This is a genomic window from Flavimarina sp. Hel_I_48, assembly GCF_000733945.1.
In the GTDB taxonomy this organism is placed as follows: domain Bacteria; phylum Bacteroidota; class Bacteroidia; order Flavobacteriales; family Flavobacteriaceae; genus Leeuwenhoekiella.
On record NZ_JPOL01000002.1, the window covers coordinates 874873 to 932543 of the forward strand.

The following is a 57671-nucleotide window of genomic DNA, read 5'->3' on the forward strand; positions in this document are numbered from 1 at the left end:
AAATGGGCTTGTAACCATTAATGATCAAATGAAAGAATTAAAAAGATATACCATTGATGATGGTTTGCCCAGCAACACTATCTGTTCTATTGAAGAAGACAAAAACAATAATTTATGGATAAGCACAAATCACGGCATATCAGAATTTAATCTTGATAGACAAAACTTCCTAAACTATTACTTTAACGATGGCCTGCAGGGAAATGAGTTCAGCAAAAATGCATCGTATTTGTATAAAGAAGAACAATTGTTTTTTGGCGGAATGAATGGTATAACGTATTTCGATCCCTCTGAAATTGTAGATAAGGTAAGAATTCCTGAAATATTAATAACCGATATCTATTTGCAGAACAAACCTATTCTTAAAGGCTCAAAATCTGGAAGTTTCAATATAGCTGATAAGGCCATAGTTGATGCAGATACTATTCAATTATCGTATAAGGATAATTCATTTAGTGTGGAACTTTCTTCTTTAGAGTATGGCAATCCAAAGCGCGTCTCCTATTCTTATTCCTTAAATAACAGCTCCTGGATAAATCTGCCACAAGGTGTCAATACTCTAGCTTTTGAAAACCTGAAGGCAAATACCTATAACTTTAAATTAAGGGCTAAAGACTATGAAAAATACTCCGAAATAAAACAATTCACCGTAATAATCCATCCACTATGGTACTTAACTACAACCGCATTAATTGCCTATTTTCTTATATTCTTACTTTTTACTTTCCTATTGGTTTATGAGTTGAGGCAAAGACAAAAAAGAAGAAATGAACTTAGGGAACTGTCAAAATCCAAACAGATCAATGAAGCCAAACTCCAATTTTTAACCAATATATCCCATGATATTAGAACTCCCTTAACCCTTATATTCAATCCATTAAAAAAACTTATAAAAGAAGATCATAGCGCGGCCCATCAAAAATCTTACAAAACAATTTTCAGGAATACAGACCGTATTTTACAACTTACCAATCAGCTACTCGATATTCGTAAAATAGACGATGGCCATCTGGACCTCAAATTTGAAAAAATCGAGTTGATCGCATATATTCAAAATATCTGCTTGCTTTTTGAAGATCAAATAGATGCCAAGAAAATTCAGTTTGACTTTAAGCATAAGATGCCTATTTTATTTGTTTGGATTGATCCCAACTACTTTGATAAAATTATTCAAAACCTGCTCGCCAATGCAATGAAATTTGTGGAAAAAGGAGGTAAAGTAGAACTTATTCTCACCCTTACCAATGCTGAAAAATCAGAGTCTGACGAGTCTTATTTTCAAATAGAGGTTGTCGACGATGGTATTGGCTTAGAAAAAGGAATGGAAGACCTGGTTTTTGACCGATTTTATCAGAATAAATCCTCTGCGCACCACCTACAAGGAACAGGTATAGGTTTGCACCTCACCCGCTCTATTGCAGAATTGCATAAGGGCACAATATATGCTGAAAATAACAAAAATAATGAAGGAAGCAGGTTTGTCATCTGCATTCCTTTAAATTCAGCGCATTTAAATCTTGACAAAATACAGACAAATGCTGATGAGCCTTACGTAAATGATGAAATTGACAAACCAAAGAAGGAAGAGCAAGTTGAACTTCATAGCGAAAGGGAATCCAATTACGCCAGCCAGAAGGTCTTAATTGTAGATGATGATAGTGAACTAAGAAATTTTTTAGAAAAGGATCTATCAACCATATTTAATGTCATCGTTGCAAAAGATGGTAAAGAAGCGCTTGATCTCGCTTTAAAACAGCAACCAGATCTTATTATAAGTGACATTATGATGCCTGTCATGGATGGCATGCAATTGTGCCGTAAAATTAAGAAGAACATCAATATCAATCATACCCCAATAATTTTGCTTACTGCGAAAACTAGTAAGGATAATTATCTTGAAAGTTTGAATCTTGGTGCAGACGCCTACATTCCCAAACCATTTGATATTAAAATCCTCAAGAGGACAGCCATCAATTTAATAGATAACAGAAAACTATTAAAAAACAATTATGATGGCAGTCAATTGCAAGAAGATAAAGTCAAACACGTAACGCTCAAATCTTCTGATGAAATCCTACTGGAAAAAATAATGGCATGCATTAATGAAAACTTCAATAATCCCGATTTAAATGTAGAAACCATTGCATCAACGGTGGGCATAAGCCGAGTGCATTTATATAGAAAACTTAAAGAATTGACGAACCAGTCAGCGAGTGATTTAATTAGAAATATTAGGCTTAAGCAAGCAGCCAAATTATTATCATCAAAACAAATAAGTATTGCTGAGGTGGCCTATGCCGTGGGGTATTCTAACATGTCCACTTTCTCAACAAACTTCAAGAATCTTTATGGCATATCCCCAAAAAAATATCATATCGATAATTTACCTGAACATGATTCCAAGCGAGATACATAATCAGCACTTCCTTTATAATACGATTTTAAAGCGTTATCAATATCTGAAAATATCCTCAATTATATTTCCCTATTTTCTATAATTTATGTTGAGTATAATTGTTCAACCACAAAATATTTAATATCCATTTTGAAAAAAAATGAAATTTAAAATACTTGTTAAAGCCTCAGTTATCAGATATAAAAGTTTAATTATATCCAATGTAATCAATCTAGTAATCTGAATTATAAAAAAATAATAATGTTAGGTCATTATGTTGAAAGTATTCAAGAAGATATAATTTATTGAACTATTACGCGTTTGGGGCATCACTCTTTAATTAAGAGTGTAAAAAATATGGATGGTAAGATGAAATTTTATAAAATATTAATTTCACCTTGCAATTTGAATTATTGAGTCAATTACCGCTTTTGGGTTATTGTTACGGTCAAAAATCAATGGATAATCTGTACGGCCTCTGATAGGCCAATTGTTCTTCCAGGAATTACCATCGTTTACCCCCCACATTGTTACTTTGTCAATTTTATCCTGGTGCTTTAAAAAAAGTTTAAAATAGTCTAGGCATCGCTCATTGAATTTTGCAGCTACAGTATCTGGCAAACCTTTGGCATAAGGATTCATTTTGTCCTGATACTTAAAATTCGTACTTACTTCGGCACCTTGGTTTTCCCAGGGAGAAGGTAATACAGTAATATCGAATTCCGTTATAGCGACTTTTAGACCCAGATCTGAAAATGCAATAATGCTTTTTTCAAATTCTTCAATTTTAGGATTTTTTAAATCTATATGCCCCTGCATTCCCATTCCATCTACAGGTGTCCCGCTATCTTTTAAATCTTGAAGCATTCGCACGATACCAGCTCTTTTTTTAGAGTTGGATGTAGAGTAGTCATTATAATAAAGTTCTGCTTCGGGGTCGGCCTTATGGGCAAATTCAAAGGCTAATTTGATAAAGTCTTCACCAATGATTTTATAAAATTCACTTTGTCTTAAGGAACCATCATCAAGGACAGCTTCATTTACCACATCCCACGTTTTAATTCTCCCTTTATATCTCTTGACTACGGTATTGATATGGTTTTCCATCCTACTGATGAGCTCCTCTCGTGTAACTTCCTGTCCCAGACTGTCTTTGAAAAACCATTTTGGCGTCTGGGAATGCCATATTAAGGTATGCCCATGAACAACCATATTGTTTTCCTCCCCAAACGCTACAAATTTATCTGCAACTGTAAAATCATAATTGCCCTGAGTAGGCACAAGATTGCCACTTTTCATACAATTTTCTGCCACAATAGCATTAAAATTGGCTTTTACGACATTAATATCACCGGGTATTTTACCTTCAATCTGATTCTTATTTAGTGCCGCTCCCACTAAAAATTTCCCACTCAAGGCATCAGAAAGGCCTTCAGCATTCTGATTTTGCTCCTTGATTAAATTTTTGAAAGTATGTTGACTAACATCTAGCAGACCAACAGTAATTACGATTATATATAATAAAGATTTCATTAATTTTCTATTTATATAGTTGGTTGGGTCCCTTCTTGAAGCTTAATTCAAACTGATTACTGAAAAACAAATTCGGATAAAGTTCCACTTTACTATTCCTTAACTTACCCCGGACATTACATAGTGGACTGATTAGGTCTGCTAATAAAAATTCTTTGTTTCTTTTCAATCTGTGTGGTTACAAAATGTGAATATTTCTAGTTTGTATTTGCTGTCTCCAGTCCATTCACTACACCTTGGTAAGCCCGTTTACGCGTAAAACCTTGTGTCCACAATCCTATAGGTTCACCAGCGCGCCATGAAGAATTATCAGGACTATCTAAAGGGCTCCAAATCGTTATCCCATATTGTCGATCTTTAGGTATGATCTCAAAATACTGGTCAAAGACAAATTTGTACATTTCAGCTTGTGCATTGTAAAGTTCCTCATTAGCATCAGATGTTTGTACCCCCACGCCTATATCCAGTTCAGAAATCTTAATAATTTTACCCGTAGCAGCCAGAAGATTTAGCATTTTTGTAATATTGGATTTATCTGAATTAACGTCAATGTGCATTTGTGTCCCGATACCGTCTACACGTGCTCCGTTTTCTTCAATGTATTTTACATACTCGATAAGACCCCTACATTTATCTAAATTATATTCTAGATTATAATCGTTAATAAATAAAAGATCGTCGCTATTACCATACATTGCAGCCATTTTAAAGGCGTCAACACCATAATCTTTCCCAAGGTAATCTTGCCAATAAAATTCATCAGAGGCAATATCATCTTTATTTATTCCAGTTTTAAGACCGTATGGATTCCCGTCATCCATGGGTTCATTTACTACGTCCCATGCGTGTACATTTGCTTTTGAAATATCCATAATCCCTGAAATCCATTTGTCCAATTGATATGTCAATGTATCCCTTTTTTCTTCGGGAGTTTTTTCTACTGTGATTTCCCCTCCGGACTCATTAAACCAACTTACGATGATATTATCGAAATAATAGTTAGTTGCCGTACTTCCTAAATTGAAGGCTATGGTATTGCAGCCTGATGTATTATCATCTATTGTAATTTCAACAGCGACGCTTTTCCATTCTGGGGTAGCGCTTAACGTTCCGAAAAAATTATAGTGTTTATAGCCACCGGGAGCAGTCTGCGCCTGGGTATTAATAGCAGCTTCGCTATCCGCGCGAATATCCATTTCCAGTTTATATTCTTGACCTACTTCGGTAACTTTATCAAAGGTTACAAAAATTTGAGATTCCCACTCATTCAGGCGTACTTCACTATTGGTAACAATTAATGCCTTGCCTTCCCCATTAGCACCTTCACCATCTGCAGTAAAAGATAGTACTGCATTGGGACCGTTACTTTGATAACCAGTGCCACCTTCAGTTTCAAAATCTATCATGGTAATGGGGTCCCAGGCAGACCCGGTTTCAGATGGAATCACTACTGGTGCTATGGTACTGTTTAAGAACTCAGCGTTTTGATTTGCGTGCCATACAAGTGTATGACCATAAACCGTCAATCCTTCCGCTTGTGTATTTTCCATAAAGGTCTCAACAGCTTCAAGGTTCAAACTACCATCAGCCTGTACAACAGCGCCGTGTTTCATTCCATATCCCGCAGTTAGCTCTTGAAAATTTGAATTAGCGAGCCCAAACATGGAACCTTTAGAATTATAGGAATCCATACTTGTCCCAGCCCCTAGTTTAAAGCTAGCATCTTTTACATAGTTTTTTAAGGTTTCAAGACTGTTGAGTTCTTCTTGAAATGCTATACTAAATGGTTTCTCCACTTGAAATTCCATTGGGTCTGATTCTGCGCAACCCATAAGGAGAAATACAAAAAGAAAAGTGCTCATTATTTTAAAATAAAAATTTTTCATAACGTGGTCTTTACTTAAAGGATTGATAGTTCATTTTACTCTAGAACAGGGGAAAATGTTTCTAGGGAAACACCTCGATTTCGAATTACGAGTGTGTCTTGCGTGGTGACATTTACATCATCCAGGTCTATTTCATAAGATAAGTACAAGGCATCCCGATCTTGAGACCCCCAGCTGTTCTCCTCGCCATCCTTAATAAATTCTCCTGTTCCGGTTACAGAATATGCATCCGGTTGTGAAGAAGTTATCGTTACATTGCCGCTATCATCAAAATTGAGCAATAGCACTATTCCCAGATCGACTCCCTCAGCATCTTGAAGGGACAACGGAAAACTAATTTGAGACCTGGATTCTGAATCTAACATGACTACTTCATCGTCAACAACGTATTGCTCCCTTCTTTCTATAGTTCTATTGAGATTCGTGGCCCCATTTTTTCCAACGATCACATCCTCTCCCCTACGAAGGTAAAATCCTTCCCAAGGGTTTATATATTTTACGGCGTAAAAGATAAAATCCTTGGGCTGTGTGGCCCAGTCTGAAGTTACCCCCCTTCGCGGATTTTCAACTTGGCTTTCACCTGATAGAATAGAATCTACCGTTGTAGTATTCAACATCCTTAAAGGAATGACGTAATTATTTTCCAAAGATCTGGGGTCATTGAAAAAAGCATCGGTTAATTGAACCTCTACCCCGCCAGACAATTCTCCTGACGGAATTGTAATCTCCCCAGATGCCAGGGTGTAATATGATGGTGGCAGGGGCATGACCTGACCTTCACCTTCACCAAAAAGAAAACCGTTGACCAGTGTGTTATCTACCTGAAAATTGACCGTTATATCACGACCATTCTCATAAACGCCACCCAGAGTAGCCATGATCATACACTTACCTTCATTATCAAGTGTGGTGTCAAATATATCTTCCCCCAGCGTTATCGTTCTTACAGGATATTGGTAAGCAAAATACACCGCTTGATATTTATAATCGGGAAATTCCCAGTCCCCATTTTCACAGGATGTAAAAATGGCAGCTATAAAAAATAATAGTAAAAAAAAGTTTTTTCTCATCTGTGTCCTATTAAAGTATATTGTTCTTAAAAGGGGTCTTGTTTACCAACCCTGATTTTGCTGTAGGGCATCAAACTTCAAAAGCTCACTGTAAGGAACTGGCCCATATTGCATATATTCCTGATAATTACGCGGTTCAACATCAATCATCTCCGGAATACCATTCTCAATGAATACCCCTTCTGCAGTTTCGTTTAGATTGAGGCCCCAACGACGTAAATCCCAAAATCGAAAACCTTCAAAACATAATTCAAGCCTTCTTTCATTCCTTATCAATTCCCGCATTGCATTCTTGTCCCCTCGTAAAGATTCTAAGTATGCATCCGGCTGAGCAATTCCCGCCCGTGACCTGATGGCTTCAATTACATCAAAAGCTGAAAAAGCAAAAGATCCGGTACCAGATGGTCCCCAGGCCTCATTGGCAGCTTCGGCATAAATAAGATAAAGCTCAGTATACCGTATTCTTGGCTTGTAATGCAGCTGTGTCGTTGTTGTAGTATTGCTTAAATTTACATCTTGTCTTAGTAATTTTCTAAGGTAATATCCCGTTCTGGTTGAAGTGGCCTCCCTGTTGATCGCATCTATTGTATTGCCATCTGCCGCAGTGATAATGGTTGTATTATTTACCCCGGCTGTTGATTGATTTATCAAGATATAAGTCCCAAGACGTGGATCTCTATCACTGTAAGGCGTATTCTCATCATAACCACTCTCAGCGTTTTCAATAGGGTAACCATTGGCCGCGGGAAATGCGTCCACTAGATTTTGGGTAGGGTTTAGTCTTCCAGCTCCATTTAGGGATGGAGGAAAATGGTTTTGTTCCAGATCATTATTGTTAGCTACATCCCCCCTCCATAAAATCTCGGGAGGATTTGATCCTCCACCCAGACCCGCAATTTGATCAGTGTTGGAATACCATGTATGCCCACTAGGTGCCAAACCACCAATTCCTCCATTTAAGGATAGCACCTCTCCCGCACTGTCAGCTACATCTTGCCATGATACATCACTTGCACTACTATAAGCCGGACTTGCGGCAAGTAGTGTTGCCTGCGCCCTTATAGCTTTCACAATTCTGCCACTTACACGTTGCCGGCCTCTTTCACCAAAAACACGATTAAAATCGTTTACATCAGTAAAACCGGTGGGAAGTAAACTGGGATCTGATATATCCTCAAAGTCCAAAGCCAAAATTTGTTCTGCTTGGTCAAGATCACTCAAAAGCTGGTTCATACAGGTACTAAAAGTGGCCCTGGAAATGTTAAATTCAGAAGTAGGATCTTCGGGGTCAAGAATTAATGGAACACCTAACAATTCTCCATCTATGGGACCTGCATGCGCCTGTAGCAAATAATACATATGAAGCGCACGCAAACCGTAAGCCTCGCCCTTGAGACGCCGGTTATAAAGCTGCCTAATGTCTTCATCAGTCGCCCATTCAACATTGTCTGCCTCTGATAAAAAAATATTTAAATACTGTATTGCAGCACGTGAATTTTGCCACTGAGAAAATGGATTATAATTAGATGCCCACCGCCCGGTCGCTGCTTGCCTGTAATTATTCTCAATATCATTTGTTACCGCATCGTCTGTAGCTACATCATTAAAAGACCAACCTAAAGTAGGGATCCTAATGTATCCATTAATTAGTAACCCTTCAGCGTAAGTCGCCTCCTCGTAGGCATCATCCAACCCGCGTATGTTTTCAATAGCAGGTTCAAACACGTCCTGACAGCTTGTAAATGCCAATAACATCATCAATAAATAGGCTATTCTATTGTTCATACCTTTCATATGTACTTTGTGAATAAATTAAAATAGAGCTTTAACTCCAATATTGTAAAATCGCGTTCTGGGAGGACCCTCAATATCCAGTTCCATAAGCTCGGCTTCTGAGGAAATTGTTAATAGGTTTGCCCCGCTCATATAGATATTTAAATTCTTGAAGAAAGAACCTTGAAGGACAGCTTTTGGCAAGTCATAGCTTATCTGAACCTTTGCGAGATCAATACGATCTGTGCTATACATCCAGAAATCTGATGACCTAAAGTTATTAGAACCGCTCTGAGAGGTCAACCTGGGATATGTAGCTGAGTCTGCAGTTTCTGGCGTCCAGCGATCTCTCACTACGGCTGAATATTTATCCTCTCCATCTATCCAAAAATAGGAATTATCCTTCATCGCATAGGCCCCAGCCTGTCCGGTCGCAAGTGCAAAAAATGTTAAATCTTTCCATTTAGCAGAAAGGTGCAAACCTCCTGATAAAGGAGACCCATACCAGCCTGCTTTCCCAAGATAGACCTCATCTTGATTATTAATGATACCGTCCCCGTTTTGATCAATATAACGTATATCTCCTGGTGCTACATCGCCCAGGGCATCTTGATTTGATCCATTTTCAATAGCTTCGGCATTTTCGAAAAAACCATCACTTCGCAATCCCCAAATCCCATCCAGGGGAGAACCCTGCCTAAACTGGTACTCATTTTCAAACTGCTCTTCAGCTCTTTTAGCTGCTTTTGTATCATAATAAATACCCGCAAGACCAATAGACCATTGAACATTACCTATTTCTTTATTGTAAGTGATATCAAAATCAACACCTATACGATCATCATTGTCATAATTTATAAAAGGTATAAAAGAACTGTTAGGAAACCCCGTTGAGAAATAATCAGGATATAAAACGGAAGCCTGGATGATGTTCCCTTTCATTCTATTGGCAAAAAAAGCGGTCTTGAAATCGATGGAGTTGTTAAATAGAGATCCGTTTAGCGCTACATTTATTTCTTTTCTTTTGGCATAGGTCAAATCAAAGTTTGCTCCCTGTCGAGATTCCGTGGTTCTTATTAATGCGCCGTCTCTCCAGCTATAATACGAGCCATCTGTCTGAGTGTACACATTTTGATATAAAAAATAATTATTTTCATTATCCTCCCCTATGTCATCAATACCTAAGTCTGTGCTAAGAACACCAGCAGAAACAGAGAGTTCTAAATTGTTTACGATTGACGAATTGTCAAAGAATTCCTCTTTCCCTATCTTCCAGGCTACCGTAGCTGTAGGCGAATAACCTGTACGCTCCCCTTTGGCAAACCGGGCAGAATGAACTACGGCCTCATTGAATAAAAAATAATATTTTTCTTTATAATCATAAGACAATTGAAGACCTAAATTCACGTTACTTAACCGGTGATATACGCCAGACTGCAACTGTTGCCAGCCTCCTCCCATTAACATTGCAGATAAGTGATTATCTTTATCAAAAGACGTTTTATAGTTAAATTGCCCAGAAAAGTAAATGGTCTGATTGTAATTGCTGCCGTCAATATTCTGTACACCATCAGAAGCATCCTGTCCATACCTCGTTAAACTACCAATAACATCATCCCCATCCATATTGTTCCAATTGGCTTGATAGACAGCGTATTCATTATCAAAGGATTGAACATAAGAAGTGGCGTAATCCACCCCAAACATAGTATTGAACGTCAAACCTTTTAAAACGCGGTCCAGATCAGCATCTACACCCGCATTGAACTGAAACTGTCTACTGGTGAAGGTGCTATAACCACCCGCATATATAGCTGCAAAGGAATTGGTTTGATCTACCTGAGTTCCTCCCAATAGGTATCTTCCATCTACAATGTTAGAACTGTTGTTGATTAATACCTGGGCTGCTTGATTATCTTCTGCAATAAAATCTATGGGCACTAAGGGAGAAAATCTATTAGGTCGTATAGTAGCCGCACTGTTCCAGTAATCTGTATTTACACCACGTCCATTATAATATATTGCGTTCGCACCGAGTGAGGCAGAGATCCAGTCATTTAGTTTTAAATCTACATTTCCTCTTACATTAAAACGTTCAGTCTTATTATTTTCAGCCTGACCAAAATCGATAAGATCCCCAGTCCTATAAAAGCCAACATCTGTATAATACCGTGCCTGCTCATTCCCTCCTGATATTTGCAATGTTGCATCATAACGTTGATAAACTTTATTTAAATATTCGTCGCTATAATAGTTTACATCAGGATATCTAAACCTATTATTCCCAGAAGCACTGTTAAAGATATTCTCATCTGTATAAAGCGGGGACAAACCATCATTTTGCCGGGCTTCGTTATAAAAGGTCATATATTCAGCAGAGCCCAAATACTTTGGAAATCTTTTTGGGACAAACATACCTGCATTGACACGCACATCAATTTTCTGCTTGCCTATCTCACCACGCTTAGTGGTAATATAAATTACTCCCTGAGCGGCTCTGCTTCCATACAGGGAAACTGCCGTTACTCCCTTCAAAAACGTAATTTGATCAATTTCTACAGGTAAAACGGTATCCGGGTCCCTCGGAATTCCATCTACCAAAACCAGATAATCACCCATTCCCCATATATTATTTCCATCTAAACCGCCTACAAACGCATTTAAACCATCCAGACTATAGGTTGTATAATTTTTTTCCAATATTTCTGGAAGATTAACATAAGAAGTCCCCCCTGCGATAACCTCATCCTTATCTACTTTGTCAAATGCAATTTGCACCTCTTCATCAGAGCCGCTTTCCAATACTATATCACCCTGTTCTTCTACCGTTTTTACGGAGAGGGATTTATAGCCGCTAGCAGATATATCAACAAAAGAACCCTGATTCACTACCATCGAGAAATAACCTGATTCATCACTTGTTGTACTGGTATCCTCCTCTTGAGATCGAATAATAGCCCCCTCGATAGGATTTCCCTTTTTATCAAGTATATGACTCTCAAAGGTAATCTGATCGTTAGCCTGTGCGCAGACCTCGAGTGAGAATAGAGCAATCAATGCAAACAGAACAAATTTTGTTTGTAAGTATTTCATTTAAAATTACGTTTGGATTATATAAATTTTCATTCCGTAAATCAATATAGGGTTGATCCTTATTACCAGCCTGGGTTTTGTGGAAACTCCAGATACATATTAACGTCAGCTACTTTTAAGGGCAGCCAATAATGTCTGGCAGAGTAATTTCTTTGCAGGATGAGCTCTTCCCTAATATTTAGGACTCTGTTCTGGGTAGGATCCTCCGTATTAAATTCTCCTGCCCTATCAAATTCCAAAGAAGTTTTTAAAGTGTAGGGCTCTTTTATCAATAACATCCACCTTCTTAAATCATTAAAGCGATGACCCTCAAAGGATAATTCTACAGCGCGCTCTCGCCTTAGTTCACTTCTAAAATATTCTAAAGAACTTCCATTACTGCCTTCGGAACTGCCAAATAATCCCACTCCAGCACGTTCCCTGACTACATTTAATGCCTCAACAGCAGTTTTTGAAAAGTTGGGTGATTTTCCATTCAGCGTACCAAATCCTTCAGATGCGGCTTCGGCATACATTAAGTACACGTCAGATAAGCGCATCCAGGGCAAATGTAAATTAAGGTTCGCTCCATAATTGAAGCCATCATCGTATCTATTTGCCGTAATTGGAATGAATTTGTAATTTAAAAAACCAGAACGGCTCCCGGTATTTACGTCTCTATAACTACCGCCAGTAAATAAATTAGCATATCTATTGTTCTCAACATCATCTGGCATGGCTCCCTGTATCACCTGTACACCATCATAAATTATATCATGGTAGAATCTGGGGTCCCTCCCTCTCCAGGGATATTCAGGATCATAACCAGATTTTGCATCGGGTTTGGTAATGTCAGGTATAGGTAGTCCATTGGCCATTCCGTAATAATTGACATAGTTTGCCGTGGGCATGAAATTACTACCATCCTGAATAATAGCTGGTTGGTACTGTTTTGTGGTTCCATAATTGGATCCATTTGCACCAAAATAGGGCCCTCTAAAAATGGCCTCACTTCCACCAGGTATACGCCAGCCCTGACCGGTTGTATAAAAGTTGACACTATAATCCTCAAAATTCACCAATTCATAGGACGACTCACCACTTTCACAAAGCGCCAGTAACTCACCAAAGGCAGACGCAGCTAATTTTGCATACTCTAATTCATATCCATTGGCCCCGTTGGATTCCGAGTTCATTAATGGACTTGCCGCCCATAAATAATTCTTACCCAAATAACCCAGCGCCATAATTTTATTGATCCTTAAATCATTTTTCCCCCTGGTTGCTGCACCGGGTTGTGTATCATCCCAATCAATAGGGAGAAGATCAGCAGCTTCCCGTAAATCTGCAGCAGCAAGATCCGCGCATTCCTGATAGCTCAATCTAGGTAAGGTTAATGCTTCATCACTAGGTAAAACATAATCTATGTATGGCATTCCTCCAAAATATTGCATAAGCTGAAAATGAAACCATCCTCTAAAGAATAAGAGCTGTCCCTTTATAAAATCCCTCTCCTCTGGAGTGGCATCTGTCATTAGGTCCATATTCTCAAGACCCAGATTTGTCTTGCGTATGCCGTACCACCCGTTTTTCCATAGATCTTTTTGAAATCTATCATCATTACGGGAAGCGTCTGCCTGGTTGAGCCAGGAAGCACCCCAGCCATCAAATTCGCTTTGCCATCCCCAGAAATTTCCATCGTCAAAAGCGTGGACCACATGGAAATTCATATCTGCAGAAGTGATCTCATCTTCACCCCAGTTCCAGGAATTTGTCCAATACGCGTTAGAAAAATCTGGAATACAGTGATACAGCTCTTCTGTAAAACCTTGAAAGTTTGTGAAGTTTTTAAACGCCTCTTCAGAAGAAATGATAGATTCAGGTTCTCTATCAAGATAATCTTCACACGATGGGAATAATGCGAACAGCATAATTATCAAGAAGCACCTTGCACCAATACTAAAATTTTTTTTCATGATATTTTTCTTTAAAAGGTGATGTTCAATCCTAAATTAAATCGCTTAACAGTAGGATATGCACCTTGGGATGCCCATCCCGTTCCTGCAAAATTTGATTCTCTGTCATCTGGCATTTTTGTCCAGATATACAGATTATTACCGTTCAAAAACAAGCGCAGGCTTTGTAAACCTAAACTTTCAAGCAACCTGGAATCTTCATTGATTGTGTATGCGATCTCGGCATTTTTTAAACGTACATAGGATCCATCGTAGAAAAAACGAGAGCCACTCGATGCTCCGTTAGGTAAGGAAAGCCATCTAGGCACCGGGGCATCTGCGTTTGTATTGTCTTTGCTCCAGTAAGATCCTTCATCATAAACGATATTGTTTTGATTGCCAAGACTGTTGAAAACCACCTGCCGTGTTACATTGTTGACCCCAAATAACTGAACAAAACCGCTGAGACCCTTCCAGTTAAATCCTACGGTTGCGTTATACGTATTTTGTGGAGCTCCTGCAAAACCATAGGGCACCACATCAAAATTGTCTATAATACCATCAGCGTTAAAATCGTTTATCTGGTAATCCCCAGGAAGTTTGTAGTCATCACCACTATTAAATTGAGTCGTACCATATACCTCGTCCCAGGTATTATAAAATCCTGCATCTATGAAGGTACGCGCCTGATTGATTAACTTATTGGATCTTTTTTGGTAATCCTCAAGCAACCCCGGGTCATCACGGTCTATTACCTTATTCTTGGCATGGGTCATATTGAGTTCTGCAAACATGCTAAAGTTCTGACTGAAAGCATGATTCAGGTTTAAAACCAATTCATAACCCTCATTTTCCACAGTACCTAAATTTGCTACCGGTGCAGTGGTACCGTAATAGGAAGGTATAGCCCTATCATTACCTGTAATTAATATATCAACACGTTCATCACGAAAATAGTCAACACTTCCTCCTATAGCTCCATTAAGAAAACCAAAGTCCAAACCTATGTTTGCTTTTTTTACTTTCTCCCAGCTAATGTCTGGATTACCCACGGCCGTCTCAATATATCCCACATATGGGCTTTGTTCTGCCTGCTCTCCCGTAGTTCCCAGTCGCGCCTGACCTTCGTAGGCCCATTGTGTCTGATATAGAAAGCGAGCTTCTACATTATCATCCCCAATCTCTCCATAGGAAGCCCTGAGCTTAAGATTATTTATAAACTTGAATTTTTGCATAAAACGTTCATTCGATATGTTCCACCCCAATCCTCCTGATGAAAAAAACGCGAAACGGTTTTCTGGACCAAAACGTTCAGACCCATTGTAGGCTCCATTATATTCAATCAAATATCTGTTGTCATATCCATAAGTAGTACGAAAAACCCAGTCTTCGCGATAGAAGGGCAAAACGCTACCACTAGCAAATTCATTCCTATTAAAAAGTCCCATTGCAGTAAAGTCATGGTAATCCTCAATAGTTGTAGAATAATTTAGTTGAGCCTGATAAAACAACCTTCTAAAGGAAGAATCATCGTCTACCTCACCTGGGGCGGCATTCCATCGTATACCTTGTTGATAATTAAATCCCGTATTTGCATCAAAGGTTTGTCTGTAGGTAGTAATCCCTGTATTTGGGTCAATATACTTTTCCTGTGGGTTGTTAAAAAGATCATTTACACCTCTATTTCTTTCTACAAATGTATTGTCAAGACCAATAGTACCATTAAATTCTAGTCCCTTGATTAACATATCAAGTTCTTGCTCCAGGCTAAAATTGGTTTGCAGCTGCGTATTTGTTAAATATTGAACCCCACTTATGGCAAGATTTCGTATTGCATTCCCTTCCCCACCGCCTGACGGAGCGTCATAACCCCAGGCTCCATCTGAATATTGGGGTAAATAGATATCAGGCGGTGTTGAGTATGCTGCGATCCAGTACACATATTGATTTCCATTAAAATCCCACGGTGTTTTACGTACCCCGTAGGAGCCTGAAAGTCCTACCTTGAACACAGTACTGGGCGTTAATTGAAAATCCAAATTAGTCCGAACGTTTAATCTGTTAAAATCGAATCCCGGCTGGTAGCCCCTTGAATTATCGTATTCTTTTAATAAGTCACCTTCATATTGAAAATCAACACCTGCAAAATACTTGACAAATTCAGACCCACCACTAATATTCAGGTTCGCATTGTAAGCCGGCGCAAAATCCCTAAATAGAGCCTCATCCCAGTCTACATTGGGATAGCGTTCACTTTCGGCCAAATCAGCAGGGAAACGATATTTGTCTATAATATCCTGGGGCATATACGCTCCCCATGCGGCAGGTGTCCTGGAAAGCTCATTTTCAATGGCCTGATTACGTACCAAAAAGGTATCATAGGAATCCTTCTTACCCGGTAATTTTGATGCTGTTTTGACTGTAGTATTGAGCCGTGCCCTTAATACAGCCTTGCCAATTTTACCTCTTTTTGTAGTTATTAAAATAACGCCGTTTGCTCCACGCACACCGTAAACCGCAGTTGCCGAAGCATCCTTTAAAACGGATATCGATTCAACCGAACTTACAGCGACTGTGTTGATAGGACGCTCAATACCGTCTACAAGAATAAGAGGTCCTCCTCCGTTCCAGCTGCTCTGACCTCTTATAAATATTTGTGGGTTCTCTGCGCCTGGCAAACCTGTACTCGCTGTTGTAATGACTCCGGGCACATTACCTGCCAATGCTGAGCCTAAATTGGGGACATTACCTGACCGCTCCAGAACTTCTCCTGAAGTTTGCGATATCGCGGCAACTACGCTTTCCTTCTTTTGTTGTCCATAACCTATGATGACCACTTCTTCCAGAGCCGTCTCATCGGCCTCCATGGTCATATCGATAATTTTATTTTCACCTACTTCCCGCTCCACGGTTTTAAAACCTACATAACTAAAAATCAATATTGTATCTGCTGAACCTACTTCGATGGTATAGGTCCCATTAAAGTCTGTTACCGTTCCCATCCCCGCAGCATCTTTTATAAGTACATTGACTCCAGGTATCGGCATACCGTCACTGGCGGAAACTACAGTCCCCGTTACGGTTTCCTGTTGTACTGGATTTACTTCATATTTTAAAGAGTACTCACTTTCTTTAGATGATAAGTCCCACACAAAAACGAGTTGAATTAGAATCCCCAGAATCCAAGCCTTTGATAAGTACGTTTTTTGTAATAATCTTATTTTCATATTTTCTTATTGACAAGTGAAAAAATGGTACGAAATCGATATAGTAACAATTAAAAAAAATCTGATAATCCCTTCTTCAGCGAATGGTTAAATTGCCCGAATTAAAAAATTTTCGCTCTATAAAGGGTGAGAAAAGCATAAATTAAACTGATTTATTTTTATGAGTATCCATATATGAAGACATTTAAAAAAAAATCAAAATGCGATTGAAATGATAAATTCACACCTTTTAACATATTGTGTTATCATATTCTCATCTTTACACCTGCAAATGTATCTTCTTATTAAAAAAACACACCTGCATTATGTTACATATTCTTTTGCATAGGTAACATCACACGCTATATCTGTTAAAATTTTAAATAATAAGTGGACCTTTTTCGATTATAATAATAGATGTAATGAGGAAGATAAATTTCTAACAGAGAAAAGCAAAAGTTGCATCATATGATGTATTCTACCCACCTTAGCTTAGTATTAAGTCTTTTGACAGTAACGAAATCTCAAAATAGGGTCAACTGGGAATTGATAACAAAAAACCAATTCTCAGTTTTGAAAATTATCAAGCTAAAAGATTTTAACGAAAAAAATGCTGTAAGTATAGTGCTCTAACGCTTATGATATGAGTTTAAACTTTGTGAAGTTTTAGTAGAATATTGTATTGAAAGTATTAGAAATTGGGATAAAGTATTTCGACAATTCCATAATGCCTACATCATCAATTTAACTGCTCTTATTCTATGATTTTTTTGAAAATCGCTTAATATAAAGCCGCAATTATCTTTTAATACTACATTCTTTTAAAGGATAAACTAAGCAACATTTTGGGATAAGACTTGTAAACCAATTTTTTTAGCAACGCAATTATTTATGTACTTAGACTAATTGTTAATTTTGTACAAACTAGTTTTGTCGTCGTTACGCGTTACGAGCAACCTCCGTTTACCTGATTTGAAGCGCATCACATTCAAATCGCGTATGTCTCCACCCAACCAGACTTTCTTAGCCGAATCTTCGGTTATAAACTTATCGTTCTTAAATGTCAATAATGCTCCAAAAGAAGCATCAATTTTACCAATATTTACGCGGAAAGGGTACAAATTGCCTGCAGCTAAAACTTCCTTGCTCCCGTCTCCATTAAAGTCTTCATAGATAAAATCCTGTACCGCAGATACCTGAACTTCCCTGGGTAAATGTTGTATTTTAAAAGTGCCATTACCATTATTTATAAGATAAGAGGACTGTAGCTTATTAATATTTAGGGTAAAAACTGGCGTTATGCTCGCTGTTGCCATAAGTTCCTCTGTTGTGGTCCTGGCGTAGCTATCATAGGTCTTAAAATACTTTTTTAAACTGGGTACTTGACCCAGAAGTTCGTCCCTACCAGGTAATGGATAGCTTACTCCCTGATTATAATAGGTAAGCAGTGGATCTATTCTTCCGTTTTTATCAATATCCTGTATATAATATCGCATGGGTTCTGACTCTGACGCCTTAAACTCCGTATTCAATCCTAAGTTTCCCAACAGAAAATCAGTATCCCCATCCTCATCGATGTCTGCTGCAACGACACTTAACCACCATCCATTGGTATGGGAAAGACCGTAGTCCTGAGTTGCATTTTTCAGGATACCTTTTTCATTTTTTATTATGGTGATAGGCATCCACTCCCCCACAATTATGAGATCTGGCCAGGAGTCATGGTCAATGTCTTCCCATATTGCAGCAGTAGTCATTCCTATATGATCAAGATCTGGATAAGATTGCGCCGTAAATTTTAAAACACCTCCTTTACTTTCGTTTTTTAAAATGGTACTGCGCGGCGTCATGGGATAATTATTTCCACTCACCCTTCCGCCTACAAATAAATCAAGATCCCCATCTTTATCATAATCTGCTGCTGCGACTGTTCCCCCACTAAATTTCATATCGGGCAGTACCTTTTCGGTTTTGCTGAACTTACCCGTTCCATCATTTATATACAAACGGTCCTGATAATAGACTTTTCCATCATAATATTCATTACCGCCGCTCACTACGTAGAGGTCCAAATCACCGTCTCCATCAGCGTCAAAGAAAAGTGATGCGGCATCTTCCTTTTCCACATCCATAGCTGCTATCCAGGGTTGGTCCTCGTTGTTTAAAACAAGCCTGCCCTCATCTGTACCCAGGAATAACTGAGACATTTGATCTTTAGCGCCCTCAAAATATACATCATCATTCCCGTCTGCATTGACATCTGCCACACTAGCGTTCCCTCCCATTTTTGATAATTGATAGGGAATGAGGCTCTCGTTGTAAAAATCTACATAATTATTTTCCTTGTGCTTAAAATCCAAACCTGAAATTTCAGTTACCGCTGTCAGTAGATTTTGCTGTAATTCTGTTGAATTTTGATAAGGTTCTTGCGCATCTTTTTCAGAAAGTACTAAAACCTTGTCTGCATTTACGTTTTTTAACGTTGTTTTCTTCATTGATGGCCAGATTACTTCCAATTCTTGAATTACCGCTGTCTTACCTAGTCCTATGGTCATAAGAGGCTCCACAGACGATTGATACCCCCTACCGTAATAAGCCTCCTGATAAATTTTTTCCCCATTTGCCAAGGTGATCGTTATTTTAGAACCCAGCGCAAATGTATTTTTCTGAGATCCTGTTAAACTGATTTTTATGTAATGTAGGTGCTTATCACTACTTGCCGTGTTCTCGTAAAGGGAAACTGGCTCGTTGAGATTGTTGATAAGGAGGTCCAGATCGCCATCGTTATCAAAATCTGCATACGCCGCCGCGTTGGAGACCTGCTTTTTATCTAATCCCCAGGCCTTTGTTGCTTTTTCAAAATGAGTATTTCCTTCGTTCTTATAGGCATAATTCGCTATTTTGGTACTTGGTATCTTGCCAATTAAAAGTCCCAGATCAAGCTCTTTATTACTCTTTCTGGCTTCTTCAACCGCTTCATATACCGTATAATTATTAAAATCAAGATTGCTGTAATCTCTCAAATAACCATTGGTAATAAAAATATCCTTGCGCCCATCGTTATCATAATCCGCAATTAGTGGTGCCCAACTCCAGTCTGTATTTGAGATCCCTGAAATCTGGGCTATTTCTGAAAATGCCAAGGTAGTATCAGGCTTTAGCCCCATATTCAATTGAAGGGTATTTCGCATATACTGGTGATGGTAACCACTATCTATAAGCATACGCTCGCGATTGAATTTATCTGCTCCCTTTAAAGACTTCTGCCTGTAGTTATCTTCTGGCAGCATATCCACTACAAAAATATCTGGTTTTAGGTCGTTGTTTACATCTGCAATATCTGAGCCCATTGAAAGTTTTGATAAATGTCCAAAGGCAGAATGCGATACTTCTTTAAAAGTACCGTCCTGCTGATTTAAATAGCAAAAATCCTGTTCAGAATAATCGTTTGTGACAAAAATATCAGCGTATCCATCTTTGTTAAGATCACTTACAGAGGCACTTAAACCAAAATTAATACCACTGCCCATAATGCCAGATACATCAGATACCTCAGTAAATTTATTATTCGTGTTTTTGAAGAGTTTATTGCCAAAATAAGGATGTCTTTTGCTTCTTAATTGTTTTACGTTAAAAAGATTGTTTTGAAACTTATTGGCATGGTTGAGCAGAAACATATCCAGGTCGCCGTCCAGGTCATAATCAAAAAAATAGGCTTGTGTACTAAAGGTGCCCACAGCATCAAGACCATATTCTCTGGACATTTCCTTGAAAACCGGAATGTTATATGCATTATTTCCCTGATTTATAAATAATTGGTTGGAGCGGCCTTCATAGGCTTCGATTACCGGTGTTGTAACACCTTCAGAAGGAGCGTTGCCAGAATAACTTAAATAAATATCCAACAGCCCATCCCCGTTGACATCTGCCATTACCGTCCCTGTTTTCCAGCCTTTTTTTTCCTTAATTTCTGCTGCACGGGTAACATCCTCAAATTTCAGGTTGCCCTTGTTTATAAAAAGTTTGTTGGACACCTGATTTCCAGAAATATAAACGTCTGGCAAGCCGTCACTATTGAGATCGCCTACCGCTACACCACCACCGTTATAGGCGTATTCATACGTTACCACATTAAAATCTGAAGTTTCAACCAGTGTATTCTCAAAATTCAAACCCGAACTTTCCGTGCTTTTTTCTTTGAAAAGGGATGCATCCTCACAACTCATAAAGAGTAGTGAGCCTATCAAGGGAATACTTATTTGTAAATACTTTGAAAACATCATGTACAACTCAGAATAGGTTAACTTTTAAATAATCTATAAAACTAAAAATGTTCCGTAGAATGAAAAGGGTTACTAAAATATATTGAAGACTTGTTATCAATTCTTAACGCATCACTATAAAGCAATTCTAACGTCTAGGTATACGCTACGTTATTCAGGCAAAAAATGAAAATAGTATCTATTGAAGTTCCAACTCCCATATAAAGGCGCGATGTATTCTTATTTTAGGATTTAGATATAAAACATTTATATGGCGGTACCTGTTTTGTGGAGAATAAAACTCAGCCCGCTCCGTCCCTTTATTGATAAAAACGAAAGGTTTGGGAAATTCTTTTATGAGCAATGCCGATGATTTAATATATGAGAGCCCAGTAAATATATACAAATTCCTATTTTATTTCTAAATTTTTTTAGAATTTGATAAATAGAAATTCAGCATACTAACGAGAAATAGGGCGTAAAGATCCAACGGCTTTAATACATAGAGGAGTACTGTTTGCAAACCACACAAATGGCTTTGACGAAAAATAAAATTCGCAATTGGCCAATTATTTTGATTTTTAGATAATAAAGCAGAAGGCATTCGGGAGAAAATATCCAATGCCTTCAATAGTTCTTATATTTCTATGAGCCCTGAAGAATGATTACGCTTTCGACCCTTTCTGCAATACTCTCTTTAGCGGGAATCTTTGACCATAAACAACTCCCCATTTTTGAGTCGTTTTAAATAGTCTTTCATATCATCACGCACTTCTCCAGACATAATGTAAAGCCCTATAATATTGGGAAAAGACATGGCAAGGATCATCATATCAGAAAAATCCAGTACAGAACCCAGACTCACCGAAGCACCAAGAACGATAAATAAAAGAAAAATACTTTTATAAATCATTTCTGATTTTTTACTCTGGCCAAAAAGATAGGTCCAGGAGCGCATTCCATAATACGACCAGGAAACCATTGTTGAAAAAGCAAAAAGGAACACGGCAAAAGCCAGTACATTGGGAAACCAGGAAATCACGCTGGCAAAAGCATCTGAGGTAAGCTCTACCCCGCCCATGCCATCTACTTCGTGCATTCCTGTAAAAATGAGCACCAGCGCGGTCATCGTGCAAACTACCATGGTGTCAATAAAAGGTTCTACCAGTGCGGTAAAACCATCTGCAATAGGATTATTGGTTTTAGAGGCACTATGGGCAATGGCTGCAGATCCCACACCGGCCTCACTGGAGAATGCGGCCCGTTGCAGACCTATGATCAGTACGCCCAGAAAACCACCTTTCATGGCTTGGGGGGAAAGCGCCCCGTTGAATATCGCTGAAAAAGCGTTGCCTATATTCTCAATATTAAAGCCAATCACGATAAGGCAGCCCACAATATAAACCAGCGCCATAAAAGGAACCACTTTACTGGTCACATTGGCAATACTATCTATACCGCCTATGATAACGATCCCCACGAGCACGGCAAATCCAATACCAAAATAAAAACCGTGACCCTGTAGCAAAGGTATTTGACTGGCAACGATCTCAAAAGCCTGATTGGATTGTAGCATATTTCCACCTCCAAAAGAAGCACCTACTCCCAGCACGGCAAACAGCACGGCCAGAAACTTGCCCAATCCTTTCATGTTCCGCTTTTCTAAGCCATAGCGTAAATAGTTCATGGGCCCACCAAAAATACGGCCGTCTTCCTTGATCGTTCGGTATTTGACACCCAGTGTACATTCTACAAACTTGAGCGACATGGCAAAAAACCCTGCAATAAACATCCAGAACGTAGCGCCTGCTCCACCTAGCGAAATGGCTACCGCTACCCCGGCAATATTACCCAGTCCCACCGTGGCCGAAACTGCTGTGGTCATGGCCTGAAAATGCCGTATTTTACCAGGTGCATCCGGATCATCAAATTTTCCCTTGGCCAGCGCTATGGAATGCCTAAAACCGCTAATGTTGACAAAGCCCAACTTAATCGTAAAGAATATACTCCCTATGATAAGCCAGATCACAATAAAGGGAATAGCATTTTTACGTTGCGTCCCGTTGGGATGCAGCAACGCAATGGGTTCATCAAAAGTCAATTCAGCAACATGATGCGCCCCCTGCTCTATAACATGTTCTTTATTTTCTGGGTTAAAAATCACGTTGCCTTCTTCTACAAGATAATGCAGCGTTCCCGTATTAGGGGAATAAATAGCAATATCCTCCGCGTTTTCTTTGCTTACAAGGGCTATTTTTTCTCCCTCTTGTACACGTTCACCTTTTCCTTTGAGCCATTTTTTAAGATAAAATTTCTTTTCGGTAGTTGCGTCCCAGTTGGGTATCGGTATCTCTTTTGAGTCAATGTAAACCTGTGGATCATAAATACCAACAGCTTCAAAGGGATCCCAAAATAATATGGCGGCCATTTGTTTAACAGCGGGTTTCATCCAGCCATTGAAGTTTTCGGTAATGGATTCTGCGGGTATTTCAAAATTCTTCTTTACGCTTTGTCCCTCGGCATCGGTCACCGTTAAGCTATAGGAAATTCCTTCTGTAAGTCCTTTCGCCTTTGAGGCCGTAAGCGGGGTCGCGTTATTGGACCACTGGTATTTGTAAGGTTTTTTACCGCCCTGAACCTCTGCTTCTACTTCGCCGTCATTTATGGTGGTCGTAGGGTTTGACTGAACCAGTTTTACTGCCAGGTCTGTATTTTCCTGACCAATGGCATTTATATGGAATAATGTAAAAATGCATAAAGTAAAAATCCTATTCATAAATAGTAATGTCTTTGAGTAATTATGGTTTAACCGAAAACAAGTCAAAATTTGTCAAATTTGGTCTAAAAATGGTCAAAAAACAGGCCTTTATCGCCCCTTTTTATCAATTTATTGCTGTTTTTCAGATTTTGCAAATATAGAGAACGAGATCTAGCTTAGCGGCTAAGATCAAATAACTTCAAAAACAAGGAATTTATCGCCTGGCAGCACTGGTCGAGTAACTCTTTATTGCAAACAGTTATCGAGCGTATTATATAGATTTCTTTTATGGAATGCTTACGTATCGCTATGAAGAATAGTCCTTTCATCCCTGTCTATTTATTATTTTTGCAACAAACAAAAGTTATGAAAATTGTCGTTTCCCCTGCCAAATCACTGGATTATGATTCAAAAATGCCCACTTCCCGGGCCACACAACCCAGGTTTCTGGAAGAGGCGGTAACACTCAATAAAAAACTGGAGCGAAAAACAAAAGCTGAAGTAGCAGCGCTTATGAGTATTAGCGATAAGTTGGCTGACCTTAACTACCAGCGCTATAAAGATTTTGAAACACCTTTTACTAAAAAAAATGCGCGCCCGGCGATGTACGCATTTGACGGTGATGTTTACACCGGCCTTGATGCCTACAGTATCCCTACGGAAAAAATTGACAAGCTACAGGATACATTGCGTATTCTCTCTGGCCTTTATGGAATTTTACGTCCACTGGATCTTATGCAGCCTTACCGCCTGGAAATGGGTACAAAATTAAAGTCTGGTCACGATGAGAACCTTTATGAATTCTGGGACGATAAGATTACAAACGCGCTCAATGACGAACTTAAAAAAGACGAAATTTTTCTTAATCTGGCGAGTCAGGAATATTTTAAATCAGTCAAAGTGGAAAAACTAAAAGTTCCCGTGGTTACCCCGGTTTTTAAAGATTACAAAAATGGAAAGCTGAAAATCATTGCCTTTTATGCCAAAAAAGCCCGCGGACTCATGGTGCGCTATATCATAGACAAGAATGTTGAAACGCTTGACGAGCTTAAAGGTTTTGATTATGAGGGTTATGGTTTTAGCGAAGAATACTCTAATCTTGATAAAAATGAGTTGGTTTTTGTACGTTAATTGCCCATAAATACTCTATTCCAGCCAGTTTTTGAAATCCTTTACGCGTTCGCGGGCAACGATAAACGCGCTTCCATCCACTTTTTTTAAGTTTATCTTTAACCTTGAATTTGTGTACGCCACAATATCTTCAATGGCTTTAAGCTGAATGATAACCTGGCGGTTGATCCTAAAGAACTTTTCGGGATCCAGTTCCTTTTCCAGCATATCTAAGGTGGTATCTAGCAGATAGGATCTCCCGTGCTCATTTTTGAGGTAGGTAGCCTTATTTTCGGTATAAAAACAGGTTATTTCGCTCGTTTCGACGATTTTTAAATGTTGGCCTACACTTATGGTAAAGCGGGTTTTATACGATTTCCCGGTCAGCAATTCCTTAAAATAATTTGCGTCAAATTGAGTCGATTGTGATTTATTGACCGATTTAAATTTTGCTACAGCCGAATGTAATTCGTTTTGATCAATGGGCTTGAGAAGATAATCAACACTGTTCAGTTTGAAGGCCTTTAAAGCATATTCATCATAGGCTGTGGTGAAAATCACGGCACTCTTAACATCCACCTTTTCAAAAATCTCGAAAGAAAGTCCGTCGCTCAATTGAATATCAAGGAATATAAGATCAGGATGTTCATTTTCTGAAAACCAGGTTATTCCCTCAGCAACAGAATGCAGCATGGTTTCCACCTCCAGATTTTCTTTGGACAGCATGCGGTGAAGCCTGCGGGCTGCCGGCTTTTCATCTTCAATAAGTACTACTTTCATTCCATTTTTAAATTAATATTCCTCTTTATTTCAGTCTTCATCATTGGACATTTAACAGCGATCTTTATTAAAAATTCTATTCCCAGTGTTGTCGTTCTTCGTCTTTTGCCATGTACTGCTTGATCTTTCGTTCTTCCCATTTTCTATTGAACATGGGATTTTTTTCAAAAGCCTTTAGATAGTCAAAAAACACACCAATGCCCCATCCAAATGTGATCCATAAGAAAAAGGGATACGCCCAGTTGTTTTCGTAATAATTATAAATGATCAGTACCGCATTGATGATTATGTACGTGGAAAGATGAATATAAAAAGCTTTGATTTTTTCCACTTTGTGCTTTGCTTCGAGGTATTTCTCTTCCGTATTTTTCATGATTTAGTCTTTTTTATGCATTATTTGTTTGATTTTCCGCGCTTCCCATTCTCTTCCGAAAAATGGATGATAATTGAAAGCAGCAAAACCGTGAAATAGAATCCCTATCCCCCAACCCATCGCTGGGAAAATAACCCAGGGAAAAGAGGTTGAAAGATAATTGAATACGGCCAGCATGGGGATAATGATACAATAGGAAGTTAGGTTACCGTAAAATGCCTTTTCTTTTTCTACTTGTTTTTTAGCTCGTGAATAGCTGTTTGAATCATCAAATGTAGTTTCTGTCATTGCCATGGGTTTTGTTTGTTTGGTTAATAAGGGTAATGAAACAATAAACGCGTCGTCTGTTTTTAGGATTTCAACCTCGCGACGGGTCAATAAGTTGTAGCGGCTTTTGATATTGGCGAGCCCTACGCCCGTTTTGTTTTTTAAAATTTCTTTTGGCTGTAGCTTATTTTTAACCACCAGCATATTTTGGTATTTTCTAATGCTTATTTTCAAAGGAGAAGACGGCGTTACTTTATTATGTTTTACGGTATTTTCCAGTAAAAGCTGAAGCGAAAGCGGTACAACCTTAGCTTCACTTTGCAGCAATTCTTCTGAAAATTCAAAAATGATGGCATCTTCAAAGCGCATCTTCAGCAGTTCCATATACAATTTAGCAAACCGAAGCTCTTCGCCCACGGTGACCAGATCTTTGTTTTTTTGTTCCAGGACATAGCGATATACTTTAGAAAGCGAACCGGTAAATTTTTGTGCTTTTTCAGGGTTCTCTTCTATTAATGACGCAAGTACATTGAGACTGTTGAACAAAAAGTGGGGATCCAGCTGATTTTTAAGGGCGTCAAACTGCGCGTTTGCGGTGCCGGCTATAATTTTCTGTTCTTTTACTTTTTGTTCCTGTAACGCTTTATAAAAATAAATGAGATAGAATACCAGCATCACGGCGATCGTAAAGATCAAGGGGAAAAAATAATAGGAGATTTTTTCATTTTCCAAAAACTCAGATAGCGTATATTTATCTACAAAAAGTATTAGGTGTACCGCCCGGCAAATAAAATAGGTGACCATGGTAATCACTATAGAACCTGTTGTCGCCAAAACAATACGCTTCACTATTGCTTTTTGCCAGCCAATTTTTTGGTTGAAATATCTAAAAAAAGTGGAATTGACCACAGATAGTGTAAAAGAGTAGAAAAAGAAAATCCCCAGCTGCTGCATATCAAAAAAATCAGACATTTCAGTATCTGTAAAAACCAGGTTTATCAGGATCACAATCCCCGTAATCAACAAACTTATTCTGAAAAATCGGGATATAGTTTTCATACTTTTGTATCAAAAGATGAATAATTGCATTTGGTCAGGGCTTTCTTAAGCTGATTTTTCCCCCAATCTGGATAAAAAGGCTCATCACTTTTAAAGTCTTCCAGTAGTTTGCCGGCGTTTTGTAAATCCTCACAAATAGACTTCGTACTGCCTCCTGTATACTTGGCACTTTCCAGATTAAACCTTGCCTTTTCAATTACCACGCGTGGGTTTTCTGGCGCTATGCCAATGGCTTTAGAATAAATCTCCATGACTTTGGGATAATAAAGCTGCCCATTTTTCATGGGTTCTTTTGCAAGATAAACAGTATAAATAAGAGCCTGTATGACCAATAATTCGGCATTTTGAGGAGATTTTTTAAGTTCGCTGTCAATAGCTTCCTGCGCTTTGTTGAGGATTTCAGTTGTTGAATCCTGATCTGTACTATTGAGCGCTGCCGTTGCGTTGATAAGACCTATATAATAGTTGGGCAGCCATTGCTCGGGATGGGCAGCTGCAATCTTTTCGAATTTGGCGGAAGCTTCGGCGGTATCATCTTGTTGCCAGGTTTGCAGGGCATTTTTCATGGCAACATCATAATTCTGCGCACCCAGCACCTGGGCTAAAAAAAGGTTGATTAAGAGTAGAACGATTTTCATAATGAATTGGTTTTAAAATTAATAACACCGTAAAAATGCCAGAAAACCCGCTCTTTACAAATTTAATTTTACTGGACTGTTGTTTTTTATTGCTGAAGTGTCATTTCCTTATAGTTTCAGAATTCCAATTCTTAACTAAAGCTGCCCCGCCAAAACTTCAGGAAAATATTCCGAAGAAAAATTTTATATCCTTAAAGGCTCAAATAGCAGTATGCCCAGTAGATTAACCCAAATTGCATTAGAATACGCACAATAAGAAGCCATTTTGGGAAACCCGCCGCAGCTTTTTCAGAAGAAAGCATATGAAAATGAACCATAAAAAAAAGTGCCAGCATGAGCATAATGCCCCAGAGCGCAAGATCTTTTGTAAGCGGAAAACATACGGCAATCCCCAGTATAATCTCGGCAAGGCCACTTAAATAGACAAGCAGTTTAGGTGCGGGAAGGTATCTGGGCATGATGCGCAAATAGATAGCGGGTTTTATAAAATGCATGCAGCCGGCAATTACGTACATTATGCCCATTAAATATAAATGCCAAGGATAGTCCATAAGGTCTGAATTTAGTTTAGCTAAATTAATTAAAATAAAACGCCCACCGTTTAGTAAACGGTGGGCGTTTCAAAAGATGCCGTTTTTTTCTTCTATTTAATAAGTCTGCGGGTAAGAAAAAAGCCCACGATCAAACTTATTCCACTCATTACAAAAACCGAAGCCGTAACTGCCGCTCCTTCATTGAATTCAAAAGCGTACCTTAGACTAAACCCTAAAATAATCCCTAAACCTACCCCTAGCAGCAATAAGCCTAAATTAAGTAAAAGAATTTTCCATACCGGGGCACTTTGCCCGTTCCCTTTGCTCCTAACGAAAATATTGGCATCTGCCCCTTTCTCAATAAGCGCCAGGCGTTCTTTGTTCCTGGTTGAATAATACAGGTAAAAAACACCGAAAATCACTAAAAATGCACTGATAAATACTAATTCTGCTCCCATAACAATTGATTTTTTTGATTGATACTTAAATTCACAGGTTAAGACCATTGAAAAGGAATTCTGGTTACAGATTTTATAAATTTATTTTTCTGCCCTAAATTGTAACCGTTCTTGCAAACGTGATGTCTTATCGAGGACCATGAACCAAAAGGACGACAACCAACTTATAGAGACTATACGCGATGGCAAGACGAACGCTTACGCGGTTCTAATAGAACGCTATGAGCGGTTAGTCTTTAGCCTCGCGCTGCGTATGATGAAAAACAGGGAAGATGCCGAAGAAGTTGCACAGGATGTTTTCGTAAAGGCCTATCAATCCCTGAATAGCTTTAAGGGCGAAGCAAAATTTTCAAGTTGGTTGTACCGCATCACTTACAATCGATCCCTCGATATGCTTGCCCGAAAAAAAAGACAACCAACATTTGAAAACACGGAAACAATAGTAAATCTTAATTTAGACGCCATTGAAAACGTGCTGGATGCCATGGAGCGTAAAACACAACAGGAACTTATTCAACAAGCTATAAACCAACTGGAAGCGGACGAGGCTTTTGTGATAAGTATTTATTATTATCAAGATCAATCTGTAAAAGAAATAGCTGAAATTACGGGTCTAAGTGAAAGCAATGTCAAAATCAAACTATACCGCAGCCGAAAAAAACTTTTTGGCTTGCTGGAAAGGATGCCCGCATTCAATAAAGAAGAATTCTTATGAAAGAGGAAGAAAAAATAAAAATACTAAGTGATAAATATCTGGGCAATTTACCCTTAGAACAGCCCGCTGCAGATTTCTCAGATAAAATTATGCAGCAATTGCAGGTTACTACAGTAGATCATTCCTACTTTATGTATAAACCCCTAATCAGCAGACGGGGCTGGGCCGCTATATTTTGTATGTTGGGAGTATTTGTTGGCTATTACTCAATTTATGGCGACAAAAACATAACATCACAAGAATTTGAATGGGTTGCAATTAAAATACAAGCTTTTTTAAGCATTGCTCCTATGCGAACATTACCACAAATGTCAGGAACATTTATTTCCATAATGTTGATATTTAGTGTGATGGCAATAATTGAACTTACGATATTGAATAAAATATTTAATTACCGCTCTTCTCAATAATCTTGAATGAAGTGGGTTGTGTAAATAAATTGGGACCGGGGTCCTTAAAATTTATATTGCTCAAAACTGCTTCACCGATGGGGTCGCCCTGAAGACCATCTGCTTCTGACCAATTGTAAAACTTCCACGAGGTAGCCACCGGGACGGTCTGTACTTCCTGATAATTGTCATAAACTATACAATGCGGATTTTTCTCTGCCTCAGCCTGTTTTTTACCACCATAGGTCACGATGTACGCCGCTGCGTGCACCGTTTCATCTTCGTTTAGGTAAATTAGATACCAATCGTCTGGGCTGTTACCTGTCCCAGGTGCAAAGGTCAATTTATATGTTTCCCTAAGTTCCCCATCAAAATCCCGTTCTCCTAGACGTTCTAGATTTGCCCCCTGATCATCTAATTTAAACGGAAGTGCAAAAAAGTATGGCCAGGTAAACAAATCAAAACGTGCATTGTCAGAAACTGCTGTCTCTGGCGATAAATAGGCTTTATCATCTGCAAAAATCAAGCTGGTTCCATCCGTTTTATCCATATGGATTTTTGAACTGTTGGTCATCATGGTAATTCTGGCATTAAAACCCTCTTTACCGTTAAAATCAAGATCCAAGTCAAACGCGACCGCGGGATGCTCCATGAACTCTTTTTTGTGGTGCGCCCGTTCGATATTCTGAACAAAAGCTTCTTCCAGACTGGGAGCTCCGGCGCCATTACCATTATTCGCTTCAACCGGTATCATTTTTTGATCTTTTTCTACCCCTGGCGATTGATTTTTATCCTGTTCTTTACAACCTAAAATCAAAAAGAAAAGTGCGAAATAGGAAAGGTTTATTTTTATCACAATGGTATTTTTAAAGATTTGAGTCAAAGTTATATTTTAGAAATAAGTAATTTGAAGGTTAGTAAAGAAGATCGATCAATAAACTTAAAATATACTTTTCCAACAACTTATATAAAAAAAATGGAAGATGGTTGGGCAAACCATACTTCCATTTTAGTCGTTTAGTATTACAATATTTTATTCCTCTTCATCCGTATCTAAAAGCAAGTTCAAGGTAACATCTATATTGTCTGCAGTGGCACGCGAGTATGGGCAAACCTCATGCGCCTCGTTGACCAGTTTTTCGCCAGTTTCCGTATCTACCGTGGGCAGATAAGAATCAAGAACTACGGCCAACTGAAACATGTCATCTTCATCTTTACCAAGTTTTACGGTCGCTTTTACCGTATAGTCGCCAAGATCTATTTTGTGGCTTCGCGCCACGTGCGCAAGGGCACTACCAAAACAAGCCGAATATCCCGCTGCAAAGAACTGCTCTGGGTTCGCTCCTTTTCCGCCAGAACCGCCCATACTTTTAGGTATGCTCAAATCAAAATCAATCGTTCCATCTTCGGTCTGAACGCTGGAATCCCTTCCGCCCTGAGCCGTTGCTTTGGCTGTATATATTGCTTTCATAGTCTTTCAAGTTTTAATGAATAAACAAGATAACAATACTGTTACGTCCCATCAACCGCCCGTTCTTAAACATTTCATAAAAAACAATTGATTAACTTTGAATTCTTATGCCCTAAAAATTGCTGAATTTCGACCTCGTGAAAGAAAGTAAACATATAAGTACCGCTGCAGCGGAAAAGATCATAGCCCGAAGAAGATTGTCGGTGGACTCCAGCGAACTTATCCGTCAGATTTTAGATGGAAATACCACTGCGCTCAGCCGTGGGATAACACTTATAGAAAGCAGGGCTGCAAATCATAATGCAATCGCCCAGGAGCTTATTGAAGGTTGCCTCCCGCATGCGAATACTTCTCTGCGTATAGGGATCACCGGTGTACCGGGCGTGGGAAAAAGCACGTTTATTGAAACCTTTGGTAATTTGCTCATTCAGAAAGGAAAGAAAGTGGCCGTTCTCGCGGTTGATCCCAGCAGCGGACTTTCAAACGGGAGTATCCTGGGCGATAAGACGCGTATGCAGACCCTTTCTGTACATCCAAAGGCATTTATCAGGCCGTCCGCTTCCGGGGATTCCCTGGGCGGCGTGGCACGCAAAACCCGCGAGGCGATAATTCTTTGCGAAGCCGCTGGTTTTGATATTATTATTGTGGAAACGGTGGGCGTGGGACAAAGTGAGGTTGCCGTACATTCCATGACTGATTTCTTTTTACTGCTGAAACTTGCCGGGGCCGGGGATGAACTACAGGGCATTAAACGGGGCATTATTGAAATGGCCGATGCCATCCTCATCAATAAAGCCGATGGCGAAATGGAAAAAGCAGCGGCAATGGCCAAAAATGCATTTGCAAAAGCACTTCATCTCTACCCTCTCAAAGCTAGCGAATGGCAACCTAAAGTATCCACCTGCAGCGCACTACACAGTAAAGGTGTGGAAGATGCCTGGAAAATCATCGAAAATTACCTAAAAACTACCCAAAACAACGGTTTTTTTGAGAAAAACAGAAGAAATCAAAACAGCTATTGGCTGCGTCAAAGTATAGAAAATGCTTTAAAAGATGACTTTTATGGCAAAAAAGAGGTAAAAAACAGCTTTTCTGACTATCTGAAAGCCATAAATTCAGGCAAAATGACCCCGTTTCAGGCAGCAGCGGAATTGTTGAAGTTGCGCTGATTTAGATCAAGGAATTGAGAGAAGAGAGAAGAGAGAAAAGAGAAAAGAGAAAAGAGAAAAGATTAATTTTTAAAAATGAAATTCTTTAAAGCTCCTTTCTTTTTTATTGGAAATTGGTCACTAGTGTAGGTAAAAAATTTGTAAGGCTCAAAAGGCTAGGAATCGTGATAAAATGCTCAACTACCAACCTATGCATAGAAAAACAACTTTGCGTTAAGGATTGTAGTGGAAATCCTTTTTGCGAGGCACGAGCAAAAAGATTGAAACGTAAAGCCTGACCCGCAGGGTAACGCCCAAAGAACTTAAAATACCTCAAAACTTACCGTAAAAGTCTGAAAAGAGTAAGATTAAGCTATAAACTACTTTCAAATAACCAACTATAACCTACTTATTCTGCGTTAGGGATTGAAGTGAATTGGTCTGCCTCTTCCGGGAGGAAGCCTTTTTGTGAGGTACAAGCAAAAATACTGTAACGTAAAGCCCCACCCGCAGGGAAACGCCCAGAAATCAAAGTAATAGCTAAATAAACAGATAATTGGGATCACTTTTATCTATTTTCAAATTAAGGCATAAAAAAACCCTCTGGATTGCTCCAAAGGGTTTTTTCTTATTTAGAAATGTAATTCGGTTAATTATTTACCGCCTTCCATTTTTCTTTTCAATTCTGCAAGTGCATCATTGGTATCTCCAAAGGTAGGTGCGCTGGCCGCTGCAGAGTCTGCCGCTTTCTTGGCAGCTTGCTTAACGATCTTCGCTTCCTCTTCCCTAAACAATGCGGTATGCGATGCAACTACACGTTTAAAGTCTTTGTTGAATTCAATGATCTGGAACTGTGCTTCTTCACCTTGTTTTAGTTTGCTACCATCTTCTTTCTCTAAATGACGGTTAGGCACGAATGCGTTTATGTCATCATTGAAATCTATGGTGGCTCCCTTATCTACGATCTCAGCGATTGTAGCGGTGTGCTTGGTTCCCACAGCAAATTCATCTTCATATTTATCCCATGGGTTATCTTCGATCTGTTTGTGACCCAGACTTAATTTACGTCCGTCCACATCTAGTTCAAGAACAACAACATCAAGTTTTGCACCTATATCAGTAAATTCTGATGGGTGTTTGATCTTCTTGGTCCAGGAAAGATCAGAGATATAGATGAGACCATCAATACCTTCTTCAAGCTCTACAAAGACACCAAAGTTGGTAAAGTTACGCACAATACCATTGTGGCGTGAACCTACAGGGTATTTGGTCGTAATATCGGTCCAAGGATCCTGGCTCAATTGCTTGATACCAAGGGACATTTTACGATCTTCACGGTCCATGGTAAGGATTTCGGCTTCTACGACATCACCTACGTTTACGAAGTCCTGAGCGCTGCGCAAGTGCGTAGACCATGACATTTCGCTTACGTGGATCAATCCTTCCACTCCTTCTTCCACTTCAACAAAAGCACCGTAATCTGCAATTACAACTACTTTTCCTTTCACGCGGTCACCAACTTTAAGTTCGTCACCAAGGGCTTCCCATGGGTGTTTCTTAAGTTGTTTAAGACCAAGTTGGATACGTGTTTTATCTTCGTCAAAGTCAAGAATAACCACATTGAGTTTTTGATCAAGATCAACAATCTCATTAGGGTGATTGATTCTAGACCAGCTAAGATCTGTAATGTGAACCAATCCATCTACGCCGCCCAGGTCAACAAACACACCGTAAGAGGTGATGTTTTTAACGGTACCTTCAAGTACCTGACCTTTTTCAAGCTGGCTGATGATTTCTTTTTTCTGCTCTTCAATATCTGCCTCGATAAGTGCTTTATGCGAAACAACAACGTTTTTGAATTCCTGGTTGATCTTAACAACTTTGAATTCCATTGTTTTGTTAACATACGCATCGTAATCGCGGATAGGCTTCACATCGATCTGAGATCCCGGAAGGAACGCTTCGATACCAAACACATCTACGATCATACCACCCTTAGTTCGAGCTTTGACAAAACCGGTAACGATCGTACCATCTTCATGCGCTTTATTGATACGTTCCCATGATTTGATCACACGGGCTTTACGGTGAGAAAGGATCAATTGACCCGTAGCATCCTCACGTACATCAATAAGTACATCAACAGTATCGCCCACCTTCATATCAGGATTGTAACGAAACTCGTTAAGGGAGATAACACCTTCTGACTTGGCATTGATATCAATGATCGCATCACGCTCGGTAATATTGATCACGGTACCTTCTACCACTTCATCATCAAGGGTATCAACAAAATTTTCCTTTACCAGCTTTTCAAACTCTTCAAGCTTGCCGTCATCAATGACGTCAATACCTTCTTCATAGTTGTGCCAGTTAAATTCTGAAAGGAATTTTTCTGGATTGGCCTGCGCCGCACTTCTATGATCTTTGGATTCAGGTACAGAACCAGTTGCAAGTTCTTCCGCACGGGCTACCGTACTTTTGATCTCAACTTCTTCTTGCCTTTTAGGCTCGTCAGAAGTATTTGCCTTAGTCGCAAGTTCGTCAAGGGAATCTTCATCAATAGAATCTGCTCTCTCTACGGTTTCTTTAGCCTGGGCTACTTCCTTTTTCGTTCCCTCGTTCTGAGGATTTGGATTTGTTTTTTCTTCTTCAGCCATTGCTGATCAATAATTTGTATTCTGCATTACCCTGGAAGCAAAGCAACGGAGTTTTGCAAAAGTGGTTTACTTTTTTGATTTTCAATCCCTTTTGACGCTTCCTAACGTTGCCAAAAGGAGGGCAAAAGTACAACATTTCTAATAATAAACAACCTAAGATTCAAGGCAAAAATTGAAATTTAACCGAATCCCTAAAATTATGAATATCAATACGTTCCAAAATACCGAAAAACAACCTTTTTTAATTCGGAAAACAACCAATTATCGCCCTATTGAGCTGTTTTTTATCCTAAATCTTCACTCTAAAATTGTATATAATGAAAAAGCCAATACCGGCAAAATACCGGTATTGGCCTTGAATTTTAAAAACTATAATTCTTAGCTGTTTAAACGCATGATCGCTTTGCTATTTACGAATTCTTTAATTCCGAAGCCGCCGTGTTCCCTTCCATAGCCAGAGTTCTTCACTCCGCCAAAAGGCATATTGGGCTGTGCTACGCCAAAAGAATTTACGAATACCATACCGGTATCAAAATGCGTTTTTGCCAATTCAAAAGCTTTATCTTCATCTTTAGAGAAAATACCACCACCTAAACCGAAACGACTGTCATTTGCGATACGCATGGCATCTTCATCATCTTTTGCTTTGATGATAGATGCAACCGGGCCGAATAATTCATCATCATAGGCCGGCTGACCAGGTTTTACATCCACAAGAACCGTAGCTGGGTAGTACGATCCATTCCCTTCAGGGATTTCTCCTCCACATAGAATTTTTGCTCCGTTTTTTACGCTCTGCTCCACTTGTTCATGAAGATCATCTCTCAAGTCTTTACGAGCCATAGGTCCCAATTGTGTATTCTCATCATTGGGATCGCCCAACTTGACCTGTTTCATTTTCGCCACATATTTATCTGTAAATGCGTCGAAATTCTTTTCGGTCACGATGAAACGTTTTGCTGCTACACAGGTTTCTCCATTGTTGTAGATCCTACCTTTCACACACCATTCTACAGCAGTTTCTAAGTCAGCATCATCAAGCACCATATAGCCATCATTTGAACCAAGTTCAAGTACAGTCTTTTTAAGCGCTCCCGCTGCTTTTTCTGCTACGGCTCTTCCACCTTTAGGGCTACCGGTAAAGGTTACACCGCGCACCTGATCGTTCTCAATTATTTTGTCTGATTGATCGTGGGTTATGATAAGTACGGTAAAAAGATTTTCAGGAAGTCCGGCTTCTTTTAATACGCGCTCAATCAACAATGCACTTCCAGTTACACCTTCCGCATGTTTTAATAATACGCCGTTACCAGCCATTAAGTTGGCGATAGTATAGCGCATTACCTGATATAGTGGGAAATTCCATGGCTGAATACCATAAATGACACCAATGGGAGCATGCGTTATTAGTCCGCGGCCACCGTTAGGCAATTCCCGTTCTTCGTCTTCTAATTCCTTGATTCCGTTTTTAGCGGTATATTCACATATTGCAGCGCAAAGGTCTACTTCATCTTCCCCCTGGGCTTTCAATTTTCCCATTTCGTCAATCATTAGATCAACGAACTCTTTTTTGTTATTCTTTAAATTTTCACCAACCTTCTTTAAAACTTCTCCACGTTCTTCCGCAGATTTTAATTTCCATTGGGTAAATGCTTTGTGACAGTTGGCAACAGCATCTGCTGCTTGTTGATCTGTCATAAATGCGTATGTTTTCAGTTTTTCTCCATTTGCAGGATTCACAGTTGTAATCCCTTTATCATCTATAATTGCCATAACTATTCTAATTTTAAATTTACTGATTCAAATACCCGAATCAGCAGCACAAAATTAGAGGAGGGGAGGCATGAAAAATTGGGAATTAAGCAAAATTTAGGGATACCTTAGCCTTTGCGGAAGTTTTTATTAAAAAATTCAGGATCTGTTAAATTCTACCGTAGATGCGGTCCTTGGCTAATTGAAGAATAGTATGAAATTGATCGTGAATATTGGTATGCGTATTATCAATGGCAATCGCATCCTGAGCCTGAACAAGCGGGGAATCTTCTCGTGTGGTATCAATGGTATCGCGTTTTTCAACATTTTCCAACACTTCATCAAAAGTGACGTCTTCGCCTCTTTCGGTAAGTTCCAGATACCGTCGCTGGGCACGCTCTTTTGCAGATGCAGTCATGAATATCTTGAGTTCTGCTTCTGGAAAGACCACGGTACCTATATCGCGGCCATCCATGACCACCCCTTTTCCATCGCCCATCTTCTGCTGTTCCTCCACGAGCATTTTTCGTACTTCGGGAATCGCGGCAACCTGGCTTACATAATTGGACACCTTTAAGTTGCGGATTTCCCTCTCAACATTTTCACTACCCAAAAAAACCTCCACTTCACCACTTTCCTCATTTCGTTCAAAATGCACAGAAAGTTTGAACAGGTGCCGTACAAGGGATTCCTTATCAAAATAACCTTCTGAAATAAACAAGTTACGCATCGTGTACAACGTCACCGCGCGGTACATGGCACCCGTATCTACATAAATATAACCAAGTTCTTTAGCAAGAAGCTTGGCAATGGTGCTTTTACCCGTAGAAGAATAACCGTCTATGGCAATGGTGATTTTTTTCAACCTTCGTTATTTTTTATTGCTATTATTATTTTTATTCCTATTCCTAATTATAGTAGTTCTTAACATTCTTATTGAAATAGTGCAAAGTCCAATTACAGTCAGCTATTGTTCCCCCTTCTGGGATTAGGGGAAATCTTATTGCAAATCCAGATTCAATCCAAAAAAGCCAGAACTTGCAGCACTGTTGTAGCGGGCATAGCTGTAACTAAGACGCAATTTATTAAACTTGATCGAAAAACCTGCACTTAGCCCGGCAAAACTGCGTTGATCTACAATACGCAATTCCTCTCCCCGCCTAAAATTATAGCCCAACCGAATATTAAAACCACCTTCCGGAAACAATTCTGCACCCAGGATAGTATGCCGAAAAACATTATCCACGAAATTGATGTCCTCCCCGGTTTCATTGCCTTCAAGATCCTGTGTTATCCTGGCGGAATTCTGAAAAGCGATATTCCACAGTTGTAAATTTTCAAAGGTAAGATGCCAGCGTACAGGAACCCGTGGCAGGCGCTGGGAAAAGCCAAGATCAACCTCTAGCGGAAGACTTTCGCGTATCGCATCGTAGGTGGTAATCTGCGTACCTATATTGCGAACCACCGCACCAATATTAAGTTTCAGATCATCATTGACATATATAATCCCCAAATCTGCCGCGACCCCCAGGGAAGTAAATTCCTCTAATTTTGAGGATATAAATTTTGCATTGGCACCTACATAAAAATCTGAATACGGTATGTTATACGCATAGCCCAAGGACACAGCGACTTCCCCCCCACTAAAATCCCCGGTAGAAACCCCGCTCTCATCATAACCGTCAAAGTTGCCATAATTGATGTAGGTCACCCCGGCATGAATCACTTGTGTTCGGCGATCATAGAGATAGGCATAACTGGCACTTCCATAATTTACATCTGCTAAATAATTGACGTAATTCAGGGAAAGTTGATTATCCATTTCCGCATTGATCGTTGCGGGGTTGAATAAAGCAGATGTGGGATCGTAACTGTAATCTGTAAGTACTTTACCGCCCAGTGCAGCCTGTTTTGGCGATGACACCAGGTTTAAAAATTGATACGTGTCCCTACCGCCCAATTGTGCCCATACCGTTGTGGTGCCTAAAAAAAGCATTACAAACGGTAAAAATTTAAGCATAACTAGCAGCGGGTTAGGATCATTTAGAAAACGGTTACAAGTTTACTTTATTTCAGGGGATTAAAAAACCCGGAACATCTTGTGGATAGTCCGGGTTTTTGACCGAAAATTAGTATAAAAACAATGTTTTCTAGTATTACAAGATCTTTGGGTTTTTTACTTTTTCTTTTGTAAGTGCGATTTCAAGTACTTCGCTCATATCGTTCACGTAGTGAAACTTAAGTCCCTTAAGATATTCTTGCTTAATCTCTTTTATGTCACGCTCGTTTTCTTTGCACATCATAATTTCCTTGATGCGTGCCCTTTTTGCGGCAAGGATTTTCTCCTTGATTCCGCCTACGGGAAGTACTTTTCCACGAAGGGTGATTTCACCGGTCATCGCGATATCTTTTTTCACTTTGCGCTGCGTGAACAATGACACTAATGACGTCAGCATCGTAATTCCCGCACTTGGTCCATCTTTAGGGGTTGCTCCTTCCGGCACGTGAATATGTACATTGTACTTTTCAAAAATACCTGGATCAAGGCCAATCTCTTCCGCGTTGCTCTTAATGTATTCCATGGCAATGGTGGCGCTTTCTTTCATCACCTTCCCCAGGTTACCTGTAATATTAAGGTTCCCTTTCCCTTTAGAAAGGATGGATTCTATAAAAAGAATATCACCACCTACCTGTGTCCAGGCAAGCCCGGTAACTACACCGGCAACGTCATTGTTCTCATATTTATCGCGTTCCATTTTAGGAGAACCCAATACATCCATAATTTCGGTTGGTGTGATTTTAGAGACATACTCCTCTTCCATCGCCAGGTTTTTGGCTGCGTAACGCACCATTTTTGCGATTTGTTTTTCCAGTCCACGCACGCCAGATTCTCGGGTATATCCTTCTACGATGCGCTCAAGATTGGGTTTGGATATTTTCAACTGGTCTTTTGCGACTCCATGTTCTTCCAATTGTTTGGGAAGCAAGTGACGTTTCGCTATTTCCACTTTTTCCTCAATGGTATAACCGGTGACATTTATGATTTCCATACGGTCGCGAAGCGCGGGCTGTATGGTATTCAGGTTGTTTGCGGTAGCGATAAACATAACTTTAGAAAGGTCAAATCCCATTTCTAAGAAGTTATCATGAAACTCGCTGTTTTGCTCAGGGTCCAATACTTCCAGCAACGCGGGAGAAGGATCCCCCTGATGGGAAGTATTCAATTTATCGATCTCATCCAGAACAAAAACAGGATTGCTCGTACCCGCTTTTTTCAAACTCTGAATAATTCGGCCGGGCATGGCACCTATATACGTTTTACGGTGACCGCGAATTTCTGCCTCATCCCGCAGTCCGCCAAGGCTCATGCGTACATACTCGCGCCCCAGTGCTTCTGCGACAGATTTTCCCAAACTGGTTTTACCCACACCTGGAGGTCCGTACAGGCATAAAATGGGAGATTTCATATCGTTCCGCAGTTTTAGCACGGCCAGATATTCTATGATTCGTCTTTTAACATCTTCCAGACCGTAGTGATCCCGATCTAAAATGCGTTGCGCACGTTTAAGATCAAATTTATCCTTGCTGAATTTGTTCCAGGGAAGATCTACAAAAAGATCAAGATAGTTGCGTTGGATACTGTATTCCGCAACCTGCGGATTCATGCGCTGCATCTTCGATAACTCCTTATCAAAGTGCTTTTTGACCTTATCATCCCATTTTTTTGACTTCGCCTTCTCCCGTAGTTCGTCAAGCTCATCCTCCTGGGAAACACCGCCCAGTTCTTCCTGAATGGTTTTCATTTGCTGGTGCAGGAAATACTCCCGCTGTTGCTGACTCATATCGTTGTGCACGCGGCTCTGAATATCGTTGCGCAGCTCTAGTTTCTGCATTTCGGTATTCATATGGCGCAAGGTCTGCATAGCACGTTCCTGCAGGTCATTGATCTCCAGTAATTTTTGTTTTTCCTCCACATTGAGGCTCATGTTTGAGCTTACAAAATTGATAAGGAACGAATTACTCTCTATGTTCTTGATCGCAAAACCGGCCTCACTGGGAATGTTAGGGGATTCCTTAATGATCTTAAGCGCCTGTTCCTTGATGGAATCTATTATCGCACCAAACTCTTTACTGTCTTCAGCGGGCCGCGCTTCTGGAACTTCGCGTACGGTGGCAACAAGATAGGGCTTTTCGGTAATTACCTCAGCAACACTAAAACGCTTTTTACCTTGAATGATAACGGTCACGTTACCATCAGGCATTTTTAGCACACGCAAAATACGTGCGACCACCCCAATGGAATTGATATCCTCAGGACCGGGGTTTTCTACATTTTCATCTTTTTGTGAAACTACGCCTATAATCTTATTGCCTTTATTCGCCTGGTTGATCAATTCAATAGACATATCGCGGCCAGCGGTAATGGGTATCACCACCCCGGGAAAAAGCACAGTATTGCGCAAAGGCAATATGGGAAGGGTTTCTGGTAGTTCTTCACGGTTTATTTCATCTTCATCTTCTGGTGTCATCAACGGGATCAATTCTGCATCTCCATCAAAGTCCTGCAATGACAAACTGTCAATATCTGTAAATTTTGTTCTAGCCATATAATTATAACGCCACTCTGTCACAAAGCTAAAAACCATGTGAAGGGCGGTCTTTTAAGGGTTTTTCAATCTATTTCAGCATTTGCGATGCTCAAGGGCATCTTACTGAGCTTATTTATTACTAATGTTCAATCACTATGCCAGCCTAGATATTATGGGCTTTCTTCCGCCTTGAGCAAAAAATAAATTTTATAAACTGTAACAAAAGGTAAATTGTCCCATCTCTATAAAGAAACCATATTAAAATTGACGCTAACACACCTTGATATTGAAGTCCTTTTGCAGCGTTGCCTTAATAAAGAACAGGCGGCGCAGTTAGAAGTTTACGATCGCTATTATAAAGCGATGTACAATACTTCACTGCGCATTGTCAAGGATAGCGCAGAGGCGGAAGATGTCATGCAGGAGTCATTCCTTATCGCTTTTACAAAGCTGGAAACATTTAAGGGTGAAGCAAGTTTTGGTAGTTGGCTCAAACGCATTGTTGTAAACACAAGTATCAGCGCCTATCGTAAAAAACTTCGCCTGGCGGAAGTACCGCTTGACAACAGCCTCTACAAACTGGAGGATGAACCTGCGGCAACGCCCTGCGACACCAGTGTATTAGAGGTGCAACAGGTAATGAATAGCATGAACGCGCTTAAGGAGAATTACCGTATTGTCCTCAGCCTCCACCTCATCGAAGGTTATGATTATAAAGAAGTAAGTGCCATTTTAAAAATAAGTTACGCCAATTGCAGAACGATGATATCCCGGGCAAAAGAAAGCCTGAGAAACAAACTGGCCACCAGCTAAAAAAGCTCAAAGAATTAAAATAATGCCATGGAAAAAGAAAATATAGAAGATTGGTTTAACGGCCAAAAGGAAGATTGCTGGGATCTGGCAGATCCAAAAAATGGCCATAGGGAGCGATTTATGACCAAATTAGGCCAAAAAACGGATGAAAACAGGACAATTAGCATGCGTTTCTGGTGGAAACCACTGGCCGTGGCAGCTTCCCTCGTATTTATCGTGATGTTATCCTTAATAAAAAACAACAGTGCGACAAGTAAAGAACTTGCCGCGGTTTCCCCACAAATGGAAGAAACGCAGGACTTCTTTAGCGCAGCAATCGCCAGCGAATTGTACAAGGTTAAAGAACGGCGCAGCCCCGAAAATAAAAAACTGATAGACGATGCACTAACCCAACTCAATACACTGGAACTAAATTACACACAACTAAAAAAAGACCTTTCAGAAAGTGGGGAAGACAAACGCGTGATCTATGCCATGATCACAAACTTTCAAATGCGAATTGACCTGTTGAAAGAAGTCATGATACAACTGGATGAAAAAGAACACTTAAAAAACAAAAAAGATGAGAAACAGCTATTTTAAAACACTTTTACTGGTGTTTATGACCACAATAGTATTTGCGAACACCTTTGCTTCAAATGGTATAAAGGGCCGCTATACTAAGGAAAAAACGATTAAAAAAGAATATAATGTAAATGCGGATGCGCTTTTAAAAATAACAAACAGCTACGGAAATCTCAATATTACCAGCTGGAATGAAAACCGCATAGAAATTACCGTCGTCGTCACCACAGATGGTAACAATGAGGAACAGGTACTGCGCAAACTTGATGAAATTGATGTTTTATTTGAGGCGAGTTCCCAACAGGTCATGGCAGAAACAAAATTTAAAAGGGAAAGCCAATCGTGGTGGAGCAGTTTGACTTCAAGCATTTCCAACAACAATGTAAACATGGAAATCAATTACACCGTTAAAATGCCTATCACAAATTCCGTGGACCTCAACAATGATTACGGTGGCATTTATCTGAACAAATTAAAAGGAAGGGCTGCTATTTCCTGTGACTATGGTCATTTGGAAGTGGGTGAACTGCTCGCTGACAATAATATGCTGCGCTTTGATTATACAAACAACACCACCATTGGCTTTATGAAAAGCGGTAAGATCAACGCAGATTATTCCTCATTTACCATAGAGAAGGGCGGGGAAATTGAACTTAGCGCAGATTACACAAAATCTACCTTTAACAGCCTAAAATCACTCCGTTTTACCTGTGATTATGGCAATTTAGATATAGATCAGATAGGCGCTATTGACGGTAGCGGTGATTACCTGTCCTTAAGAATGGGGCGTGTAAGTGGCGACGTAGACCTCAGCGCAGATTATGGCTCCATAAAAATAAGCGAACTCACTGCTGACGCAGGAAATGTCAATATTAATACAGATTATGCAAACATACGCCTGGGGTATGCACAAGACTATCATTTCAACTTTACCATTTCCCTTGAATATGCCGGCCTATCAGGAGAAGAGGAGTTCGATATGGTGACCAGGCGTATAGAATCTTCAAATAAATATTACAAAGGAAATTATGGAGGGGCAAATGCGGAAAATAATATTACCATTAGTTCAGAATACGGTGGAGTAACTTTCGAAAAAAAATAAACCAATCAATAACCAACAAAAATTATCAAAATCATGAAAAAATTACTATTTATTTTCCTTGCCATAGGACTTTCTACTGCGGCGCATGCACAATGGGGCTCAAAAAAAGTTGAAGGTAATGGCTCGATGACACAGACCACCCGTGAATTAGGCTCTTATGATGCCGTACATGTAGCAGGATTTTTTGATGTATTTCTTGTTGCCGGAGAAGAGGGAACCGTCAAACTGGAAGGTGAAAGCAACCTACTGGATCATGTTATTACCGAAGTAAAAGGAAATGTATTGCGCATAGAAATTGAAGACCGTATGAACCTCCAGCCCAGCAATAACAAAACAATTACGGTAACCGTCCCTTTTAAAGAACTCAGCGAAGTTAACCTATCGGGTTCTGGTGATGTGGTGGCCAGGGACCCTATTGTCATATCTACTTTTTCAACCGCATTATCAGGTAGCGGTGACATCATTCTTGAAGTAAACGCCACAAATGTTGAAGCAAACTTAAGGGGTTCTGGTGATCTTACGTTAAAAGGCACGGCGCAAAAAGTGGAATTAGACCTGCGCGGTAGCGGGGATATTCATGCCAGTGATCTAAGCGCCACTGATGCAGATGCGAGTATTGCGGGGTCTGGAGACATCAGTTTACATTGCGATGGCGGTAAATTAAAGGCCAGGATTACAGGATCTGGAGATATTGAATATTCGGGCAAACCTTCACAAGAAGATAGCAGCGTAGTGGGATCTGGAAGTATTTCAAATTGATTTCTATAAGTGCTTAGGTTTTCAACAAGAAAACTTAGGGAAATCATAGTACTTCGCTAAATTTAAACCCAACGGAGCTAATCTTTGGAAAGAGAAATTGACCACAACAAACCTACATGAGGACTGAACTACTTTACTTTACCGTACGAGAATTTCTCATGTAGGTTTTATTTGCTTTAAGTTTATTTGAAAAATGCCTTACATTTTCCGCAGGACTACTTCAAGGCAAAGACTTTTATTGTCTATTTTGAGCTTATTCTGTTCTTAACCTTTTACGTGGGACGAAAAACAGCAGGACCAATCCTGCAATAAAAAAGACAATAAAAAACAGGATCGCATACCGAATGCTACCGGTAAGCTGTGCCACAAAACCATAGCTGCTCATACCAATGACAATCCCTATTTTTTCGGACACGTCATAAAAGCTAAAATAGGATGCGGTGTCTTTTTCGCCCTCTGGGATCATTTTAGAATACGTGCTACGGGATAGGGATTGTACTCCGCCCATAACCAGGCCCACGAAAGCAGCAGTGATATAAAACTGCATGGGCGACGTTATGGTATAGGCATAAACACAAATACAAACCCATACAATATTGATCACTATAAGCGTCTGAATATTACCAAATCGCGCCGAGATTTTTGCCGCGCCCCAGGCTCCTAAAATAGCGACCAATTGGATCAATAAAATACTCACGATAAGTCCAATGGTGCTATCGCTCGTACCCCAGTCCAACTCTTCAATACCAAAATAAACCGCAACGAGCATAATGGTCTGCACCGCCATACTGTACATAAAAAAAGCGCTTAAATACGTTCGCAGGGATTTGTTTGCCTTGATTTTAGTAAAGATTTTTCGTAGTTCCCTAAATCCGTTAAAAAGAACGTTTTTCGTTACTTTTTGTCTTGTATTCCCTTTAGGAAGATAATAATACGTGTATTGGCTAAAACCTATCCACCAGAGTCCGGTAAGTACAAAAGATAATCGCGTAGGCAGATCTTCACTCTCAAAACCGAAAGTATCATAAAATAAAATCATTACCAGGCAGATTACCAGAAGTATCACACTCCCTAAATAACCCATTGAGAATCCTTTTGCACTGATGCGATCCTGCTGTTCTGGGAAAGCGATATCAGGCAAATAGGAATTATAAAAAACCAAACTGGCCCAGAAACCTATCAATGCGAGAAAATAGCATAACAATCCAAACCATAAATAGGTCATATCAAACCAAAAAAGACCGATGCAACTCAAGGCTCCCAGATAGCAGAAAAACTTCATAAAACCTTTCTTTTCCCCAGAATAATCTGCAATACCGCTCAATAATGGGCTTAATATGGAAACCATCAGGAAAGCCGCTGCCGTCACGTAACTAATAAGCGTATCGTTGTTAAAATCAAAACCCAGAAAGTGTACCGTATCATTAATGATCTTTCCATCGTCGTCGCGCACTACGGTAAGTGCCCCATAAAAAATGGGGAAAACCGCAGATGCGATCACAAGACTATAAACAGAATTTGCCCAGTCATAAAATGCCCACGCGTTGAGCAGTTTCTTATCGCCTTTAGGCAGATTTTCCATAGTGGTAGTTAATTTTGTCCAAATCTATAGCTTTGCGTGCTATAATATTTAAAAACCACATTATCTATCCGTAACTTTTTTAGCCATACGGAAATAAAAAAAACCGTACAGAAGGAAGTATTATACATTCCCTGTACGGTCTTATTCATCATTACGAAGTTGAATTACATATTAAAACCTAACTTTTAAATGTAGTCACGCCAAATTTGGCAGCTTCTTGTTTTGCCCTTGGTACAAGTGCCGTGAGCGCTTGTATCCTGGAAGCAGAAGAAGGGTGCGTGCTCATGATTTCCATAGGTTCCTGCCCGCCAGATTTGGCTTGCATTCTCTTCCACAATTCGGCCGCTTCCGCAGGATCATAACCAGCGATGGCAGCTATGATTGTACCTATCTCATCTGCTTCTGACTCATGTTTTCGGCTAAAGGGAAGCATAAGGCCTACCTGACTCGCCGTACCGTAGTATTGATTAAAAAGTTGCCCACTTTTTGAATCACCTAAAGCAAGGCCGCCGGCCAGGCCCACACCTTGTTGCACTTGTGAAGCGCTCATACGCTGGGCTCCATGATTTGCAAGTGCGTGTGCCAGTTCATGCCCCATCACCATTGCAAGTCCTGCTTCGTCACCCGTTATGGGAAGAATACCCGTATAGACTACGATCTTGCCACCAGGCATACAGAATGCATTGGCCGCATCGTCCTTTACAAGGTTGTATTCCCATTTATAGTCTTTGAGATAGCCAGGGTAACCCAGTGCCGTTAAATAACGCTCTGCAGCAACGGCGATTTTTTCTCCAACTTGTTTTACCATACGAGATTCTGCCGTGCCAGTAACTACGTTATTTTCTGATAAAAACTGATTGTACTGTTGAAAAGACATCGGGAACAACTCATCATTGCTAACGAAATTTAGAGTCTGCTTACCCGTAAACGGACTCGTTTTACAGCCACTCGCCATAAAAATCAAGGCAGCTATAAGTACTAATTTATTCATTTTCATATCTCTGATATTAGGGGTGAAATTTAATATAATTTGTATTTATCCCAAAATGTGAATTTCGGTAAACTCTTTAGTGACTTTTAACCACTTTTTCTCTACATCATAATCCAGTTCATTCAAATTGTAGGCCACATTATCAATTTCTATCTTTTTTACCTCAAACGGAAAACCAATAAATTTCAACATTAAATACTCATAATCCGTAATAAAAGTGCCTGTCTTGTGCTGCTGGATAATAACTTCCTGCTCTTTACCCGTCAATTTGAATTCCCTTAGGGAATATCTTCCTTTTTTATAATCGTAACCGTCCTGCGCATCTTCATAAACGCTGGAGCGCTCTATACCTTCTTTATAGAAGGTTTCAATAACCAGTTCTTCAATGCTTTTCTCCCCTACATATTGCTGTACGGGATACCTGGGGATCATGGCACCTTCTTTAATAAAGATGGGCATAAACGCAATATCTGCATCTACCCACAATTCCTTACCTCCCTCTACAATGCTGTGGTCCCAGAAATTGTACCAGCGACCACGTGCCAGATACATGCGGCGGCCACGTGCATTGGGTTCTGTAATGGGGCAAACCAGTATTTTCTCGCCAAAAATAAATTCATCTGTCCTATAGTGCGTGTGCGTATCCTCCTGATCATAATAGACCAATGGCTTTAGCATGGGCACCGCTTTTGTGGAATAATCATAGAACATGGTGTATAAATATGGAAGCAAAGTATACCTTATTTCAATAAATTTTCTTGAAATATCAGTTACCTCATCACCAAAAGCCCACGGTTCCTGATCACCATGATGACCTGATGAATGTACCCGGCAGAAAGGATGAAAAACGCCCAATTGAATCCACCGCGCAAAAAGTTCACCCGTAGGCTGCTCGGCAAATCCCCCTATATCTGTTCCCGTAAAAGACATTCCGGAAATACACATACGTTGTACCTGTATATTTGCTACCCAAAGATGTTCCCAGGTAGCCACATTGTCTCCCGTCCAGGAAGAAGTATAGCGCTGTGCGCCACTATAAGCCGAACGTGTAATTACAAAAGGCCTTTTCGGATAAATAAATCTTTTAACACCTTCATACGTGGCCCGCGCCATTTGCGTACCGTAAATATTGTGTGCTTTCCTATGACTACAGGGATGGCCATCATAATTATGGCGCACATCATCAGGAAAGGTTTTGCCCGGTACTTCCATGACCGCGGGCTCATTCATATCATTCCATACGCCCTTAACCCCTATATCCTCTATAAGTTCCTGAAAAAGACCGGCCCACCATTCACGCACATCAGGATTAGTATAGTCAGGAAAAGCGCATTCCCCTGGCCAGACTTTTCCTATCATTGGGGGACCATCAGCGCGTTTACAGAAATAATCATTTTCCAGAGCTTCGTTATATACCCAGTAATCAGGATCTAACTTAATTCCCGGATCAATAATGACAATGGTTTTGAAACCGTCATCTGCCAGTTCTTTTACCATACGTTTAGGATCGGGAAAATATTCCTTGTTCCAGGTAAAACACCTAAACCCTTCCATATAATCAATATCTAGATAAATACCATCACATGGAATTTTTAATTCCCTGAACGTATTCGTAATTTCCTTTACCCGCGCTTCAGGATAATAACTCCATTTGCACTGCTGAAAACCGAGCGTCCATAATGGGGGCATATCTGGTTTTCCGGTAAGATGGGTATAATTTTGAACAACTTCAGACATGCTTGGGCCATAAATGAAATAGTAATTCATTTCCCCGCCCTCTGCCCAGAAACTGGCCACATCCAGGCGCTCCTGACAAAAATCAAAATGGGATTTAAAGGTATTATCAAAGAAAATTCCGTATGCTTGTTTCTGGTTCAGTCCTATATAAAACGGCACAGATTTATAAATAGGATCCTGATCTTTTGCAAAAGCGTACGAATCCGTAGACCAGTTTTGCATGCGCTTACCGCGCAGGTTTGTGTGCATAGGCTTATCGCCCATACCGTAAAAACCTTCGCCGGCCTGCACTTTTTTGCTCATTTTGACAATATTCCCCCCATAAAGAAAACTTTCTTCATAGTGAAAACCGATCTCGTCCTCATTGATTATTGTGCCATTTTTGTCTAATATATGGGTCTGTAGGCTCTTTTTTTCAATCTTCACAACCAATTTTGAGGTTGTTACGATATAGAATTCTTCATCTTCAGTAATGGCAAGTTCATTATAGCCTCCACGAACTTCCTGCCTGTCAATAGCGTAGGAAAAATCCTCTTGAAGGTTCCCTCGTGTTCCATAACGAAAGCGGATAACACTGTCCCGAAGAATGGTCAATTCAAGAATGACCTTGTTTTCTGTCTCAAAAAAAAGAGTGTCCACCTCTTTGCGCATGTGCACCACCGCATTGGGAAACTCATTACCTTTTTGTTCCAGTTCTGTATCTATGATCATTTTTTAAATCTCTAAATTGAAATGCAAATAGACGTTATCTCAGGCACTTTTAAAAACTTTTGATTTGAATATATGGGTGTTTTAAGCCTAAAAATGACTGAAAACCACCCTTATTTTGCCGAAAATACAACAACAGATAAGGGGGGAATATCCAGGGTGATGGAATTGGCATGACCATTCCAGCCACTTTCATCTATCGTTACATCTGCTATTACATGGTCTCCGCTACCGCCAAATTTTAGTTCGTTGCTGTTGAAAACCTGTTTTGCTTTTTTACCTTTTGGAAAAGTAGTAGCAGGCATACCTATTCTATAATTGTAACGTGGAACCGGCGTGAAATTGACCGCTATCATCAATGTATCCCTGTCCTTGTGGCCCTTTCTCAAATAGGTCAAAACCGAGTTTTCAGAGTCATTGAGCTCAATCCATTCAAAGCCATCAGGGCTGAACTGTTTCTCGTACAACGCGGGTTGCGTTTTATACAAAACATTGAGGGCGGTTACGGTTTCCTTTATTCCGCTATGCGCTTTATATTCCAACAAATGCCAGTCCAGACTTTGTTGAAAATTCCATTCGCCCGACTGTCCAAATTCTCCACCTTGAAATATAAGCTTGGTACCGGGATGCGTAAACATATAACCATAAAGCACACGCAAGTTTGCAAAACGCTGCCACTCATCTCCCGGCATACGGTCTAGCAACGATTTTTTGCCATAAACAACCTCATCATGGGAAAGCGGCAGCATAAAGTTTTCGGTAAAGCCGTAGGTAAGACTGAATGTTATATCATCCTGATGGTGTTTTCGATATATGGATTCTTTTTGAAAGTAGTAAAGCGTATCGTGCATCCAGCCCATCATCCACTTCATCCCAAACCCGAGACCTCCTGTAAATGTAGGTCGTGAAACCTGCGGAAAACTGGTAGATTCTTCGGCAATAGTCTGCACATCAGGATAATTTGCATACACCGCCTCATTGAATTCTTTTAAGAATGATATAACTTCCAGGTTTTCCCGACCACCGAATTCATTAGGTTCCCACTCGCCCTCTTCCCTCGAATAATCAAGATATAACATAGAAGCCACTGCATCTACACGTAGCCCATCGATATGGTATTTCTCTAACCAAAAAAGCGCATTGCTGATCAAAAACGAACGCACTTCCGCACGGCCATAATTAAAGATCAGCGATTTCCAATCTGGGTGGTAACCCCGTTTTCTATCTGGATGTTCGTATAAATGGGAACCGTCAAAATTGCCCAGACCATGCTTATCTTCTGGGAAGTGGGAAGGTACCCAATCCAGGATTACACCTATCCCCGCCTGGTGGAGTTTATCCACAAGCAGCATAAATTCTTCCGGAAAACCAAACCGCGATGTGGGTGCAAAATAACCGGTCAATTGATAGCCCCAACTGGGATCGTAGGGATATTCCATAATGGGCATAAATTCCACATGGGTAAATTGCATCTCCTGCATATAATCTACCAGTTCCTTTGAAAGTTCCGTATAGCTAAGGCTTCGGTCTTCTTCCACCCTCCTCTTCCAGGATCCCAAGTGCACTTCATAAACCGAAAACGGCGTATCCAGGTCATTTTTCTTCTTTCGGTTTTTAAGCCATTTGGTATCTTTCCATTTATAGTCAGCCTTATAAACTATCGAGGCTGTTTTAGGTGGATGTTCACAGCGTCTCGCATAAGGATCTGCCTTTTCTGTTTTTACACCATTTACAGTAGATTGTATTTTATATTTATAAATGGTACCGGCCTGTATCCCGGGAATAAAACCTTCCCAGATGCCGCTATCATCCCAGCGAACTTTAAGTGCATGTTCCCCTTCAAGCCAGAAATTAAAATCACCAACTACGGATACGGCTTGCGCACTGGGTGCCCATACCGCAAAATAAGTGCCTTCCACGCCATCTACGGTCATGGGATGCGATCCCATTTTTTCATAAAGTTGGTAATGCCTTCCTGCTTTAAAAAGGTAAATATCAAAATCTGTAAAAAGGCTATATGCCTGTACATTATTCATTTTCGATCGAGTTAAGTATGTTTGAAATGCCTTTTAGCGGAATTATGGCCCATCGGGGGCGTGCGTTCAGTTCATATCCCAATTCGTAAACAGCTTTTTCCAAAAGGCAATATTGCAGTAAAAATTCAATTTCGTTTATATAGCCAATGTTCAAATTTGCTTTTTGAACCGCACCTATATATGTTTTTAAAAATACCCCTACCATGTGGCTATACAGTACTTCTGCCACATGAAAAAGATCTTCTATTTTGTAGTCGTAACTTTCCTGATTGTTAAAGATAGTAGCATAAATCGCATAATGAAAAGACCGGAACATTCCTGCAATATCTTTAATGGGCGGCTGCTTAACCTTACGATCCCTGATCGTACTTTCTGGCTCGCCTTCAAAGTCTATGATATAAAAATCACCATCATTTACCAGTACCTGACCCAGGTGGTAATCCCCATGTATACGCAGCCGCTCACTTTTTAACTTATCTTCGTCAAAATCAAGTAATCGTTTCCTTATGATTTTCTTATTGCTCAGGAATTCATGCGCGAGCTCCAGTCGCATATCTTCAAGCTTATGCAGGTTGTTTTCAACCAGATTGGTCCTGTTTTCAAATTGATAAATCAATCGGTTTTTGAGCCAAACCGTATAATCATTGCCAAAAGCCTGTGGTGTAAATGCATTGTTTACGCGTTCCTGACCTAAACCAATATGCATTTCTGCCGTTCTTTTGGCAAGTTGGGATACATCCTTAAAAAATGCCTTGGGGCACCAGGTTAAAATATTCTCAGGCAACTTACTGAGTTGTATCTGCTGAAAATTACGCGTTTTATGAAGTTGGTAAACGTCTATTTGCTGGCGGGAAAGCTCTTCAAAAGCGGCCTTTAAATTGTCTGTGAAATAGGCCCAGGCATCGCCCTGGTTAGGGACCAGTTCCTGTAAAAGCCCTAATGTAATGACATTTTTATCACTAAACCTCAAGGTAATACTTCCTAGATATTTGGGCGTGTTTTTAAAAACCCCTTTTATGGTCATGTATTTACTGATCTCATAATCTGGATTTTCATCAACATAAACACGTCTAAAAATCTTTAAGATCTGTGATTCATTGTAAACAATAGAAGTATTACTTTGTTCTACTCCCAGAAACCTGCTGCTTTCATAGGATTTCGCTTCGTTAAAATACCCCCGGCGATATGCTACATTCTTATAGCGAAATTTTTCCCCTTCAAGAATTTTTTCAAAAATCTGTTTTCTAAATACTTCCAGTTGAAGGGCATCTACAAGATATCCCCGCTGTCCATTGAGATCAAGATGTGCGATCACATTATCCTGTGCATAATCACTATCGGTCACAAAACCTATGGGCATAAAATAATTTTGCACAAAGGCCTCTTTAAAATTCACTTCAAGAACAACTCCATAAAATCGATCTGCATCCCGCTGTATGGGAAACCAGTCTATGATTTCAATATATTTCAAGGCACTTGCCTTACCGCCATACCAGCGCTGATTGATAATGTAAGGCTCTAAAATATCCTCGCAGAATTCCTTTTGAAAGCGCTCTTGATCGAGGAGCTCTTCCCAATTACAATCATATTTAAAGATCAGGTTTTTATGTATTTCTTCTGAAGCAGACATAAGTTGGTTATTTAATAAGATATTTTACAAAATGAAACTAGTTGGTTGGTTTAGGGGTTTGTAATGCATTCAGGCTGTTCGATAATTACACTATTTGTGAATCTGAAATATATGGAAGGGCAAATCTGGATTGAGTTGCACATAATTCCATTCATCGTACCACGTGTAGTGATTTGCGGTTACCAGATCCTTTAAATGCAAATGATAGCCCGCATAAATTTTTAATTCTTCCAGCGGGAGCTGTACGTAACCGCTCTGGGATTGATCAGGATCAAGGCTTATGACAATAAGCAACTCATTTTCCCGCTTTTCGTCCCATTTGTAAAATGCCAGCAATGCTTCATTGTGAACTGTACAAAACCTGATATTATTGGTTTGTTGTAAGGCCGTATTTTCCCTACGTATGAAATTCATGCGCGTGATGAGATGAATGAGACGATTATCGCCGTTCCAGTCCCAGTGCCGTATCTGATATTTTTCTGAATCCAGATATTCCTCTTTCCTTGGCATGGGTGCAGATTCCATGAATTCGTATACTGGGCCGTACAGGCCTATATTTCCACTTAGCATCGCGGCCAGCGCATAACGGATGCTGTGCTGGGCTTCATTTGCGTGTTGCAGGTGATACGGATTAATGTCTGGTGTATTCGGCCAGAAGTTAGGTCTGTAGTATTCCTTCTGGTTGGTCTGCGTGAGCTCATTCATGTATGTAATTAGTTCATGCTTACTGGTACGCCAGGTAAAATACGTATAGGATTGGCTGTAGCCTTGCTTGGCCAACTGCTGCATGATCTTGGGACGCGAGAAGGCTTCGGCAAGAAAAAGCACATCTGGATGTTTTGCTTTTATTTCGGCAATAAACCAGTTCCAGAAATGAAAGGGTTTGGTATGCGGGTTATCTACCCGGAAAATCTTGACCCCAAGATCGATCCAATGCATGGCCACGCTCAGCAGCTCCTTCCACATCTTTTTATAATCATGCCCCTCCCAATAGAAATTGACGATATCCTGATATTTTTTTGGCGGATTTTCGGCGTATTGCATGGTTCCGTCAGGACGTTTCTTGAACCACTCCTCATGTTTGCTCAGGTAGGGGTGATCTGGCGCTGCCTGAAAGGCCAGGTCAAGTGCAATTTCAAGGCCCTGATCGTTCGCTGCTTTTACGAGATGCTTAAAACTTTTTTCATTGCCCAGTTCCGGGTGAATTTCCTTATGTCCGCCTTTTTTAGAACCAATGGCCCAGGGCACACCGGTATCACCTTCTTGTGCATCGGTTGCATTATTTTTTCCTTTTCTGTTCACCTCCCCAATGGGATGTATGGGTGGGAAATAAACCGTGTCAAAGCCCATGGCTGCAACCCTGGGAAGCAAACGTTCGCAGTCTTCAAACGTACCGTGCTGACCTTCTTCCCGCGCTGCCGAGCGTGGAAAAAACTCATACCACGTACTAAATCCAGCTTTTTTACGATCTACATATACTTGTAATTCCTGGCTTTCCGCAGCATGGTTGCGGGTAGGGTGCTGCTTGAATATTGTATGTAATTCTTCAGAAACGGCGATCCTGCACGCTTCCTCATATTTTTTTGGATTTTTAAAAAATGCTTTCGCTTCTTTAAGAGTTTTTTTCTGTTCCTTATCTACATCTTTTAGAACTGAATCCAGATATTGAATACCGTCCAGAAGTTCGCTATTCACATGCTGTCCATCTTTTATCTTAGCCTCGATACCATGCTGCCAGTTGAGGGCATTATCCATCCAGCCCCTTATCTTGTAGCTGTAAAAACCTTGCTGTTCTACGTGAAATGATGCTGAATAACTATCATTTTTTAAGTGTTGCAGGCGCTGGGTCTGCCAATCCTTATCTTTTTCCTGCTTATAGCAAAGCTCTACCTGTAGCACGTCATGACCATCGCCCAGTACATCTGCGGTAACGGTTACGATCTCGCCTACTATTCGTTTAATAAAAAAAGCCCCACCTTGTAATTGCGGAGCTACGTTTTCTATGATTATTCGTTCTTGATTCAAAAGTGGTATGATTAGTTAGTCTGTTATAAAAATAGAAATAAAATATCAATTTAGCAGGAATGGCCATCAATTATGGATTAAGTAATAATAATTAACGCTACACCCCTAAATTAATAGAAACTCAATATCTATCCATGTTAAAAAATCACAATTAAGGCAATTTGGCTTGTTCTTTGAAGACTTTGTTAAAAATAGCTATGAAAAAAATACTGATCTTAATGTCACTTATCCTGTTTACCTGTTGCAATGGGAATGCACAAAACAATACAAAGGAAAAATTTCCCGTTGAAAAAAGCGCTTCTGAGTGGAAGGCAGAACTGACTGGTCAGCAATTCAACGTACTTCGTCAAAGTGGAACGGAACGCGCCTTTACCAGCGATCTCCTGGACAACAAGAAAAAGGGAACCTACACCTGTGCCGCTTGCGGAAACCCGGTTTTTGAAAGTAAACATAAATTTGACAGTGGGACGGGCTGGCCGTCCTTTGATCGGGAGATCAAGGGCAACGTGAGTTTCTCAAGCGATAAAAAGTTGGGCTACACCCGCGTTGAAGAACATTGCAGCAACTGCGGTAGTCATTTAGGTCATGTTTTTGATGACGGACCTAAAGGCACTACAGGGAAAAGACATTGCATCAATGGGGTCGCGCTCAATTTTCAGGAAGATTAAATTTATTGGAAATACAACTCAAAAAGGTTCAAAATTCACCGATTTTGAACCTTTTTTTGGCTGAAATTACGCTAAAAGGACCATTAATTCATAGGCTTACGTCTTGTAAACCAAACCTTTTATGGCTAATTTTACCGGAAAATACTATGCTGCTAAACGTATCCTATAACAACCCAAGCGTAAAAAAAAAGATCGAAGATGAGGTAGGTAAACCTTTTACCCTTCGGGAGCGTATCCAGATGAAAGGCATAGGATCTTCTAAACTTTTTATAACCTCCGCAAGCATTAAGATCAACAACCTTCTCATACTTGACAGTTATGTAAATACCTGTAATATTGAGATGAGGCCTCAGGGTATAATTGTAGGTTTCCGCTCCCTTCTTGAATCTTATGCGCTCATAATACCCTATTACAAACTCACGCTCTATAAGGGCAAAGCCGAAGAATATAGCATTTACCGGGACGAATATTTTATAAAAATCAGGGCACGTGCAAAAGACAGCGCCACGCATAAATTCATCAAAAAAGTAATGAATTACAAGGCCGAAAATCTTCCCCTGGGTCCAGAGGATCTCTAATTACAATTAAAAAGACTCTTATTTAGTGATAATTAAACGTTTTTAGTCCGTTTTAAGCTCTTTTTGACCGGTTTATTGCTATCTTCAACCTTGCTATGAAAATACTTATTACCGGAGCCAATGGCTATATTGGTATGCGTCTATTACCACTTTTACTTGATAAGGGGCACGATGTGGTCTGTACCGTGCGCGATAAAAAAAGACTATCTGTAGACCAGGAAATCTGGGATCAGATCGAGGTTGTTGAAATTGACTTTCTCGAGGAGCCGCAACCTGACATTTTGCCTAGGGATATAGATGCCGCTTATTACCTCATTCATTCCATGAGTGCCTCTACATCAGATTTTGACGAGAAAGAGGAGCGTTCTGCCATTAATTTCAACAAACACCTTGAACCTACGCAATGTAAACAGGTCATATACCTGAGCGGGATCGTAAATGAGGAAAAGTTGAGCAAACACCTCAAATCCAGAAAAAATGTTGAAAAAACCTTATATGAAGGTCCGTGTCACCTTACGGTGCTTCGGGCGGCGATCATTGTGGGATCAGGGAGTTCTTCCTTTGAAATCATCAGGGATCTTTGCGAGAAACTGCCTATAATGGTAACGCCAAAGTGGGTTAAAACC

40 protein-coding genes (2 of these 40 only partly in view) are annotated in these 57671 nt (G+C 39.9%); 12 read left to right on the forward strand and 28 right to left on the reverse strand.

Features of this window, described 5'->3' with window-relative positions:
- On the forward strand, positions 1-2416 hold the 3' portion of the coding sequence (locus tag P162_RS04045) for a two-component regulator propeller domain-containing protein (RefSeq protein WP_164076206.1). The gene continues 1664 nt to the left of window position 1, outside the view; only the last 2416 of its 4080 coding nucleotides appear in the window; its start codon lies off the left edge, out of view; its stop codon occupies positions 2414-2416.
- A gap of 372 nt (positions 2417-2788) precedes the next feature.
- On the opposite strand, the gene P162_RS04050 is transcribed toward P162_RS04045, so the two are convergent.
- The 9 genes from P162_RS04050 to P162_RS04090 form a co-directional block, all read right to left on the reverse strand.
- Positions 2789-3928 (reverse strand): endo-1,4-beta-xylanase, encoded by a 1140-nt coding sequence (locus tag P162_RS04050; RefSeq protein ID WP_035916828.1) that lies wholly within the window; start codon positions 3926-3928, stop codon positions 2789-2791.
- Positions 3929-4125: 197 nt separating this feature from the next.
- Positions 4126-5814 (reverse strand): endo-1,4-beta-xylanase, encoded by a 1689-nt coding sequence (locus P162_RS04055; RefSeq protein WP_051907770.1) that lies wholly within the window; start codon positions 5812-5814, stop codon positions 4126-4128.
- A gap of 35 nt (positions 5815-5849) precedes the next feature.
- Entirely contained in the window at positions 5850-6884 is a 1035-nt protein-coding gene (locus P162_RS04060) for a DUF5627 domain-containing protein (protein WP_031425955.1), read from the reverse strand.
- Between the two features lie 42 nt (positions 6885-6926).
- Entirely contained in the window at positions 6927-8669 is a 1743-nt protein-coding gene (locus P162_RS04065; RefSeq protein WP_031425956.1) for a RagB/SusD family nutrient uptake outer membrane protein, read from the reverse strand.
- A gap of 27 nt (positions 8670-8696) precedes the next feature.
- Positions 8697-11750 carry a SusC/RagA family TonB-linked outer membrane protein gene (locus tag P162_RS04070; protein WP_031425957.1) on the reverse strand — a complete coding sequence of 1018 codons (3054 nt, stop codon included), beginning with the start codon at positions 11748-11750 and terminating at the stop codon, positions 8697-8699.
- A gap of 62 nt (positions 11751-11812) precedes the next feature.
- Positions 11813-13705, reverse strand: a complete 1893-nt coding sequence (locus tag P162_RS04075) for a RagB/SusD family nutrient uptake outer membrane protein (RefSeq protein WP_031425958.1) — start codon at positions 13703-13705, stop codon at positions 11813-11815.
- An 11-nt stretch (positions 13706-13716) separates the two neighbouring features.
- Entirely contained in the window at positions 13717-16911 is a 3195-nt protein-coding gene (locus P162_RS04080; RefSeq protein WP_035916831.1) for a SusC/RagA family TonB-linked outer membrane protein, read from the reverse strand.
- An 881-nt stretch (positions 16912-17792) separates the two neighbouring features.
- Positions 17793-21137, reverse strand: a complete 3345-nt coding sequence (locus P162_RS04085; RefSeq protein WP_241077725.1) for a VCBS repeat-containing protein — start codon at positions 21135-21137, stop codon at positions 17793-17795.
- Positions 21138-21849: 712 nt separating this feature from the next.
- Positions 21850-23928: an amino acid carrier protein gene (locus tag P162_RS04090; RefSeq protein WP_031425961.1), complete on the reverse strand. Its 2079-nt coding sequence runs from the start codon at positions 23926-23928 to the stop codon at positions 21850-21852.
- Between the two features lie 348 nt (positions 23929-24276).
- On the opposite strand from P162_RS04090, the gene yaaA reads away from it, so the two are divergent.
- On the forward strand, positions 24277-25041 hold the full coding sequence (gene yaaA, locus P162_RS04095; RefSeq protein WP_031425962.1) for a peroxide stress protein YaaA: 765 nt from the start codon (positions 24277-24279) through the stop codon (positions 25039-25041).
- A 15-nt stretch (positions 25042-25056) separates the two neighbouring features.
- On the opposite strand, the gene P162_RS04100 is transcribed toward yaaA, so the two are convergent.
- From P162_RS04100 to P162_RS04125, 6 genes are all read right to left on the reverse strand, one after another.
- On the reverse strand, positions 25057-25800 hold the full coding sequence (locus P162_RS04100) for a LytR/AlgR family response regulator transcription factor (RefSeq protein WP_031425963.1): 744 nt from the start codon (positions 25798-25800) through the stop codon (positions 25057-25059).
- 76 nt (positions 25801-25876) lie between these two features.
- Positions 25877-26173: a 2TM domain-containing protein gene (locus tag P162_RS04105; RefSeq protein ID WP_031425964.1), complete on the reverse strand. Its 297-nt coding sequence runs from the start codon at positions 26171-26173 to the stop codon at positions 25877-25879.
- Between the two features lie 3 nt (positions 26174-26176).
- Positions 26177-27499 carry a 2TM domain-containing protein gene (locus P162_RS04110; RefSeq protein ID WP_031425965.1) on the reverse strand — a complete coding sequence of 441 codons (1323 nt, stop codon included), beginning with the start codon at positions 27497-27499 and terminating at the stop codon, positions 26177-26179.
- Positions 27496-28137 (reverse strand): tetratricopeptide repeat protein, encoded by a 642-nt coding sequence (locus P162_RS04115; RefSeq protein WP_031425966.1) that lies wholly within the window; start codon positions 28135-28137, stop codon positions 27496-27498. The genes P162_RS04110 and P162_RS04115 overlap by 4 nt, the downstream gene beginning before the upstream one ends.
- A gap of 191 nt (positions 28138-28328) precedes the next feature.
- Positions 28329-28688, reverse strand: a complete 360-nt coding sequence (locus P162_RS04120) for a MauE/DoxX family redox-associated membrane protein (RefSeq protein ID WP_031425967.1) — start codon at positions 28686-28688, stop codon at positions 28329-28331.
- Positions 28689-28780: 92 nt separating this feature from the next.
- Positions 28781-29128, reverse strand: coding sequence for a DUF6249 domain-containing protein (locus P162_RS04125; RefSeq protein ID WP_031425968.1), 348 nt, complete (start codon positions 29126-29128; stop codon positions 28781-28783).
- 139 nt (positions 29129-29267) lie between these two features.
- Between P162_RS04125 and P162_RS04130 the strand changes: the two genes are divergently transcribed.
- Positions 29268-29843, forward strand: coding sequence for an RNA polymerase sigma factor (locus tag P162_RS04130; protein WP_031425969.1), 576 nt, complete (start codon positions 29268-29270; stop codon positions 29841-29843).
- Entirely contained in the window at positions 29840-30253 is a 414-nt protein-coding gene (locus P162_RS04135) for a hypothetical protein (protein WP_031425970.1), read from the forward strand. The genes P162_RS04130 and P162_RS04135 overlap by 4 nt, the downstream gene beginning before the upstream one ends.
- Here the strand turns inward: P162_RS04135 and P162_RS04140 are convergent.
- Positions 30231-31088 carry a hypothetical protein gene (locus P162_RS04140; RefSeq protein WP_164076208.1) on the reverse strand — a complete coding sequence of 286 codons (858 nt, stop codon included), beginning with the start codon at positions 31086-31088 and terminating at the stop codon, positions 30231-30233. The two genes, P162_RS04135 and P162_RS04140, sit on opposite strands and share 23 nt — an antisense overlap.
- Positions 31089-31265: 177 nt before the next feature.
- The gene (locus P162_RS04145; RefSeq protein WP_031425972.1) at positions 31266-31703 is read right to left on the reverse strand and encodes an organic hydroperoxide resistance protein; all 438 of its coding nucleotides are present in this window, start codon (positions 31701-31703) and stop codon (positions 31266-31268) included.
- 119 nt (positions 31704-31822) lie between these two features.
- Here P162_RS04145 and meaB point away from each other — a divergent pair, with 119 nt between their 5' ends.
- Positions 31823-32872: a methylmalonyl Co-A mutase-associated GTPase MeaB gene (gene meaB, locus P162_RS04150; protein WP_241077726.1), complete on the forward strand. Its 1050-nt coding sequence runs from the start codon at positions 31823-31825 to the stop codon at positions 32870-32872.
- Between the two features lie 632 nt (positions 32873-33504).
- On the opposite strand, the gene rpsA is transcribed toward meaB, so the two are convergent.
- The 5 genes from rpsA to lon all read right to left on the reverse strand — a co-directional run bounded on the left by rpsA (position 33505) and on the right by lon (position 41870).
- Positions 33505-35511 carry a 30S ribosomal protein S1 gene (gene rpsA / locus P162_RS04155; RefSeq protein ID WP_241077727.1) on the reverse strand — a complete coding sequence of 669 codons (2007 nt, stop codon included), beginning with the start codon at positions 35509-35511 and terminating at the stop codon, positions 33505-33507.
- A gap of 378 nt (positions 35512-35889) precedes the next feature.
- Positions 35890-37284: an NAD-dependent succinate-semialdehyde dehydrogenase gene (locus tag P162_RS04165; RefSeq protein WP_031425976.1), complete on the reverse strand. Its 1395-nt coding sequence runs from the start codon at positions 37282-37284 to the stop codon at positions 35890-35892.
- 148 nt (positions 37285-37432) lie between these two features.
- Entirely contained in the window at positions 37433-38128 is a 696-nt protein-coding gene (cmk, locus tag P162_RS04170; protein ID WP_031425977.1) for a (d)CMP kinase, read from the reverse strand.
- Positions 38129-38263: 135 nt separating this feature from the next.
- Positions 38264-39283 (reverse strand): type IX secretion system protein PorQ, encoded by a 1020-nt coding sequence (gene porQ / locus P162_RS04175; RefSeq protein WP_031425978.1) that lies wholly within the window; start codon positions 39281-39283, stop codon positions 38264-38266.
- A 136-nt stretch (positions 39284-39419) separates the two neighbouring features.
- The gene (lon, locus tag P162_RS04180; protein WP_031425979.1) at positions 39420-41870 is read right to left on the reverse strand and encodes an endopeptidase La; all 2451 of its coding nucleotides are present in this window, start codon (positions 41868-41870) and stop codon (positions 39420-39422) included.
- A 246-nt stretch (positions 41871-42116) separates the two neighbouring features.
- Between lon and P162_RS04185 the strand changes: the two genes are divergently transcribed.
- Genes P162_RS04185 through P162_RS04200 form a run of 4 tightly spaced genes read left to right on the forward strand, consistent with a single transcriptional unit; the run spans position 42117 to position 45090 of the window.
- Complete coding sequence (locus P162_RS04185; protein WP_031425980.1) at positions 42117-42665, forward strand: RNA polymerase sigma factor; 549 nt, start codon at positions 42117-42119, stop codon at positions 42663-42665.
- Positions 42666-42692: 27 nt separating this feature from the next.
- Complete coding sequence (locus P162_RS04190) at positions 42693-43247, forward strand: hypothetical protein (RefSeq protein WP_031425981.1); 555 nt, start codon at positions 42693-42695, stop codon at positions 43245-43247.
- Positions 43228-44331 (forward strand): hypothetical protein, encoded by a 1104-nt coding sequence (locus tag P162_RS04195; protein ID WP_031425982.1) that lies wholly within the window; start codon positions 43228-43230, stop codon positions 44329-44331. The genes P162_RS04190 and P162_RS04195 overlap by 20 nt, the downstream gene beginning before the upstream one ends.
- A 33-nt stretch (positions 44332-44364) precedes the next feature.
- Positions 44365-45090: a head GIN domain-containing protein gene (locus P162_RS04200; protein WP_031425983.1), complete on the forward strand. Its 726-nt coding sequence runs from the start codon at positions 44365-44367 to the stop codon at positions 45088-45090.
- Positions 45091-45343: 253 nt separating this feature from the next.
- On the opposite strand, the gene P162_RS04205 is transcribed toward P162_RS04200, so the two are convergent.
- The 6 genes from P162_RS04205 to P162_RS04230 form a co-directional block, all read right to left on the reverse strand.
- Positions 45344-46672, reverse strand: coding sequence for an MFS transporter (locus tag P162_RS04205; protein ID WP_031425984.1), 1329 nt, complete (start codon positions 46670-46672; stop codon positions 45344-45346).
- Between the two features lie 178 nt (positions 46673-46850).
- Positions 46851-47663, reverse strand: a complete 813-nt coding sequence (locus P162_RS04210; protein ID WP_031425985.1) for a M48 family metallopeptidase — start codon at positions 47661-47663, stop codon at positions 46851-46853.
- A 45-nt stretch (positions 47664-47708) separates the two neighbouring features.
- Positions 47709-50111 (reverse strand): glycoside hydrolase family 31 protein, encoded by a 2403-nt coding sequence (locus P162_RS04215; RefSeq protein WP_031425986.1) that lies wholly within the window; start codon positions 50109-50111, stop codon positions 47709-47711.
- A gap of 110 nt (positions 50112-50221) precedes the next feature.
- Positions 50222-52144 carry a 1,4-alpha-glucan branching protein GlgB gene (gene glgB, locus P162_RS04220; RefSeq protein WP_031425987.1) on the reverse strand — a complete coding sequence of 641 codons (1923 nt, stop codon included), beginning with the start codon at positions 52142-52144 and terminating at the stop codon, positions 50222-50224.
- Positions 52137-53774 carry a maltokinase N-terminal cap-like domain-containing protein gene (locus P162_RS04225; protein WP_031425988.1) on the reverse strand — a complete coding sequence of 546 codons (1638 nt, stop codon included), beginning with the start codon at positions 53772-53774 and terminating at the stop codon, positions 52137-52139. Before P162_RS04225 ends, glgB begins: the two co-directional genes overlap by 8 nt.
- Before the next feature lie 90 nt (positions 53775-53864).
- The gene (locus P162_RS04230) at positions 53865-55799 is read right to left on the reverse strand and encodes an alpha-1,4-glucan--maltose-1-phosphate maltosyltransferase (RefSeq protein ID WP_031425989.1); all 1935 of its coding nucleotides are present in this window, start codon (positions 55797-55799) and stop codon (positions 53865-53867) included.
- Between the two features lie 197 nt (positions 55800-55996).
- Between P162_RS04230 and msrB the strand changes: the two genes are divergently transcribed.
- The 3 genes from msrB to P162_RS04245 all read left to right on the forward strand — a co-directional run.
- Positions 55997-56467, forward strand: a complete 471-nt coding sequence (gene msrB / locus P162_RS04235; protein WP_031425990.1) for a peptide-methionine (R)-S-oxide reductase MsrB — start codon at positions 55997-55999, stop codon at positions 56465-56467.
- A gap of 146 nt (positions 56468-56613) precedes the next feature.
- Positions 56614-57045 carry a hypothetical protein gene (locus tag P162_RS04240; RefSeq protein WP_031425991.1) on the forward strand — a complete coding sequence of 144 codons (432 nt, stop codon included), beginning with the start codon at positions 56614-56616 and terminating at the stop codon, positions 57043-57045.
- A gap of 95 nt (positions 57046-57140) precedes the next feature.
- Positions 57141-57671: the 5' portion of an SDR family oxidoreductase gene (locus P162_RS04245; protein WP_031425992.1), read on the forward strand. Its footprint extends 924 nt past the window's final position; only the first 531 of its 1455 coding nucleotides appear in the window; it begins with the start codon at positions 57141-57143; its stop codon lies off the right edge, out of view.

Coding starts and splice junctions, on each gene's coding strand:
- P162_RS04225 (WP_031425988.1), bottom strand. CDS start 53,774: ATGTCTGCTTCAGAAGAAATACATAAAAACCTGATCTTTAAATATGAT.
- P162_RS04105 (WP_031425964.1), bottom strand. CDS start 26,173: ATGAAAAATACGGAAGAGAAATACCTCGAAGCAAAGCACAAAGTGGAA.
- P162_RS04100 (WP_031425963.1), bottom strand. CDS start 25,800: ATGAAAGTAGTACTTATTGAAGATGAAAAGCCGGCAGCCCGCAGGCTT.
- P162_RS04145 (WP_031425972.1), bottom strand. CDS start 31,703: ATGAAAGCAATATATACAGCCAAAGCAACGGCTCAGGGCGGAAGGGAT.
- rpsA (WP_241077727.1), bottom strand. CDS start 35,511: ATGGCTGAAGAAGAAAAAACAAATCCAAATCCTCAGAACGAGGGAACG.
- P162_RS04190 (WP_031425981.1), top strand. CDS start 42,693: ATGGAAAAAGAAAATATAGAAGATTGGTTTAACGGCCAAAAGGAAGAT.
- P162_RS04165 (WP_031425976.1), bottom strand. CDS start 37,284: ATGGCAATTATAGATGATAAAGGGATTACAACTGTGAATCCTGCAAAT.
- glgB (WP_031425987.1), bottom strand. CDS start 52,144: ATGAATAATGTACAGGCATATAGCCTTTTTACAGATTTTGATATTTAC.
- P162_RS04205 (WP_031425984.1), bottom strand. CDS start 46,672: ATGGAAAATCTGCCTAAAGGCGATAAGAAACTGCTCAACGCGTGGGCA.
- P162_RS04135 (WP_031425970.1), top strand. CDS start 29,840: ATGAAAGAGGAAGAAAAAATAAAAATACTAAGTGATAAATATCTGGGC.
- P162_RS04130 (WP_031425969.1), top strand. CDS start 29,268: ATGAACCAAAAGGACGACAACCAACTTATAGAGACTATACGCGATGGC.
- P162_RS04070 (WP_031425957.1), bottom strand. CDS start 11,750: ATGAAATACTTACAAACAAAATTTGTTCTGTTTGCATTGATTGCTCTA.
- P162_RS04115 (WP_031425966.1), bottom strand. CDS start 28,137: ATGAAAATCGTTCTACTCTTAATCAACCTTTTTTTAGCCCAGGTGCTG.
- P162_RS04195 (WP_031425982.1), top strand. CDS start 43,228: ATGAGAAACAGCTATTTTAAAACACTTTTACTGGTGTTTATGACCACA.
- porQ (WP_031425978.1), bottom strand. CDS start 39,283: ATGCTTAAATTTTTACCGTTTGTAATGCTTTTTTTAGGCACCACAACG.
- P162_RS04240 (WP_031425991.1), top strand. CDS start 56,614: ATGCTGCTAAACGTATCCTATAACAACCCAAGCGTAAAAAAAAAGATC.
- yaaA (WP_031425962.1), top strand. CDS start 24,277: ATGAAAATTGTCGTTTCCCCTGCCAAATCACTGGATTATGATTCAAAA.
- P162_RS04215 (WP_031425986.1), bottom strand. CDS start 50,111: ATGATCATAGATACAGAACTGGAACAAAAAGGTAATGAGTTTCCCAAT.
- P162_RS04110 (WP_031425965.1), bottom strand. CDS start 27,499: ATGAAAACTATATCCCGATTTTTCAGAATAAGTTTGTTGATTACGGGG.
- P162_RS04060 (WP_031425955.1), bottom strand. CDS start 6,884: ATGAGAAAAAACTTTTTTTTACTATTATTTTTTATAGCTGCCATTTTT.
- msrB (WP_031425990.1), top strand. CDS start 55,997: ATGAAAAAAATACTGATCTTAATGTCACTTATCCTGTTTACCTGTTGC.
- P162_RS04050 (WP_035916828.1), bottom strand. CDS start 3,928: ATGAAATCTTTATTATATATAATCGTAATTACTGTTGGTCTGCTAGAT.
- P162_RS04200 (WP_031425983.1), top strand. CDS start 44,365: ATGAAAAAATTACTATTTATTTTCCTTGCCATAGGACTTTCTACTGCG.
- P162_RS04065 (WP_031425956.1), bottom strand. CDS start 8,669: ATGAACAATAGAATAGCCTATTTATTGATGATGTTATTGGCATTTACA.
- P162_RS04090 (WP_031425961.1), bottom strand. CDS start 23,928: ATGAATAGGATTTTTACTTTATGCATTTTTACATTATTCCATATAAAT.
- lon (WP_031425979.1), bottom strand. CDS start 41,870: ATGGCTAGAACAAAATTTACAGATATTGACAGTTTGTCATTGCAGGAC.
- P162_RS04210 (WP_031425985.1), bottom strand. CDS start 47,663: ATGAATAAATTAGTACTTATAGCTGCCTTGATTTTTATGGCGAGTGGC.
- P162_RS04125 (WP_031425968.1), bottom strand. CDS start 29,128: ATGGGAGCAGAATTAGTATTTATCAGTGCATTTTTAGTGATTTTCGGT.
- P162_RS04075 (WP_031425958.1), bottom strand. CDS start 13,705: ATGAAAAAAAATTTTAGTATTGGTGCAAGGTGCTTCTTGATAATTATG.
- P162_RS04080 (WP_035916831.1), bottom strand. CDS start 16,911: ATGAAAATAAGATTATTACAAAAAACGTACTTATCAAAGGCTTGGATT.
- P162_RS04120 (WP_031425967.1), bottom strand. CDS start 28,688: ATGGACTATCCTTGGCATTTATATTTAATGGGCATAATGTACGTAATT.
- P162_RS04055 (WP_051907770.1), bottom strand. CDS start 5,814: ATGAAAAATTTTTATTTTAAAATAATGAGCACTTTTCTTTTTGTATTT.